The sequence below is a fragment of the Rothia sp. (in: high G+C Gram-positive bacteria) genome (genome assembly GCF_030540545.1).
GTDB lineage: Bacteria > Actinomycetota > Actinomycetes > Actinomycetales > Micrococcaceae > Rothia.
The window spans coordinates 113,814-171,328 of record NZ_JAUNVZ010000006.1 but is presented as its reverse complement, the minus strand read 5'-3'; the positions used below and the strand labels follow the sequence as shown (position 1 = coordinate 171,328).

48 protein-coding genes, 2 tRNA genes, 1 pseudogene, 1 CRISPR repeat array and 1 riboswitch are annotated in these 57,515 nt (G+C 56.7%); of the genes and pseudogenes, 12 read left to right on the top strand and 39 right to left on the bottom strand.

All coding sequences use genetic code 11. The features are described 5' to 3' along the window. The 3 genes from Q4P78_RS06755 to Q4P78_RS06745 all read left to right on the top strand — a co-directional run. Window positions 1-1,373, top strand: a 1,373-nt coding sequence (locus Q4P78_RS06755; RefSeq protein WP_303339593.1) for a DUF6287 domain-containing protein, incomplete at its 5' end; no start/stop codon positions are given. 1,028 nt (window positions 1,374-2,401) lie between these two features. Continuing rightward, entirely contained in the window at window positions 2,402-3,475 is a 1,074-nt protein-coding gene (locus tag Q4P78_RS06750; protein ID WP_303339592.1) for a DUF6287 domain-containing protein, read from the top strand. A 159-nt stretch (window positions 3,476-3,634) separates the two neighbouring features. Continuing rightward, entirely contained in the window at window positions 3,635-4,765 is a 1,131-nt protein-coding gene (locus Q4P78_RS06745; protein ID WP_303339591.1) for a DUF6287 domain-containing protein, read from the top strand. Window positions 4,766-4,876: 111 nt separating this feature from the next. Here Q4P78_RS06745 and obgE read toward each other — a convergent pair whose 3' ends face one another. From obgE to Q4P78_RS06700, 9 genes are all read right to left on the bottom strand, one after another. After that, window positions 4,877-6,478 carry a GTPase ObgE gene (obgE, locus tag Q4P78_RS06740; RefSeq protein WP_303339590.1) on the bottom strand — a complete coding sequence of 534 codons (1,602 nt, stop codon included), beginning with the start codon at window positions 6,476-6,478 and terminating at the stop codon, window positions 4,877-4,879. Between the two features lie 81 nt (window positions 6,479-6,559). Beyond that, window positions 6,560-6,817 (bottom strand): 50S ribosomal protein L27, encoded by a 258-nt coding sequence (gene rpmA, locus Q4P78_RS06735; RefSeq protein ID WP_303339589.1) that lies wholly within the window; start codon window positions 6,815-6,817, stop codon window positions 6,560-6,562. Between the two features lie 46 nt (window positions 6,818-6,863). Further along, window positions 6,864-7,175 carry a 50S ribosomal protein L21 gene (rplU, locus tag Q4P78_RS06730; RefSeq protein ID WP_303339588.1) on the bottom strand — a complete coding sequence of 104 codons (312 nt, stop codon included), beginning with the start codon at window positions 7,173-7,175 and terminating at the stop codon, window positions 6,864-6,866. Window positions 7,176-7,513: 338 nt separating this feature from the next. After that, on the bottom strand, window positions 7,514-8,650 hold the full coding sequence (locus Q4P78_RS06725) for an LCP family protein (protein WP_303339587.1): 1,137 nt from the start codon (window positions 8,648-8,650) through the stop codon (window positions 7,514-7,516). A gap of 263 nt (window positions 8,651-8,913) precedes the next feature. Then, complete coding sequence (locus Q4P78_RS06720; RefSeq protein ID WP_303339586.1) at window positions 8,914-9,171, bottom strand: type B 50S ribosomal protein L31; 258 nt, start codon at window positions 9,169-9,171, stop codon at window positions 8,914-8,916. Window positions 9,172-9,401: 230 nt separating this feature from the next. Continuing rightward, complete coding sequence (locus Q4P78_RS06715) at window positions 9,402-10,211, bottom strand: RNA methyltransferase (protein ID WP_303339601.1); 810 nt, start codon at window positions 10,209-10,211, stop codon at window positions 9,402-9,404. 63 nt (window positions 10,212-10,274) lie between these two features. Next, complete coding sequence (locus Q4P78_RS06710; RefSeq protein ID WP_303339585.1) at window positions 10,275-11,060, bottom strand: ABC transporter ATP-binding protein; 786 nt, start codon at window positions 11,058-11,060, stop codon at window positions 10,275-10,277. Window positions 11,061-11,096: 36 nt separating this feature from the next. Further along, window positions 11,097-11,840 carry an SDR family oxidoreductase gene (locus tag Q4P78_RS06705; protein WP_303339584.1) on the bottom strand — a complete coding sequence of 248 codons (744 nt, stop codon included), beginning with the start codon at window positions 11,838-11,840 and terminating at the stop codon, window positions 11,097-11,099. 68 nt (window positions 11,841-11,908) lie between these two features. Further along, window positions 11,909-12,625 carry a beta-ketoacyl-ACP reductase gene (locus Q4P78_RS06700; RefSeq protein WP_303339583.1) on the bottom strand — a complete coding sequence of 239 codons (717 nt, stop codon included), beginning with the start codon at window positions 12,623-12,625 and terminating at the stop codon, window positions 11,909-11,911. A gap of 181 nt (window positions 12,626-12,806) precedes the next feature. On the opposite strand from Q4P78_RS06700, the gene Q4P78_RS06695 reads away from it, so the two are divergent. Beyond that, a complete protein-coding gene (locus tag Q4P78_RS06695) occupies window positions 12,807-13,040 on the top strand; it encodes an acetone carboxylase (RefSeq protein WP_303339582.1) in 234 nt (77 codons plus the stop codon). Window positions 13,041-13,133: 93 nt separating this feature from the next. Here the strand turns inward: Q4P78_RS06695 and Q4P78_RS06690 are convergent, their stop codons facing one another. The 5 genes from Q4P78_RS06690 to trpB form a co-directional block, all read right to left on the bottom strand. Further along, window positions 13,134-13,808, bottom strand: a complete 675-nt coding sequence (locus Q4P78_RS06690; RefSeq protein WP_303339581.1) for an ATP-dependent Clp protease proteolytic subunit — start codon at window positions 13,806-13,808, stop codon at window positions 13,134-13,136. A gap of 13 nt (window positions 13,809-13,821) precedes the next feature. After that, the gene (locus tag Q4P78_RS06685; RefSeq protein WP_303339600.1) at window positions 13,822-14,406 is read right to left on the bottom strand and encodes an ATP-dependent Clp protease proteolytic subunit; all 585 of its coding nucleotides are present in this window, start codon (window positions 14,404-14,406) and stop codon (window positions 13,822-13,824) included. 377 nt (window positions 14,407-14,783) lie between these two features. Continuing rightward, window positions 14,784-15,782: a prolipoprotein diacylglyceryl transferase gene (lgt, locus tag Q4P78_RS06680; RefSeq protein ID WP_303339599.1), complete on the bottom strand. Its 999-nt coding sequence runs from the start codon at window positions 15,780-15,782 to the stop codon at window positions 14,784-14,786. Between the two features lie 15 nt (window positions 15,783-15,797). Further along, window positions 15,798-16,664 carry a tryptophan synthase subunit alpha gene (gene trpA, locus Q4P78_RS06675; RefSeq protein WP_303339580.1) on the bottom strand — a complete coding sequence of 289 codons (867 nt, stop codon included), beginning with the start codon at window positions 16,662-16,664 and terminating at the stop codon, window positions 15,798-15,800. Continuing rightward, the gene (gene trpB, locus Q4P78_RS06670) at window positions 16,664-17,974 is read right to left on the bottom strand and encodes a tryptophan synthase subunit beta (protein WP_303339579.1); all 1,311 of its coding nucleotides are present in this window, start codon (window positions 17,972-17,974) and stop codon (window positions 16,664-16,666) included. Before trpB ends, trpA begins: the two co-directional genes overlap by 1 nt. A gap of 365 nt (window positions 17,975-18,339) precedes the next feature. On the opposite strand from trpB, the gene Q4P78_RS06665 reads away from it, so the two are divergent. Next, complete coding sequence (locus Q4P78_RS06665) at window positions 18,340-19,233, top strand: DUF6318 family protein (protein WP_303339578.1); 894 nt, start codon at window positions 18,340-18,342, stop codon at window positions 19,231-19,233. 293 nt (window positions 19,234-19,526) lie between these two features. Here the strand turns inward: Q4P78_RS06665 and trpC are convergent, their stop codons facing one another. The 8 genes from trpC to Q4P78_RS06625 all read right to left on the bottom strand — a co-directional run bounded on the left by trpC (window position 19,527) and on the right by Q4P78_RS06625 (window position 28,192). After that, window positions 19,527-20,333, bottom strand: a complete 807-nt coding sequence (gene trpC / locus Q4P78_RS06660; protein ID WP_303339577.1) for an indole-3-glycerol phosphate synthase TrpC — start codon at window positions 20,331-20,333, stop codon at window positions 19,527-19,529. Next, entirely contained in the window at window positions 20,333-21,931 is a 1,599-nt protein-coding gene (locus tag Q4P78_RS06655) for an anthranilate synthase component I (protein WP_303339576.1), read from the bottom strand. The genes trpC and Q4P78_RS06655 overlap by 1 nt, the downstream gene beginning before the upstream one ends. A gap of 131 nt (window positions 21,932-22,062) precedes the next feature. After that, window positions 22,063-22,533 carry a 6,7-dimethyl-8-ribityllumazine synthase gene (gene ribH / locus Q4P78_RS06650; protein WP_303339575.1) on the bottom strand — a complete coding sequence of 157 codons (471 nt, stop codon included), beginning with the start codon at window positions 22,531-22,533 and terminating at the stop codon, window positions 22,063-22,065. 50 nt (window positions 22,534-22,583) lie between these two features. Next, window positions 22,584-23,279 carry a GTP cyclohydrolase II gene (locus Q4P78_RS06645; protein WP_368660899.1) on the bottom strand — a complete coding sequence of 232 codons (696 nt, stop codon included), beginning with the start codon at window positions 23,277-23,279 and terminating at the stop codon, window positions 22,584-22,586. A gap of 20 nt (window positions 23,280-23,299) precedes the next feature. Further along, window positions 23,300-24,613: a 3,4-dihydroxy-2-butanone-4-phosphate synthase gene (gene ribB / locus Q4P78_RS06640; RefSeq protein WP_303339574.1), complete on the bottom strand. Its 1,314-nt coding sequence runs from the start codon at window positions 24,611-24,613 to the stop codon at window positions 23,300-23,302. Window positions 24,614-24,701: 88 nt separating this feature from the next. Further along, window positions 24,702-25,904, bottom strand: coding sequence for a bifunctional diaminohydroxyphosphoribosylaminopyrimidine deaminase/5-amino-6-(5-phosphoribosylamino)uracil reductase RibD (gene ribD / locus Q4P78_RS06635; RefSeq protein WP_303339573.1), 1,203 nt, complete (start codon window positions 25,902-25,904; stop codon window positions 24,702-24,704). Between the two features lie 6 nt (window positions 25,905-25,910). Beyond that, entirely contained in the window at window positions 25,911-26,621 is a 711-nt protein-coding gene (gene pnuC / locus Q4P78_RS06630) for a nicotinamide riboside transporter PnuC (RefSeq protein WP_303339572.1), read from the bottom strand. 233 nt (window positions 26,622-26,854) lie between these two features. Further along, a riboswitch (FMN riboswitch) is annotated at window positions 26,855-26,997 on the bottom strand. Between the two features lie 322 nt (window positions 26,998-27,319). Beyond that, complete coding sequence (locus tag Q4P78_RS06625; protein ID WP_303339571.1) at window positions 27,320-28,192, bottom strand: hypothetical protein; 873 nt, start codon at window positions 28,190-28,192, stop codon at window positions 27,320-27,322. A gap of 475 nt (window positions 28,193-28,667) precedes the next feature. Between Q4P78_RS06625 and Q4P78_RS06620 the strand changes: the two genes are divergently transcribed. From Q4P78_RS06620 to Q4P78_RS06610, 3 genes are all read left to right on the top strand, one after another. After that, window positions 28,668-29,753, top strand: a complete 1,086-nt coding sequence (locus Q4P78_RS06620) for a C4-dicarboxylate ABC transporter substrate-binding protein (protein WP_303339570.1) — start codon at window positions 28,668-28,670, stop codon at window positions 29,751-29,753. Window positions 29,754-30,849: 1,096 nt separating this feature from the next. Continuing rightward, on the top strand, window positions 30,850-32,436 hold the full coding sequence (locus tag Q4P78_RS06615) for a GH25 family lysozyme (RefSeq protein WP_303339569.1): 1,587 nt from the start codon (window positions 30,850-30,852) through the stop codon (window positions 32,434-32,436). 616 nt (window positions 32,437-33,052) lie between these two features. Continuing rightward, a complete protein-coding gene (locus Q4P78_RS06610) occupies window positions 33,053-34,345 on the top strand; it encodes a hypothetical protein (protein ID WP_303339568.1) in 1,293 nt (430 codons plus the stop codon). A gap of 1,007 nt (window positions 34,346-35,352) precedes the next feature. Here the strand turns inward: Q4P78_RS06610 and Q4P78_RS06605 are convergent. The 17 genes and pseudogenes from Q4P78_RS06605 to mptB form a co-directional block, all read right to left on the bottom strand. Beyond that, complete coding sequence (locus Q4P78_RS06605) at window positions 35,353-36,630, bottom strand: beta-ketoacyl synthase (protein WP_303339567.1); 1,278 nt, start codon at window positions 36,628-36,630, stop codon at window positions 35,353-35,355. Between the two features lie 93 nt (window positions 36,631-36,723). Next, a complete protein-coding gene (locus Q4P78_RS06600; RefSeq protein ID WP_303339566.1) occupies window positions 36,724-36,969 on the bottom strand; it encodes an acyl carrier protein in 246 nt (81 codons plus the stop codon). A gap of 168 nt (window positions 36,970-37,137) precedes the next feature. Next, on the bottom strand, window positions 37,138-38,163 hold the full coding sequence (locus Q4P78_RS06595; RefSeq protein WP_303339565.1) for a beta-ketoacyl-ACP synthase III: 1,026 nt from the start codon (window positions 38,161-38,163) through the stop codon (window positions 37,138-37,140). A gap of 54 nt (window positions 38,164-38,217) precedes the next feature. Further along, entirely contained in the window at window positions 38,218-39,117 is a 900-nt protein-coding gene (locus Q4P78_RS06590; RefSeq protein ID WP_303339564.1) for an ACP S-malonyltransferase, read from the bottom strand. A gap of 261 nt (window positions 39,118-39,378) precedes the next feature. After that, window positions 39,379-40,548, bottom strand: a complete 1,170-nt coding sequence (locus Q4P78_RS06585; RefSeq protein WP_303339563.1) for a tyrosine recombinase XerC — start codon at window positions 40,546-40,548, stop codon at window positions 39,379-39,381. 79 nt (window positions 40,549-40,627) lie between these two features. Further along, the gene (locus tag Q4P78_RS06580) at window positions 40,628-42,109 is read right to left on the bottom strand and encodes a DNA-processing protein DprA (protein WP_303339562.1); all 1,482 of its coding nucleotides are present in this window, start codon (window positions 42,107-42,109) and stop codon (window positions 40,628-40,630) included. Between the two features lie 156 nt (window positions 42,110-42,265). Then, a complete protein-coding gene (locus Q4P78_RS06575; RefSeq protein ID WP_303339561.1) occupies window positions 42,266-43,804 on the bottom strand; it encodes a YifB family Mg chelatase-like AAA ATPase in 1,539 nt (512 codons plus the stop codon). Further along, the gene (locus Q4P78_RS06570; RefSeq protein WP_303339560.1) at window positions 43,805-44,248 is read right to left on the bottom strand and encodes a YraN family protein; all 444 of its coding nucleotides are present in this window, start codon (window positions 44,246-44,248) and stop codon (window positions 43,805-43,807) included. It lies immediately after the preceding gene. Window positions 44,249-44,658: 410 nt separating this feature from the next. Next, a pseudogene (locus tag Q4P78_RS06565) lies at window positions 44,659-44,961 on the bottom strand (DUF2469 family protein); the annotation flags it as partial. 9 nt (window positions 44,962-44,970) lie between these two features. Further along, window positions 44,971-45,789: a ribonuclease HII gene (locus tag Q4P78_RS06560; protein WP_303339559.1), complete on the bottom strand. Its 819-nt coding sequence runs from the start codon at window positions 45,787-45,789 to the stop codon at window positions 44,971-44,973. A gap of 224 nt (window positions 45,790-46,013) precedes the next feature. Beyond that, window positions 46,014-47,069, bottom strand: a complete 1,056-nt coding sequence (lepB, locus tag Q4P78_RS06555) for a signal peptidase I (RefSeq protein ID WP_303339558.1) — start codon at window positions 47,067-47,069, stop codon at window positions 46,014-46,016. A 156-nt stretch (window positions 47,070-47,225) separates the two neighbouring features. After that, entirely contained in the window at window positions 47,226-47,573 is a 348-nt protein-coding gene (rplS, locus tag Q4P78_RS06550; RefSeq protein WP_303339557.1) for a 50S ribosomal protein L19, read from the bottom strand. Between the two features lie 360 nt (window positions 47,574-47,933). After that, window positions 47,934-48,638, bottom strand: a complete 705-nt coding sequence (locus Q4P78_RS06545; RefSeq protein ID WP_303339556.1) for a single-stranded DNA-binding protein — start codon at window positions 48,636-48,638, stop codon at window positions 47,934-47,936. A gap of 450 nt (window positions 48,639-49,088) precedes the next feature. Next, window positions 49,089-50,264 (bottom strand): low temperature requirement protein A, encoded by a 1,176-nt coding sequence (locus Q4P78_RS06540; protein ID WP_303339555.1) that lies wholly within the window; start codon window positions 50,262-50,264, stop codon window positions 49,089-49,091. Window positions 50,265-50,960: 696 nt separating this feature from the next. Further along, window positions 50,961-51,033, bottom strand: a tRNA-Arg gene (locus tag Q4P78_RS06535). 51 nt (window positions 51,034-51,084) lie between these two features. Continuing rightward, window positions 51,085-51,978 (bottom strand): HNH endonuclease family protein, encoded by an 894-nt coding sequence (locus Q4P78_RS06530; protein ID WP_303339554.1) that lies wholly within the window; start codon window positions 51,976-51,978, stop codon window positions 51,085-51,087. Between the two features lie 164 nt (window positions 51,979-52,142). Then, a complete protein-coding gene (gene mptB / locus Q4P78_RS06525) occupies window positions 52,143-53,840 on the bottom strand; it encodes a polyprenol phosphomannose-dependent alpha 1,6 mannosyltransferase MptB (protein WP_303339553.1) in 1,698 nt (565 codons plus the stop codon). Between the two features lie 203 nt (window positions 53,841-54,043). Between mptB and orn the strand changes: the two genes are divergently transcribed. The 4 genes from orn to Q4P78_RS06505 all read left to right on the top strand — a co-directional run bounded on the left by orn (window position 54,044) and on the right by Q4P78_RS06505 (window position 56,500). Then, window positions 54,044-54,685 carry an oligoribonuclease gene (orn, locus tag Q4P78_RS06520; protein ID WP_303339552.1) on the top strand — a complete coding sequence of 214 codons (642 nt, stop codon included), beginning with the start codon at window positions 54,044-54,046 and terminating at the stop codon, window positions 54,683-54,685. 109 nt (window positions 54,686-54,794) lie between these two features. Then, window positions 54,795-54,867: transfer RNA gene (locus Q4P78_RS06515), tRNA-His, on the top strand. Window positions 54,868-54,958: 91 nt separating this feature from the next. Next, entirely contained in the window at window positions 54,959-55,531 is a 573-nt protein-coding gene (gene def / locus Q4P78_RS06510; RefSeq protein WP_303339551.1) for a peptide deformylase, read from the top strand. A gap of 186 nt (window positions 55,532-55,717) precedes the next feature. After that, entirely contained in the window at window positions 55,718-56,500 is a 783-nt protein-coding gene (locus Q4P78_RS06505; RefSeq protein ID WP_303339550.1) for a Fic family protein, read from the top strand. A 313-nt stretch (window positions 56,501-56,813) separates the two neighbouring features. Next, window positions 56,814-57,515: a CRISPR direct-repeat array (repeat unit 29 nt; unit sequence CGGCTCATCCCCGTGTGTACGGGGAGCAT).

The following is a 57,515-nucleotide window of genomic DNA, read 5'->3' as shown; positions in this document are numbered from 1 at the left end:
CTGATACTTCCTCTTCTACAACCGCATCTTCGGCACCCTCCAGCACTGCCGAAGGAAGCACTGCACCTAGCGAAGCCTCAAGCGCTTCGGCTACACCCTCTGCGAGCGCATCCGCCAATACCCAGGCAACTAACGGCGCACAGTCCTCAACTCCCAGCGGCGCACGCCTAATCATCTACCCCGTAGGCATCGCCATCAAAAACCCCACCGGCAGCGTAGTAGACTCTGACACCTCCACAGTACGTATCGTGGCAATCCCCGATACGACCACCACCGACTACACCAAGTACGTCATGAAACAGGTCTCTACCGCGCTACCGAGCACCACCACCGCAAGTGCAAGCGCCTCGGCAAGCGCCGTACCGAGCTCCTCCATGAGCTTCTCCCCCAGCCCCAGCGCACCCGCCTCCGAACCGGCACAGGAAGAAAAGAAACCCCTAAGCCTAGGTATGAACCTGGATCAGATTGCCAAGGGTGATTTCTCCAGTATTCAAGGCGCGTGGCAGTCTAACGCACGCTCGCTCTTTGTGGAGAACAATAAAGCTGAGTGGAGTGTCAATGGGCGTGCATACGCGGAACTCTCCGGTCTAAAGTATTACGGCGTTCAAAGCCGCGGTGCCCAAGGAGCCGCAACGGTCACCCGCGAAAATGGCGCATTAATTATGCGTTGGCCGGACGGTCAGATGCTTAGCTTCTACCCCGCCGGTGTGAAGATCCCTCGTACTGAGTTTGGTATTGGTGGCCCCAACACCCCGTACCTGGATACTGAGGACTGGAAAGACCGTATTGTCTCCGGCAAGCCCGCGGACGGCCCGGGTCTGTCAAGCACCATTATGAGTCGCATCAGTGACACTCCGGAATATGCCAAAGTATCTGGAGGTATTGCCATCTCGGATGCAGACCCTGCAGACTACGCACCCCAGGGAAGTTTCAGCGGTCAGGGTGGTCTGGTATTCCAGATTGGTACGACTAATGGTAAGCCTAATCTATGTTCTATCAATAAGGTTAACGGCGCTCGCTGCGAAATTATTAGCGAGAAGCAGGATGCTGAAACTGCTGGTGGAGCTACCGGCTCCTATAAAGCAAGCATAGTGCCTACTCGTCCGCAGGCATCCGGTGGTCCGGTCGAAGCATACTTTAGCTACTATACTCAAAGTGTCTATGTTGCTGCAGATACCAGGGCCACTCATAAGACTCTGCAGGTTGTCCAACAGCTCAGCGCAGATGGAATTACGTGCGCAGTTGTAGCTGATTCTACTGTTCGTTGTACCGAGACGAGTGGCGCTGGTTTCCTCGTTTCGCCTCACGGTGTGGTTCGCCTACCCGTTCAGGATAAGCTGTACTACTTCAATAGTGAGTTCGTGACGGACTAGTCTCATCTGCATATTGGTTCTAAAACCGCCGAATGCGTTTCTAGGAATGCATTCGGCGGTTTTTATTTATGGTTGTATTTCACTTTTAGAAACAAGACTAAAGAACTATCGGCACTGAGCCACGGTAGGGCAACAGGGTACCTCTAAGATCCGTTGGGACTGCGTAGTGTATCTAGCCCGATTAGCTTAGGCATGGGACGATACCAAGGCAGTCGCGTTCTTTCAATGCACTTACGTTCCAGCCCTACCGGTTCCTCAGAGCATCATCCCATGCGGGTATGCGAGTTACCCCTTCGCGTCGCGAATAGTATTTTTCGTCGCGAGGGGTGTCTTCCCTCGCGACGAAAAATACTATTCGCGACGCGAAAAGAAAATCTGGCACATTCACAAAAAGTAAGAAACGCACGGGTCGTAAGCATCCCGAAGGCGGGAAAGGAGCGCCGTGAGACGCGAGCAGTTGAAAACCCCATTTGCAGCCCCTCAGGGACTGAACGCACAAGCCCCAACCACCTCAGAAACGTGACATATGAGCATAAGCCGCAAGGAGAAGAAACGAGCGTCGGCGCGCAGTTTTGCGAAGCTCGCGTCCTCTCAAAAACTCAAGCACGTCTCAAAAAGGGGCGAGCTGAGCAATGTTTGAGCACCCGCGAAGTTTCAATCTCCGCAGCGGCGCCGGAACCAGCGACCATGCCTCAAAAACTCAACTCTCACCTCGAAACTCGCAAACGCAACCACTCGCACGAATCACCCTTTTCTTAAACAGCAGCCCAGTCTCAACAGCTCTTTCCGATCTCATATAGTCACGATTCTCGTACTCACAAACCCATCTCTTATTACGAGTAACTAAGAACACAGGAAATCTGTCCAATAATACGGGTCGAAAGCACCCAAACCTCCAAAAACCTGGTACGCTAATTCTGTTCAACTCACTCACTCCACGGTGAACCATCGTTACAGAGTCAGGCTTCTCACTCACTCGCCGACTCAACACGCGAGGCACCGTACTGAACACTCACTACAAGGTCAGAATGAAACACTCTCGAACCACGCTGGGTCTTCTCAGCGCGGCGGCGGTTCTCGTACTCAGCGCCTGCGGAACTCCCGCGCTCTCGAGCCCGAGTGCCTCCGTTAGCAGCACCCACGTGAGCGCCTCCAATAGTGCAGGCGCTCAGCCCAGCTCTTCTCCTAGCGCTAGCGTTCACGCGGCGTCTTCTGTTGCGCCCGCAAGCGATGGTGCTCCCTCCTCAACCATGAATCTGGATCAGATTGCGCGCGGCGATTTTAGCAGTATTCAGGGCACCTGGAATGGCGATAAAAACGCACTCGTTATTAGCGGTAATAGCGGCGAGTATAGCGTGACCGACCGTGCGACCCTAACCTTGAATGGCCTGAAGGTTCATGCTGCTCAGGGTGGCGAAGAGCACCTCAAGCCTACGGTTGAGCAGAGCGGTGGAGCTCTGCATCTGCGTTATAGCGATAGCGTGCAGTTCACGTTTTACCCGGCGGGTGTGAGCGTGCGCGATCAGTCAACCGGTGCGCTGATTGCTTCTGAGGATTGGAAGGATCGTATTTTTTACGGTGCGGTGAGCAGCGATAATGCCACCACGATCATGTCCTCCACCGCCTCTATGCCGGAGCTGAAGACTCTGACTGAGACTCGTGCTACGGCAATTGAGGAGGATCCGGCGCGTTTTAGTACGGTTTCCGGCGCGCAGAGTGCCTTTATTTCTTTGGGTAGCACCAATGGTCGGCCGAATACCTGCTATATTAATGCGGCGGTTGGGGGTTCTCAGGTGACCTGCATGTTCTATAGCGCCACCAAGCCGCGTAATTGGGAGCTGCTGGGCGATCCGGTCTACTATATGCAGGTCACTCCCAGCGGTGCCGAGCCGAAGGTACGCCGCTATTTAACCAATAGTTCCAGTTCTAAGCTGGATGCTTTCAAGACGCTCGTGCAGCCCAATGCTGTGGAGTTGGCGCCCGGGCATAAGATTACGGTGGGTGATATTACCTGCACGGCTATAAGCGCCGATACGCTTGAATGCGCCGGTCAGATGATTAGCCCGCGCGGTGCCGCGGCGACTCCTAAGGCTAAGTCTTAAAGGTGTATCACGCCCCGTGTTTCTGTCTATACGATATAGCAAAACACGGGGCGTGACTTTTTTGTGCTTCTCGATGTGGGGAATCTGATAGGCTGGATTTGTTAGTATTATTACCGAATAATCACACATAGCAGTCGATCACACCGATAGGTAGTCTCTATGCCCCACCACGCACGTATTTACCCCGCCCTCACCTTGGGTTTCACTGCTCTGCTAACGCTGAGCTCTTGTTCTATTCCCGGTACTGAAAGCTCCCAGAGTAGCAGCCCGAGCGCGAGCGCTTCTTCCAGCGCTTCGACTTCTTCCGCGCACTCTAGCACCCTGGACGCTATTGCCCGCGGCGATTTCACGGCTCTGACCGGTACTTGGGCTTCTTCTTCCCAGAAGCTCGCTGTGGTGCAGGGCGGCATGGAGTGGAGCAACAATGATGCGCTTTTCGCTAAGCTCTCTCAGCTGAGCCTACTTCCGGAGGACAAGTCTGTCACCTACGATAAGTTCTCCAAGAAAGTTCAGGATGGCGCACTAATTCTGAGCTGGGAGTCCAGCGCCCACTCCGATAAGAGTGCCTATATTATGGTCTATCCCGAGGGCGTGGCACTAAAGAACCCGTTTACGGGTGCGAAGGTTGAAAGTAATGAGTCGACTCTGCGTGTGGTGGCTTTGACCAGCCGCGCCGATGATCTCTCACCCCATATGATGACTCGAGTCTCCACTGAGGCTCCGCAGATTAACGTACCCGCTATTACCGCCCCTGCACCGAGCTCCACCGCCAGTGCTAGTACCTCGAGCTACTCCCCCAGCCCCAGCGGCGCTGCCGAGAGCACTAATAACGCCACCCGCCCGAGCCCTTCCTCGGCGGCTCCCAGTAGCGCTCAGGCTGCCTCCAGCTCGGGTATGAATACTTCGCAGATTGCCCGCGGTGATTATTCCAGTATTCAGGGTTCTTGGTTAGCTCCCACCCGCAAGCTCTATGTGACCGATAATCACATTTCTTGGACCGCTAAGAGCGCGCCCTACGCCGAGATTAACGGCCTGAGCATTACCGCTATTCAGGATGCGGGTACCTCCTATAATGCGCCCACGGTTCGTTGGGATCGCGGTGCACTGCTGATTCATTGGAAGCAGACCAGTGGTCCGAACGCCACCCAGCTGATGTTCTACCCTGCCGGTGTGGAGATTTATGATCAGAATACGGGTGCTGTGATTCCTTCGGATACCTCCCGTGATCGCATTCTTTCCGGTGCTCCAGAGGTCGATCGTGCCTCCGAGGCGATTATGGTTCGTTCCTAACAGGCAGGTTTATACAAAGCCCCGCGGCTCTCAATGTGAGAGCCGCGGGGCTTTTCATATATTCCCTAGAGCCGGTCAGCGCTAACCCGCCGGTTCAGAGCGAAAAGAGTGCTAGTCAGCTTCGGGCATATCGATCTTATCCAGATCGGCTGCGCCTTCCTTGAGCTTACGGCGGTACTCCACGGACTCGGTCCACACGCCTGCCTGGCGCTCCTGCTCCAGCTCGGCGCGTGCCTCCGCCTTGGCGTCCATACGCTCCTTGTACTCCACACGCTTCTGCGCGCGGGTGGGGCGAATAATCTCTTCCAGACGGGCATCGGTACCGCGCGGCGAGGAGAGCAGCTCGGCACCGCCAACCATAGTCGGCTCCCAGTCGAAGATCACGGAGTTATCGTTCTCACCAATCACCACGGCGTCACCGGCGCGTGCACCGGCCTTGAAGAGCTCATCTTCAACACCGAGCTTCGCCAGGCGGTCCGCCAGGTAACCCACAGCCTCATCGTTATTAAAGTCGGTCTGCTGAATCCAACGCTCGGGCTTCTCACCGATCACGCGGAAGAGCGGCTCCAGGTTGCGCTCCTCGCGGCGGATAAAGAATTCCTGCTTCTTCTTGGAACGGAAACCCTTGGGTCGAATAATTTCAACCTCAACCTCGGGTGCCTGCTTCTCGGCTGCTGCGCGAGCGGCACGGTCCTCTTCAACCAGGGCAGCCATGGCGAAGATCAGGGGCTTCAAACCCTCGTGGGAGGCGGTAGAAATCTCGAAGACCTTATAGCCCATAGCCTCAAACTCGGGGCGTACGAAGTCCGCCAGTTCGCGCGCTTCGGGTACGTCAATCTTATTCAGCACCACAATCTGCGGGCGCTCATTCAGGGGAACGGTCACACCCGCGGTCGGGTCAACCTCGTAGTTCTCCAGTTCGCCGCGAATGACCTCAAAGTCGCTGATCGGGTCGCGACCGGGTTCGAGGGTTGCGCAGTCAATCACGTGCACCAGGGCACTGGAACGCTCCACGTGGCGCAGGAATCGGTGACCCAGACCGCGACCTTCGGAGGCGCCCTCAATCAGGCCGGGAACGTCCGCCACGGTGTAGCGAACATCGCCTGCCTGCACCACGCCCAGGTTCGGGATGAGGGTGGTAAAGGGGTAGTCAGCGATCTTGGGGCGTGCGGCGCTAATGGCAGCAATCAGGGAAGACTTGCCCGCGGAGGGGTAGCCCACCAGAGCTACGTCTGCAATGGACTTGAGCTCCAGCACAACGTCTGCTTCTTCACCGGGGATGCCCAATAGTGCGAAACCGGGTGCCTTACGCTTGGTGGAGGCGAGCGCCGCATTGCCCAGACCGCCCATGCCGCCGTGTGCTGCCACGTACTCGTCGCCTACACGCAGCAGGTCGGCGAGCACATTGCCTTCGCGGTCCTTGACCACGGTGCCCTGGGGTACGCCCAGGATCAGGTTTTCACCATTGTAGCCGTGGTGCATATCGCCGCGGCCAATATCGCCGTTGGGGGCGTGCTGGTGGGGGCTGTGGTGGTACTCCAGCAGGGTGGTGGTTTGGTTGTCCACGCGCAGGATCACGTCACCGCCGTTGCCACCGTTACCACCGTTGGGGCCACCGAGGGGCTTAAATTTTTCGCGTCGTACGGATACGCATCCGTTGCCACCATTGCCGCCGGATACGTGCAGCACCACGCGGTCTACGAATTCTGCCACGTTTTCTCCTTTAATGTACAGATACGATGAGGGGGTAGAGTTGCCCCTACCCCCTTATCTTCAGTGATTCTGACGGGCTGATTACTCAGCTGCTGCCAGGATGTTCACGACCTTACGGCCCTTGCGGGTACCGAATTCGACGGTGCCTGCTGCCAGAGCGAACAGGGTGTCGTCGCCACCGCGGCCAACATTAACGCCGGGGTGGAAGTGGGTGCCGCGCTGACGAACGAGGATCTCGCCTGCGTTGACGGTCTGACCGCCGTAGCGCTTCACGCCGAGGTACTGGGGGTTCGAGTCACGGCCGTTACGGGTGGAGCTAGCGCCCTTCTTATGTGCCATTTCAGTCCTACCTTAGGTAAAAGTTAATCCGAATGTTTTCGTGTGATTATGCGGAAACTGCGGTGATCTTGACGGTGGTCAGTTCAGCGCGGAAACCCTGACGCTTCTTGTAACCGGTCTTGTTCTTGTACTTCTGAATAACGATCTTCGGACCGCGCAGGTCTTCAATCTTCTCAGCAGTTACCTTAGCGGATGCCAGGGACTTTGCGTCTGCGATGACCTTGTCACCGTCGACGAACAGCACGACGGGCAGCTCGATGGTGGTGCCGGGCTCGCCAGCAACACGATCCAGGGTTACGATGTCGCCAACGGAAACCTTCTCCTGACGACCGCCAGCGCGTACGATTGCGTATGCCACGTTATGGACTCACTTATCTCGACAACTTGGTTCTTCTATCTCACCGCCTGCACAGCCCGTGTCATCGTTTTCAGTACTGTTCGATGCCGGTGCCCGCCTAACCTAGCGAGATTGGCTCATTCGGGGTCAGCGCTTAGGCACAGGGGTGGTGGCTTGCACCGCGAGGGTGCAAGTGGTGTCTCCCGCTGGCTCTGCGTCGATAGAGCTTCACTGAGATTAACACCAGTCTTAAAGGATACGCCAAACCCCGGCGCAATGCAATAGGTGCATTAAACCGGGGTTTGGCTATTCTTCTCATGTCAGAGAGTTATACGCTACTACGGTGAACCACGAGCGGTTTAGCTATAACCACTGGTGGGCGAGTAGGACTGCATGGAGTCGGTACGCAGAGCCTCGGAGAGCTCAGAGACCGCGGTATCGTCCACCACGATAATCGACTGGCCGTTATAGGACCAGCCGGGGCCCGCATTCGGCAGGGTCATCATATGCATATCGGTCACGCCCTTCTGAATCACCGGGCGCGCAATATTGACGATCTCGCCGGCGTTCAGGCCGGAATCCACGGTCAGATAGGGCGAGAGGGACTCCACAACCTTCTGGAACTCCACAATATTGCTCAGAGCACCCTTAGCCTTCATGGTGTTGACCAGACCCTGCAGATAGGATCGCTGGTTACGCACACGCTGGTAGTCACCGTCACCAAACACATAGCGTTCACGCACGAAGGCCAGAGCCTGCGCACCATCCATGTGGTTCATACCCTGCGTGTAGGTCCACACGCCGGTGGAGGAGGTGAAGGGACGGGTCACATTCACATCCACGCCACCCACAGCATTGGTCAAATCCTTGAAACCATTAAAGTCGATTTCGGCAACGTGGTCCATCTTGACGCCGAGGACCTGCTCCACGGTCTGAATTTGCAGGGCAATACCGCCCCAGTTCAGCGCCGCATTAATCTTTGCTGCACCGAAGCCGGGAATATTTACCCAGCTATCGCGCATGATCGAGACCAGGTAAACACCGTGCCCATCCTTGGGAACGTGCATAACCATAATGGTGTCGGCACGTGCACCGGAGGAATCGGTCTCGCTACCAAAGCGCTGGTCGCTACCAAGCAGCAGAATATCGGTGCCTTCGCTATCCTTCACGTCGTGAACGCCCGGTGCGGGGATCTCTACCTCATTGCCGGAGGCGTCGGTCGCCTTAACGCGTTCGCCTGCGGGCACGGGCTTTTCAATCTTGCCCTCTTCCGCTGCCTTCTTCAAACGATCCAGATCTCCCTGAATATCGCTCATGCTCTTATCGTCAAACTTCTGAGTCTGAGTATCCCAGATGTTGCCAATACGCCAGATATAGAAGCCAATACCGAGAGTGATCACCAGCAGAAGAATCAGCAGAATCAGCAGAATGCGCTTGAGCCACTTCTTCTTGGGTTTCTCCTCGGCGGCTGCCGTTTTATCGAGCTTGTCGCTCATATGTTTAAGTCCTTTGAAAACAGTGAGTAATCCTGTGCCCACTGCGTGCTTGACTATTGAAAGAGGATGCGCAGCAGGCTCTCTAAGAACTTTCATTGTAACGCTTTTTAGTGGGAGGTCACGGTTTCTGTGCCTGCAATTAGGGCTTTTATTACCTTTCTCACCCGTTATAGAAAGGCCGGTCACTCTCCCACAGAGATAAACATCCCCGCACCTCGTGATACGAGATACGGGGATGTTTAGCTTCACTAAGCCAAGAAAACTTATGCCTTCTTGCCGAAGTTTGCGAAGCGTGCGTTGAAGCGCTCGACGCGACCTGCGGAGTCCATGATGCGCTGCTTACCGGTGTAGAACGGGTGCGATGCGGAGGAAATTTCCACCTCAACGATCGGGTACTCGTTGCCGTCTTCCCACTTCTCGGTCTTCTCGGAAGTCATGGTCGAACGGGTCAGGAAAACCTCACCGGATGCGAGGTCGCGGAACAGCACCGGGCGGTATTCCGGGTGAATTTCTGCCTTCATAATATACCTTCTTCTGTTACTGGATTTTGCCAGCAACCCTAAAATAGATGGAGTAGGTCTGATGTGCTTATGAGCGCATCGATGGTGGCACCGGGAGGCGCACACCAAGACTTAAGGGTACCACTTTTTTGCCGTCCATGCCCCGACACAGAGCTTAAAAGCACAGAAAAGCGTGAGAGGCGCACCATACATGCACCACCCACGCTTCCCTTCCATAGCTAAAGCATCCTTTACCGCGGGCGAGTCTCCCAAAAAGCCACCGCCGAAGCAGCCGCAACATTGAGTGAATCAACACCGTGAGACATAGGAATCATCACCGTATGATTCGTCGCCGCCAAGGTCTTACGGGACAGACCGTGACCCTCCGTACCAAGAATCAATGCCAGCTTCTCATCTCCACGAGCAGCCAACTCATCCAGGCTCAAAGAATCCTCCTCCAGAGCCAGGGCAGCCGAAACAAAACCCAGCTCATGCAAAGTCTGCACGTCCTGTGGCCAAGACTCTAACCGAGCCCAGGGCACCTGAAAAACAGTACCCATAGACACGCGAATCGAACGACGATACAGCGGGTCGGCACAGCGCGGAGTCACCAGCACAGCGTCCACATTCAGGGCGGCCGCAGAACGGAAAATCGCGCCCACATTCGTGTGGTCCACAATATCTTCAAGGATCGCCACACGACGCGCACCCTGCAGCAAATCAGCCAGCGGCACAGGAGCCGGGCGAGCCATCACCGCCAGAGCACCGCGATGCAGATGAAAACCCGTCACGGACTCCAACTCAGACTCGCTGCCCACATACGCGGGAACATCCGGATGAGCAGCCAGCACATCAGCCAAATCATCCGCCCACTTCTCACTCATCAAAAACGAGAGAGGTGTATGCCCAGCCGCCAGCGCGCGACGAACCACCTTCGAGGACTCAGCAATATAAATACCCCACTGCGGCTCTAAGGCACTGCGCAACTTCACATCCGTCAAATCAGTGTAGTAACGCAGCGCCTCCTCAGGCGCCTGAGCCAAAGGAAGCACAGAACCCATGGCATACACGCGCGCCGCACGAGCCGCAATATCAGCAGGTTTGAGCTGAACAGGCTTAACCATTTAGCGCTTAAACGCGTTGTAACGGCCGGCAGCAGTCACAGTCAGAGCCAAATCCATGCCGTAGGTAGCGGCAAGATTAGCCTCGGTAATGGTCGAGGCCAAAGGACCGGCAGCAACCACCTGACCATCACGCAGCAGCAGCGCGTGAGTAAAACCAGCCGGTACCTCCTCCAGGTGGTGAGTAATCAGCACGGTCGCAGGAGCATAAGGGTCAGCAGCCAGAGCATCCAGGCGCTCCACCAGATCCTCACGACCGGCAATATCCATGCCCGCGCCCGGCTCGTCCAGCAACAGCAGCTCCGGGTCAGTCATCAGCGCACGAGCAATCAGCGCACGCTTACGCTCACCATCAGAAAGAGAACCAAAGGCACGATCGGCAAGATCCTCAACACCCCACTCAGCCAGCAACTCAGTAGCGCGCTCCTCGTCAAAAGACTCGTACTCTTCCTTCCAGCGACCGGCAACACCATAAGCACTGGTCACCACAACATCGGAAACCTTTTCAGACGCCGGGATCTGCTTAGCCGAAGCCGCCGAAGAAATACCAATACGCGGACGCAACTCAAACACATCCACAGCACCCAGAGTCTCGTCCAATAGCTCAACCTCACCGGAGGTCGGATGCAGACGCGCCGCCGCAATAGACAGCAGGGTGGACTTGCCCGCACCATTGGGACCCAGCACAACCCAGCGCTCGCCCTCGTTCACGGTCCAGGAAATATTATTCAGAATCTTCTCGCCGCCGCGGACAACGTCCACCTGCTGCATATTCAGTACAGTACTCATATTCTTCTCTTCTTCGTAGAATTAGTGCGCCACAGACTAGTCAATAAAGCCGCGAGCGCCGCCCACCAGCTCAATATGACCGGTTTCAACCTCAGCGGTGACCATCTTCGCCACTTCCTGAGCGAACTCGTTCACGGTGTACAGCTTACCGGCAACCTCGCGGCGAGCCTCAATAGCACCCGGGTTCAGGCGGTTCAGCAGAGTTGCGGTCACGGTGCCTTCAATCATATCGGCAGACACCACCACCAGGGACAGTCCCTTCTCGCTCAGCGCAGGAATCTCAGCGATCAGAGCGTCCTCACCGGCGCGCTTAGACTCAGCAACCGGCTGGTACTCCTCCATGGTCGGCACCTCGCGAATGAAGTGCGCCTGGTGGCTGGTCACGAACACAATACGACCGCCGGCGCTCATCTTCTCAGCAGCCAGACGAGCCAGAGACAGCTGCGCGTCACGGTTCAGACGCATTGCGTAATCCTCACCCATGCCGGTCTCCATACCACCCGAAGCGTTGAGCACCAGGTAATCCAGAGAGCCGAAAGTCTCCACAGCGGTGTTCACCAGGTTCTGCAGATCCGCTTCAACGGTCACATCAGCCTGCACAGCAATAGCCTTGCCGCCGGCTTCCTCAATGCTCTTAACGATCTTGTTCGCGCGAGGAGCCTTGGAGCGGTAATTCACCACAATATTCGCGCCCTGCGCAGCCAAAATCTGGGCAGTATCCGCACCGACACCGCGAGAAGAACCGGTAATAATAATAGTCTTGCCGTCCAAAACAGCCATAGTCATCATCCTTTGACACTTAGGCGGGAGAAACCCGCATCGAAAAAATTGAAGAATGCGCGCCGCGTCTAGTGACCCATACCCAGGCCGCCATCCACAGGGATTACGGCACCAGAAATATAATCAGCCTCGTCGCTAGCCAACCAGCGAATCACGCGAGCAACCTCAACAGCCTCAGCGAAACGCTTCGCGGGGATAGAATCCAAGTAATTCTTCTTGGTCTCCTCCGGCAGAACCTCAGTCATCTCAGTATTAATAAAGCCCGGAGCCACAACATTCGCCGTAATATTACGGCCACCCAGCTCACGAGTAATAGAACGAGCCATGCCCACCAGAGCAGCCTTCGAGGAGGAGTAATTCACCTGGCCGGGCGAACCGTACAGACCCACCACGGAAGACACCAGAATAATACGGCCACGCTTAACCTTCAGCATGCCCTTAATTGCACGCTGGACCACGCGGAAAGAACCGGTCAGGTTCGTATCAATAACCTCGGTGAAATCCTCTTCCTTCATGCGCATCAGCAGCATATCGCGAGTAATACCGGCATTGGCAACCAGCACCTCCACCGGGCCAAACTCAGCCTCAATGGTCTTAAACGCCTCATTAATGCTCTCAGCATCACGCACATCAGCCTTAACAGCGAAGAACTCTTCAGGTGCGTCGCCGCTACGGTAGGTCACGCACACATTGTGACCAGCCGCCTTAAACTCCTTGGCGATCTCGTAACCAATACCTCGGTTACCGCCGGTGACCAGCACGGTCTTGGGAGTGAACTCGCTCATTAGCATTACCCTTCGGGTCGGTTTTCACAGTCACCAACCATTTTACGCGTTTTTAGCCCCGAACACTCACCCTGAACTTCAAGCACAGCTGAAAATATCCCCAAAATTCTTCAGACTATCGCTCCAGGCAGGTCAGTACTACACTTAAATCGGCTACACTCCCCTACCTCAAAGGATAATTATGGACCTGCTCGGCGCACTATCCTCCGGTGCGAACCCATCTGAGATTGAAGCACCGTCAATCTGCTCACGTAAAGGCTGCCGAGAAGCCGCAGAATACAAAATCCTGTGGAATAACCCCAAAATTCACACGCCGGAGCGTCGAAAGACCTGGCTGGCGTGCTCGGAGCATCGCGCCTGGTTAGAGAATTATCTGCAGGAGCGCTCCTTCTGGAAAGAGACTCTTCCTTTCTAAAACACGTGGTTCTTAAGACAAATAGCGCGTAGATACACCAAAGGCGAGCAGTGTGATAACTGCTCGCCTTTAGACACAAATTACTCAGAGATCTTAGACGTGAGACTGTGCGGTGTTGATCGCGGGCTTGACCAGCTTACGCGAAGCCAGAACCTTATCGACCAGGCCGTACTCCAGTGCTGCCTGAGCGGTCAGAATGTTATCGCGCTCAATGGAGCGGTCAACTTCCTCAAAGCTCTTGCCGGAGTGCAGAGCCAGGGTCTGCGCGGTCCATTCACGCATGCGCATAACCTCGTTAGCGTGGATCTCAATATCGGATGCCTGACCACCCTGCTGGCCGCTCAGCGCCGGCTGGTGAATCAGCACGCGCGCATTGGGCAGTGCCAGGCGCTTACCGGGAGTGCCGGCTGCCAGCAGCACTGCTGCTGCGGATGCTGCCTGACCCAGGCACACGGTCTGAATCTCCGGGCGGATGAACTGCATGGTGTCGTAAATTGCAGTCATTGCGGTGAAGGAGCCACCGGGAGAGTTAATGTACAGGGTGATATCACGGTCGGGGTCCTGCGCTTCGAGCACGAGCAGCTGAGCCATGATGTCATCTGCGGAGGCGTCGTCCACCTGGGTGCCCAGGAAGATAATGCGGTCTTCAAAGAGCTTTGCGTACGGGTCCTGGCGCTTGTAACCGTACGGGGTGCGTTCCTCGAAGGAGGGCAGTACGTAGCGGCTGGTCGGCATCTGCGGAGCCATACCCTGCGGCATGTAGTTCATTCTTTACTCCCCTTTAGTTCTCGTTGGCGGGAAGCTTGCCCGCAGTGGTTGCAATGTGGTCGAAGAAACCGTATTCCAGACCCTCTTCGGCGGTGAACCAGTTGTCGCGGTCGTTATCCTTGAGGATGGTTTCCAGGGTCTTACCGGTGCGCTCGGCGGTGATTTCTGCCAGGCGCTTCTTCATGTCCAGGATCAGTTCTGCCTGGGTGCGGATATCGGATGCGGTACCGCCAATACCACCCAGAGGCTGGTGCATGAGAATACGCGCATTAGGGGTTGCGTAGCGCTTGCCAATGGTGCCTGCGGTGAGCAGGAACTGACCCATGGAGGCTGCCATGCCGGTAACGACGGTGACAACGTCGTTGGGGATCAGCTGCATGGTGTCGTAGATTGCCATGCCTGCGGTGACGGATCCGCCGGGAGAGTTAATGTACAGGTAGATATCTGCTTCGGGGTCTTCGGCGGAGAGCAGCAGCATCTGGGAGCAGATGAGGTTTGCGTTGGAGTCGCGCACCTCGGAGCCGAGCCAGATGATGCGTTCCTTCAGCAGACGGTTGTATACGTAGTCTTCCTGCGCGCCTACCGGAGCAGTCGCCATAGACGGAGTCGACGCGCCGGAACCAATCGGCAGAGGCATGTAGCTAGACATTGTCCCTCTTTCAGTAAATAAACTTAGTGCTTGGATATAACAATACAGTTTTTTGGTGCGTGCGGGGCGCTATTGGGCGGGGTTCACCACAGGGCGAACAATCCTCGGTATATGCTCCCTGATAGAGGCGCGTTCAGGAGGTGCAGGCGCGCTTTTTCTTCAGCGCGCGGTGCGGGCGCTGATGGTTTTTGTGCGCCGCTTCCATTCACCGACTCGGTTGGCTGTCTAAAGTGAGTGTTTTAAAGAAAGTGTCCCCGATACATTCATAGTATCGGGGACAACCCTCTACGGGTTCTGCCTATCGGCGAGTCTATAATCCGCGAACGCTACGTGATAGAGCTGTCTGAGAGATCCTTGGCGGTTCCCTCCGACTTCTTATCGCCCTTCGAGGATTCAGTCTGCTCAGCAGAGTCTTCCTCAGCTTCAGCAGCCGCAGAAGCCTCAACAGAATTCAAGCGAGCCGGTAGCGGCTCCAAACCTGCCGCCTCACGCGCACGAGCTCGCATACCCGCGGTGATAAAGCCGAGCAGACCGGCAACCACCAGCAGACCCGAGGTCCAAATGTGCACGCGCAACCCCAGGAAAGTTTCCGAAGTGTCAATACGCAGGAACACCTCAATAAAGAAGCGCCCAATACCGTAGTAGAGCACATAAAGCCAGATAGTCTGACCGAGCTTAAGCGCACTCTTGCGGGAGAGCCAGAGCAGCAGCGCCACACCCGCAAGATTCCACAGCGATTCGTAGAGGAAAGTCGGGTGGAAAAGTGTGCCCGCCGGGTACTGCTTGGGGAAATTTGGACTGGTGTAGTCGATCTCCAAACCCCAGGGCAGGGTGGTCGGCTTGCCGAAAAGCTCCTGATTGAACCAGTTACCCCAGCGGCCAAATGCCTGCGCCAGCAAAATACCGGGCATGATCGCATCGCCAAAGGCGGGGAAGTTCAGCCCGTAGCGGCGGCAGGCGTACCATGCACCCAAGGCACCCACGCTCACCGCACCCATAATGCCGATACCGCCCTCCCAGATTTTCAGGAAGGCCCAGGGATCGGCAACATTCGGGCCGAAGTAGGAGCCGGGGTCGGTAATGAGCACATGGTAGGCGCGAGCGCCGAGAATACCGGCAGGAATTGCCCACATTGCCACATTGTAGACATCGTCTTTTTCACCGCCAATCGCTTCCCAGCGGCGCGCGCCCAGCCACAGGCAGAAGGCGATACCGGTGAGAATGCACAGGGCGTACATGTGGATATTCAGCGGTCCAATGTGGATCACCGACATGCTTTCCGGCGGCGAGGGGATGGATGCCAGGGGCACGCTGGGTGCCTGCATACTAAGATTCACGCCTTACTCCCCTGCCGTGGGTTCTGCGCGACCGGCAAGTTCTCGGGTCAGTTCAGCTACTGCCTGCACGCCGCCGGTCTGCAGCGCCTTCACCAGTGCGGTACCGACGATCACACCGTCCGCGTAGGCGCCAATTTCTTCCACATGGGAGCGGTTAGACACACCCAGACCCACGCAGGCGTAGGGTGCGCCGGATTCCTTCAAATCTGCTACCAGGCGCTGAGCCGCATCGGAAACGGAGCTGCGCGCACCGGTCACACCCATCACGGAGACCGCGTACACGAAACCACTGGATGCCTCGGAAACCATGCGCAGACGCTCAGGCGAGGAGGACAGAGCCGCCAGGAAGATACGATCCAGACCGTGCTTTTCGGAGGCTTCGAACCAATCAGAGGCCTCATCGGGCACCAGATCGGGGGTAATAATACCCGAGCCGCCCGCTGCCGCCAGGTCTGCCGCGAATCGCTCCACACCATAGGCGAGTACGGGGTTCCAATAGGTCATGACGACCACGACTGCGTCGGTAGCTTCGGTAATGCGGCGAACCGCCTCAAAAATCTGGCTCAGGCGGAAGCCGTTCTCCAGTGCCACGCCGGTTGCCTGCTGAATAACCGGGCCGTCCATCACAGGGTCGGAGTAGGGCACGCCCAGCTCAATAATATCGGCGCCGTTCTTACCCAGTTCAATAGCTGCCTGAATGCTGGTTTCCAGGTCGGGGAAACCTGCGGGCAGGTAGCCGATCAGGGCTGCTCGACCGGCTTCGCGGCATTGGGTCAAACGCTGGCTCAGTCGAGAGTTGGCGTTGCGCGCGGGGAAGGTGTGCGAGGCGACGGTGTAGGGCGCCTGGCCATTGGCATCACGGTAGCTCATTAGTTCGTCTCGCTTTCTGCTGCTGCTTCCTTATTGCCGGTCATCAGGGTCGAGGAGGGAATCGCCTTACCCAGACCGAACCACTTCAGTGCGGTTTCCATATCCTTATCACCGCGGCCGGAGAGGCACACAACCATAATCTTCTCGCGTGCTGCTTCGGGGTCTTCAGCTACCCATTCGCGGCAGATACGCAGGGCACCGGCGAGCGCATGGGAGGACTCAATGGCGGGAATAATGCCCTCGGTGCGGCAGAGCAGGCGCAACGCATCCATGGCTTCGGTGTCGGTCACGGGCTGGTAGCTCACGCGGCCGATATCGCTCAGATAGGAGTGCTCGGGACCCACACCCGGGTAGTCCAGGCCTGCGGAAATGGAGTGGGATTCGATGGTCTGACCGTCTTCGTCCTGCATCAGGTAGGTCATGGCGCCGTGCAGCACGCCGGGGCGTCCCAAGGTGATGGTTGCTGCGTGACGGCCGGTATCCACACCGTCGCCACCGGCCTCAAAGCCGTAGATTTTAACGTCTTGATCGTCCAGGAAGGCGTGGAAAATACCGATGGCGTTGGAGCCACCACCCACACAGGCTGCCACACCGTCGGGCAGGCGGCCGGTCATGTCCTGAATCTGGGCGCGTGCCTCGGTACCAATGGCGTCGTGGAAGAAACGCACCATGGCGGGGAAGGGGTGCGCGCCGGCTGCGGTGCCGAGCAGGTAGTGGGTGTTGTCCACATTGGAAACCCAGTCGCGCAGGGCCTCGTTAATGGCGTCTTTGAGGGTGCGGGAGCCGTTCTGTACGGCGATAACCTTGGCACCGAGCAGCTGCATGCGCGCCACATTGAGTGCCTGACGTTCGGTGTCTTCTTCACCCATGTAGATGACGCATTCCATACCGAAGAGCGCCGCTGCGGTTGCGGTTGCCACGCCGTGCTGGCCCGCACCGGTTTCAGCAATCAGGCGGGTTTTACCCATGCGCTTTGCTAGCAGTGCCTGGCCGATCACGTTATTGATTTTGTGGCTGCCGGTGTGGTTGAGGTCTTCACGCTTGAGGAAGATGCGCACGCCGGTTTCTTCGGAGAGGCGGGTGCATTCAGTCAGCAGGGAGGGACGGTTGGAGTATTCCAGGCTCAGGCGACGGAATTCTGCGAGGAATTCGGGGTCGTTTTTTGCCTCGTTGAAGGTGCGCTCGAGTTCGTCCATGGCGGCGATGAGGGATTCGGGCATCCATCGGCCGCCGTATTGGCCAAAGTAGGGGCCGGGCGCGTTTTTGAGGCTGCTGCCTTCAAGGAATGCGGTTGCCAGGTTGTCGCTCATGGGGTCCTTCCCGCTGTGCTGGTGAATCTCGGATACCTCTGGCCGGGGTGCCTGAACGGCAGCAACCGGCTCGAGGGTTACTCCCCCTATTCTACGCTGTTCAGAGCGGGGTGCGCGTATCTTTGCGGCTGGATGTTCATATTCTAGGCGGGTTCAGGGAGAGGGCTGCGCTTGTCATAATCTGTCATAAAAGGCGATTTATCTAACGTTTTGATAACGATTCGTGCTTACCGACTATTTCTGCGCCATTGAGCATTTTCCCACTGCTTAGGATAGATACGGCGCTTCTTATTTGACACTTATCACCGATGACTGCCGAATGAGAGCGCGGCACAATCACCATTTATAGCCCAAGGAAGTCACCCATGATTTTCACCCCCGAATCCTTGAGTGCGCACTGTGTTGTGCGTTCCCAGCCCGCTTCCCCGGAGGTCCTGTCTCCTTCCCAGAAGGCAGCTGCTCCCCTCTCCCGCCGCATGATACTCACCGCGGGACCGCTGGCGCTGGCAGGAGCTCTTGCTGGATGCTCCGCTGTAGCCCAGGAGGCAAGTTCTGGTGCCTCCGGCTCGGCATCTGCGGAAGGATCTGCATCCCCCACTCCCAAACCCACCCAGCATATTCCGACGACCGGATACGTGGGGCCGATTATTTTCACCTCGGAGCCTTCGCCTGCTGGAACCTATGAGCCGGCAACTGTTGAACACGGCCCGAAGAATTATCCTCTACCGGTCATCGACCAGTCACTGTGGACGAATCAGATGCTTGCGGGTTCTTACGCGCTCATGTCCGCTTATTGTCAGGTGAACGCCTATAAATACGCCAGCGCTCAGGACTACAACGATGTAGAATTCGAGCATCCCGATGAAAAGGAGTTTTGGAAAACCAATGAGGAATCCGCTGATATTCAGCAGGCTCATACCGAATCTCAGAAACGTACAGGTACCTACGATAAGGATAAGAATGAATGGACCATGAACTATCAGCCCAGTTACTACGTGAAGGAATCACCGGTCGCTGAGAAGGATGTCTCTTTCCACGCCTATATCTGGCGAGTACGTTATTCTGTGCCCAATTACACCATTGTTCGTCATGATGATCAGGGTAAGCCTACCCAGGAACTGATTCAAGCCTACCACCGGGATGGCTCGTACGTTACTATCTACCGTGATGGTCGCTGGTGGATTACGAGTTATGACTATCTTAACAAGCGTATGAGCGCAGATTATTCATACTGGGTTACCCCCGTCGAAAACGACTAGACGCCTAGCGTAGACCGTTAACCGTCAAATAATCCTGTCATAATCTGTCATAAAAGGCATTTTAGGCATTAAGTGACTCGTTCAACGGTAGACTAAAGACATACACGCGGGTTATCCGGAAGAATGTATACGTACCAGCACCCCGGAACGTATACGTCATACCCGCGCACCACACACCTGTGCATATGTGTGGTAGGTATATCGAAATCCAGAGTCACTCTGGTTATCGTTGTGATAGGGAAAACCGGTCGGCCTCTTCAGAGACCGACCGGTTTATTTAACCCCTATATGTTTTAGCGAGCTACACGCTCCACCGCCGAAAATTCAGCCACAGTTTCAGCGGGCTGACCGGACTTGACCAGCGCCTCACCAATCAAAATAGCGTCGGCACCGGCGGCAGCGTAGGCGCGCACATCCTCAAGACCGGCAACACCGGACTCGGCAACCTTAATCACGCTATCGGGTAGGTTCGCCGCCAGGGTTGCGTAATGTTCATTATTGACCTCGAGAGTCTTGAGGTTACGCACATTAATACCCATAATCTTGGCACCCACGCGCTGAGCAATCTCAATCTCTTCCGGAGTGTGAGTCTCCACCAGGGCATTCATACCCAGGGACTCGGTTAGTTCCAGGAACTCGCGCAGAGTCTGCTCGGGCAGGGCGGCAACAATCAGCAGCACCATATCGGCACCGTGGGCGCGAGCCTCCCAAATCTGGTACTCATCCACGGTGAAATCCTTACGCAGCACGGGGATATCCACGCGAGCGCGCACCGCGTCCAGATCGGCTAGGGTACCGCCGAAACGGCGCTGCTCGGTCAGCACAGAAATAGCCGCCGCGCCGCCGCGCTCGTACTCCCCCGCCAGGGCGGCAGGGTCGGCAATCTCGCCCAGAGCACCCTTAGACGGGGAGGAGCGCTTCACCTCGGAGATAATACGCACGGTTGCGCCGTCGCCGCGCAGTGCCGCCAGGGCATCCTTTGCTGCCGGTGCAGCCAGAGCGGCGCGCTTTACCTCCTCCAGAGGCAGGGCAGCCATGCGAGCGGCGAGGTCTTCACGCACGCCTTCAATAATGGAATCCAGGACAGTTTCAGTAGCCATTAGGCACCCTTCACAATGCTTGAGGAGACATCAGCCAGGCCGTCCGCGGTCAGTACAGCGCGCAACGGAGCAGCAGACTTATTCACAGTTTCTTCGGTTTCGCTGGTCGGCACGGAATCCATCACAATACCCGCACCCGCCTGCACATAGGCCTTGCCGCTCTTGAGCACGGCGGTACGAATAGCAATCGCCATATCCATATTTCCGGCGAAGTCGAAGTAACCACACACGCCACCGTACACACCGCGGCGAGTCGGCTCGTACTCATCGATCAGCTGCATGGCGCGCGGCTTAGGCGCACCGGAAAGAGTGCCGGCGGGGAACGCCACGCGCAGCACATCGTAGGCGCTATAGGCCGGGTCAAGGTCAGCCGAGACCGAAGAAGAAATATGCATAATGTGGCTAAAACGCTCAATGATCATGAACTTATCCACCGACACGGTGCCGGGCTTAGCAATGCGGGAGAGATCATTGCGCGCCAGATCCACGAGCATCAGGTGCTCGGAGCGTTCCTTCTGGTCAGCCAGCAGTTCCTCAGCGAGCGCCACATCGGCAGATTCGGTGGCGCCACGCGGGCGGGAACCGGCGATGGGATGGGTGGTGGCGCGGCCGTCTTTGAGGGTGACCAGTGCCTCCGGGGAGGAGCCGACAATCTGGAAGGGTGCGCCGTTGGCGTCTTCAAAGTTGAAGAGGTACATATACGGCGAGGGGTTGGTCTGGCGCAGCACGCGGTAAACATCCAGAGCGTTGGCGTTGGTTTCCACCTCGAAGCGGCGCGAGAGCACGATCTGGAAAACATCGCCGTCAATAATGTTCTTCTTGGAGCGCTCGATGGCGTCCATAAAGCCCTGTTCGCTCCAGGTCTGTACCACCTCACGACGCACGCGCTCACTCACCGCTTCTACCCCGCTGAGGGTGGAGGCGGCACCTGCGGCGGGTGCCTCGAAGCGGGTGAGCATTGCTTCCAGGCGTGCCAGGGCGTCTTCGTAGGCGGCGTCTACGTTTTCGTCGGTACCGTTGAAGTTAATGGCGTTGGCAACCAGCAGCAGGGTGCCGTCTAGGTTGTCGTGGATTGCCATATCCGAGACCATGTTCAGCGCGAATTCGGGCAGGTTCACATCGTCGGCAGGCGGGAAGGGCAGGTGCTCCCAGCGGCGCACAACATCCCAACCCATGTAGCCGACCAGGCCGCTGGTCAGCGGAGGCAGGTCCGCGGCGTGTTCACGGTAGTCGGTGTGCAGCATGCTCAGGGTGTCGGCAATCGCCTGGGCAGGGTCGCCGTCTACGGGTGCGCCTGCGGGGGTGATGCCCTGCCAGTGGACTTTACCGTCCACGGTGGTCAGGGTGGATCGGGTGTTCACGCCAATGAAGGAATAGCGGTCCCATGCTGCTTTGCCGCCTTCTGCAACTTTGGCGGATTCGAGCAGGAAGGTGCCGGGGGCTGCTTTGCCCTGAGCGTCGAGGACCAGGTTGCGGTAGATGCCGATGGGTGTCATACCGTCGGCGAGGATTTTCACGCGTACGGGGATGACGCGGGTGGTTGCCGCGAGGGTGCGGAACTCGTCCAGGGTCGGCGAAACGATGCCCAGATCCTGCATGGGGTGCCTAACTCTTAGGGTACAAAACCGTGTGATTCTAGTGTATCGCACGCACGCAATACTGACTGAAATATGTTTAGACCGTTTAAGCAGGTTTAGCCCAGGTATAACTGGGCTAAACCTGACTCAGATTAGAAACGAGACAGGACAGCAGCGGTCTGCAGAGCCGCGGCGGTCGCCTCATAACCCTTATCCTCAGCCGAACCGGGCAGACCCGCGCGATCCAGCGCCTGCTGCTCATTATCACAGGTCAGCACACCAAAGCCCACGGGCACGCCGGTACGCACCGACACCTCGGTCAGACCCTGAGTTGCCGAAGAGCACACATAGTCAAAGTGCGGGGTGCCGCCGCGAATCACCACGCCCAGGGCGATGACAGCGTCGAACTTCTCAGCCAGGCGGGCTGCCGCAACGCTCAGCTCAAAAGTACCGGGCACGCGCACCAGGGTGGCATCCACCTGTGCGTCAGCTGCGGCGCGCTGAGCACCGTCAATCAGGCCGTCCATGACCTGGGTGTGCCAGCTGGCAGCAATGATCGCAATCTTCATACCTTCGAACTCTGCCGGGTTCAGGGTGGTATCTGCAGCTCCTACACCGCTCATTATTACTCCTTAATATATGGTGCCCGTACGGGCGGGGTTTATGCCTAACTCTACAGAGAGAGCAGGTGATGCATTCGGGTTCGTTTGGTGTCCAAATAGCGCGCATTTTCGGCGCGTGCCGGTATCTCGTCGGGAATGCGCGCAAGAACGTCAATTCCCAGCTCGCTCAGCGCCTGCTGTTTGGCGGGGTTATTGGACACCAGGGCAATTTTTTCAGCGCCCAGCTCAATGAGGATGCGCGCCGCCGCCGAGTACTGACGAGCTTCGGCGGGCAGTCCCAGCTGCAGATTGGCGTCCACGGTATCCAGCCCCTGATCCTGTAGCGCATAGGCGCGTAGCTTATTGACCAAGCCGATTCCGCGCCCCTCATGGTGGCGCATATAGAGCAGGTATCCGCCGTGACGGGAGATAATGCTCAAGCCCTGTTCCAGCTGCGGACCGCAATCGCATCGGTAGGATCCGAAGAGGTCGCCGGTGGCGCATTCGGAGTGAACGCGCACCGCGGGCACATACTCGGGCGCACAGACCGGGGCGTAGAGCGTCTCCTCAGGGTTAGTCGAATCGGCGCGAGCGCTCAAGGGCACGGGGTTGCCGTGTTCGTCTAGGGCTCGCAGGGAGATATGCTCGGCACCATCAGCAAAAGCCCAGGCGCGCATGCCGAAGAGTCCGTGCGGGGTGGGTACGGGCACCTCGGGGCTGGAAGCGATCAGATCAGCCGATTGCTCCGGCATAAGCTGCTCGGACACGGGGGGATTATTCTCTACGCTCATGCAGCCAGGTACTCAATCAGATCATCAATAGAGACCATGACCAGCTGGTGCTCATTGGCGAAATCGCGCAGGGCGTCAAAGCGCATCATGGTGCCGTCATCGTGGTTCAGCTCGGCGATCACACCCACTCCGGACAGTCCCGCTGCACGGCAGAGATCTACTGCTGCTTCGGTGTGGCCGGGGCGCTGTGCCACGCCACCGGGTACGGCGCGCAGGGGGAAGACGTGACCGGGTCGGGTCAGATCCCCCGGTACGGAGGCAGGGTTTGCGAGCACCTGCACGGTGCGGGCGCGATCGGCGGCGCTAATGCCGGTGTGTACGCCTTCGCGCGCATCGCAGGAGAGAGTGTATGCGGTGCCCTTGGGGTCTTCATTGGCTGCGATCATGGGAGGCAGGTTGAGCGCGTCGGCTCGTTCGCCGATCATGGGTGCGCAGATCACGCCGGAGGTGTAGCGGATGGTAAAGCCCATCAGCTCTTCGGTAGCGTGTTCGGCAGCGAAGATAATATCGCCTTCATTTTCACGGTTTTCGTCATCAACGACCACGACGGGCTTGCCGGCGGCAATAGCTGCAATGGCTTCTTCGATGCTGTCCAGGCCGGTTTTTGCGGTACTCTGAGCGGTAGGGTGCGCGGAGGTAGCGGGTGCGTCAAAGGCAACCAGGCGCTGCACGTACTTTGCCAGGGCGTCGGTTTCCAGGTTCACGCTATCGCCCAGGTTCAATGCGCCCAGGTTGGTTGCGCTGAGGGTTTCGGGGATCAGGCCGACCTCGAACCAGTGCTTGGGCTCGGCGGGTGCGGAAACAGCGGTGACGGTCAGGGAGACACCGTTGACGGTAATGGATCCCTTTTCGACCAGCAAGAGTGCCAGTTCTGCGGGTACTTCAAAGCGCAGGGTGCGCCATGCATCGTGCTGCACTGCGGCAATCAGGGTGCCGGTGGCGTCTACATGTCCCTGCACCACGTGACCGTCAAAGCGGCCGTTGGCTGCCATGCAGCGTTCCAGGTTCACGCGGGAGCCAATCTGCAGCTGCCCAACGTTGGTGCGGGCGAGGGTCTCACCCATGGCGTAGGCACGGAATACTCCGGGTGCTGCTGCGGGTAGCACGTCGCCGTTGCCGTTGGTGACATCGCCGTGCAGGGCGGTTAGGCATACGCCGTTGACGGCGAGGGATCCACCGTGTTCCAGGTCGGCGATAATGTCTCCGGCAGCAATGTCCAGGTAGAGGGCTCCGGTGTCTTCTCCTGTGGCGTTCAGTGCCGGGGTGCTGGCGATCACCTCACCTTGAGCTGCAATAATTCCGGTAAACATGTGTTTCTCGTATCTCTTCTCTGTTTAAACCTATATATCTAAGCGTAATACTCTATATCGTTATTCCGCGCATTGGGGCGGAATATGTCTAGATTTCGGTAATGGGTATTTCGGCAACCTTATCGGGCACCGGAACCATATGGGTGGCAATATCCGTGGTGCCCAGCTGAGTATCGTGCAGGGTGCGCACCGCAGGGAACATACCCAGATCATCCAGCTGGAATTCACGCGCCTGACTCAGAGTTTGAGTGACCATGCGAACCACGGCGCTCATGCCGGTACCGAGTACCTTGGTGGCGCGGTACCAGACCAGTTCATCAATGAGGTCTTCGCGGGCGAAAATACCGATCATACCCGGGCCACCCTCAATCATTAGGTGACGTACTCCCCTGTCATAGAGGGTATCGAGTAGCACCTGCGAATCGTGGCTGTACACCTGTAGATAGTTTTCGGGGTCTCCATTCGCGTGTCCGGTGATGGCGTAGTCTTCGTCAATATGGGTTTCTCCAAAGACCACGCGTAGGGGCTGCTTCTCGAAGCGACGGCCGAAAGAGTCGCGTGCATCCAGGCTGGGGTTGTCAATGCGCACGGTGCGGGTACCAATGAGCACGGCATCGGCGCGGTGGCGAATCAGATGCCCGTCCGCGCGGGATACGGCGTTGGTAATCCATTTGCTGGTGCCATCTTCCGCTGCAATAAAACCGTCCAGGGTGGAGGCGACTTTAGCGGTAATAAAGGGGCGGCGTGCGGCGGCAGCTTTAAACCAGCGTTCGTTGAGCTGATACGAAGCGTCAGCATATTTTTCTGCCTGAGTGACTCGTACCCCACGGGATATTAGATACTCGGCTCCTCCGGCTGCCTGATCGGTGCTATCAGAGTAGGCGTAAACCACCGCGGGCACGCCCGCCTTGTCAATAGCGTGGGAGCAGGGCCCGGTTCGCCCGGTGTGATTGCAAGGCTCCAGGCTCACATACATGGTCGACTCCGAAAGGTCATCGCCAGCCTGGCGCGCCTTGGCAAGGGCGTCCGCCTCCGCATGAGGGGTTCCGGCACCGCGATGCCAGCCCACCTGCTGCAGGCGGTGCTCACCATCAACCAGCACGGCGCCCACCAGGGGGTTCGCGCCGCGAATACCCATACGGGCGGCATCCAGGGCGAGCTCCATTGCCTGATCTGCACTCAATACAGTACCCGGCTCAACGCGTAGCACGCGCGGTCGCGGGTATCCCGCCTGCAGGTGCTCGGAATGCCCTTCGGGAACATTCGGCACGGTTGCGCAATCTTGAGTCATAATCGTCTACTTCACCTCAACGGTAACATCGGGGAATTGAGTCTGAACTTCAAGCTGCTGGTGCGCGCGGTTGCGGGTACGCCACCAGACAAAGAAACCAATCAGGGTAAAAGCACCGTAGAAAACATACATGAGGCTGGTCGCGTAGTAGCCCGCCGACCAGAGTAGCGGCACACCCACCAGGTCAACGGCGACCCACACCAGCCAGAATTCAACCCAGCCGCGCGCCATGCCGTAGGTGGCAAGCAGGGAACCGGTGAAAATCCAGGCGTCTGACCAGACCGGCTCATAGGAGCCCAGGGCACGGAATACGGGGGTGAGAATCGCGGTGCCGACAATCATAAAGAGCACCATGAAAATACGTTCCTTGGTGCTTGCCCATTCGGGAATCACAGCGGCGCCCTCGGCGCGCTCGCCCTGCTGCTTGCAGCTCTGGCGCCAGCGGTACCAGCCCCAGATGGAGACCACGATGAACATGATTTGGCGACCCGCCTGGCCGAGCATATTCACGGCATTAGCGCCACCAAAGAGGCTTGCCATAAAGACGGTGAAGAGAAGAGCATTGCCGATAATACCTACCGGCCACGCCCAGACTTTACGGCGCATGCCGCCCAGGGCGCTGGCGAGGCCAAAGAGGTTGCCGAGTACTTCGCGCACCAGCAGGGATTGGTCGCCAATGTGAATTTGCGCGTCAAAGAGCCATCGCAAAAAGTCCATGTCCGTTACCTTCTCTTCATTGGGGTGGCTCCGGGTTCATGGTCTGATGCGACCTACTTAATAGCTGGCTTTACCTAAGGCACTCCTCGACTCGATTCCGCCGGTTGCCAAAGCCCCGGCCGGTATCAATCTCCCGCGGTCCGGCCTGAACCGACCCCGAGAGAAGGCGCCTGCTTCTCCCCTTTCTCTGCCGCCCGGCTATAGGGCAACAGGCTAAACGAGGGAGCCCAGCTATACGTGCATTCCTACCATCCAGACTGTACTGTCGGTTCCGGATTTTCACCGGATCGGCCCGTTACACTCACTAGAGCGAAGTGTGCAGGGTTCGCGGACTATCACCGCCGGTTCGGACTTTCACCGACCCCGGAGCACGTTTTTGTTTTCTCTCCCATTATGCCACAGCCCTAAGCGTCACTATGACCATAAATTTTCCAGATATCGGCACGCTCGGCTGCACACCCGACAATACACGCTCCGGCACTACGACAAGCACTACCGGCACAGCACAAAAGCGCGGGCGTTCCGTCTAGTACGGAACGCCCGCGCTTACTCTCCATAAGTGGAGCGGCGCGCGTCCTGACCAAGCGCACCACCCCTTAATGTTATACCGCATGCGCGGTAGAACCATTGCCAACCTACCCCTATATCTCATAACGTCTATGGTTACTCGGGGCGGGTCGGGAAAGAAAATCAGCTGATTAGCGGATCTTCAGGTAGGTGTGAACCTTGTTGCCGCGCAGATCAATGGTCTGCTGCTCGGCACCGTTCTTCGGGTCGAGAATCAGGCTACCCTGAATGATCTCAACATAAATCTGCGAAGACACAATATCACCCACGGGCTGGTAGAGCAGACCCGCGTGGCTAAAGAGAATCTGAGCCAGCGGGGTGTCGCCAGCGGTTGCAACCAGGTCTTCGGTGGTAACGATCTCGACCACGCCAACCCAGGTTGCACCCACGGGAGCCTCGCCCACCTGGTGAGCGGTGTAGCCCGCGCCGGAGTATGCGTTCAGCGAGGGGTTCAGGCCCAGGGAGGTGGTGGGGTTGGTTGCCTGCTTAACGAAGGTGTGGTCAACGTTCTGGTCCCAACCCTCGGGGTCGTAGCGCTCGTCCACGCTGGGGAATTCGAAGCGGTAGCTCAGGTAGAAACGAGCACCGGCGGGGATGGTTGCGGTACCGGTGTAGGAGCCATCTTCGGCAACCGGGGGTGCAATCCAAATACCGGCGCCGCCGTACTGGCCGTTGCCGATGGTGCCGCCGGGGGTGAAGGTACCGGCACCAACACTATCTGCGGAGCCGTTGACGGCAGCGTACTGCCATGCTGCCTCGTTGGCGATGGGCACGGTGTAGGAGTCGGTACCCATCATGGAAGACTCACGGTCGCCTACCTGGGTGTTGAACAGCTGGCCGAAAATGCCGAACTTGGGAGTTACGATGCGGGATGCTGCGTAGGCGGGAACAGCACTCGCTGCCAGCACTGCGGGGGCTGCCCATGCGGCAGCGCCGACCAGGCGGCGGCGGGTCAGACCGGGGCGTGCCGGCTGGTTCAATTCCAAAGAGTCGGAAGTAGTCATATTTATCTCTATATCTCCAAGTGAAATATGGTTGTGGACCCTTGTCACGGTCTTAGTGGCGGGGTCTGGAAAGTATTATACGTGAGCTTTTGCTTGAAGGTCTGCATTTGATGACAGGGTGTGGTTGAACGGGTGAAGAATGAATATTTATTGCTCAGTGACACCCTGTCAGAGAATGGCGGTATTTCGCGCTTTTATCCGCTATATATTCTTCGAGTTTATACACCATCCATTGTTCAAAAGTAAAAATATTCATTGCGTCTTGTTCGTGTCATCTTGACCTCTTCGGCGTGTCGCTGGGTATTTAAGAGCCTCAAGAGAGTCTCAACCTGTGGCTTAGCTGAACTCGACAGGGTATAGTGGTGAGCATCGTGCACTGTTAGCTACCCCACGCACACACGGGGTGCACACGCATACGCACGAGCCATATGGGAGTCCATATCGACTCCTTGACTCAACCACAAAGGAAGAAGCTATGTCATTCTTTAAGAAGCTGCGCTCCGCAACCCTCGCGGCGGTACTCTTCACCGGCGTTGCTGCCACCGCACCCGCCATGGCAGCGACCGTCAATGGTGATGTTGACGGTGACGGCATCCCCAACTCCTGGGAAATCAACGGCTACGACGCCAATGGTGACGGCGTAATTGACGTTGACTACCCCGGCATGGGCGCCAACCCTTTCCACAAGGACATCTTTGTTGAGATGGACTATATGCCCGGCCTGCTGGCTCCCGAAGAGGATCTGGACCGTATTGTTCAGGTTATGAAGGAAATCCCCCTGCCCAACCCCGACGGTGTGCGCGGCATTAATATTCACCTGGATGCCGGCAATGCACGCAGCGCCAAGTACAATCTGGGCGGCGGCAACGAGGTGCCCTATAAGGAGTTCGACGGCTGGCTGGTTGACCTGGCGGATTACAAGTCTAAGTACTTTGATATGAACCGCGCGCCCGGCTTCCACTACATGGTCTGGGGTGACTACTACGCAGGTTCCTGGTCCTCGGGTCTGGCGAACTTTGACGATAAGGACTTTATTGTCACCGTGGGCCCGACCTTCTGGGGCGCGGCAAGTAGCGATATTCGCGTTGGTGTGTTCGTACACGAGCTTGGCCACAACCTGAACCTGATGCACGGCGGCGATGACGAGGTCAACTACAAGCCGCAGTACATGAGCGTCATGAACTATAAGTACGCTCTTTCCGGTGCACCCAAGACTAACGGCACCCGCCACTTCGGTTACGGCATTTACGATAACATCACCCTGGATGAGAACGCTCTGGATGAGCGTCGCGGCCTGGGTCCGGCTAACCGCGGCTACAACTACAACCGTGTTGCTGCCTCCAAGCCGGTTGATTTCAACGGCAATGGTGTGATTGATAGCGAGCCGGTCAAAGCTGATATTAATGGCGACGGCCAGTACTCCAAGCTGACCTCTCCGAGCGATCTGAAGCGTCTGCATTTCCAGGCTCATGACGGCACCAAGAAGCCCTCTGGTGGTCCGCATGTGGAGCAGAGTGGTCTGACTGCGGGCATGGCTCGCGAGATGGGTCTGATTCCCTAAATCTACAGGTCTCGTAGCTGATTGCAGCGGATCTTATACGGCGCGCCGTGCGTACGCCCCCCTTTGTGGGAGGCGGATGCACGGCGCGTTTTCTATGGCGATTTTGGGGGCGGTGGTGGGCTCTGCAGGGTGTGCACTGAGGGTGCGAGGCGGGTTTCGGCGGAGGCAGCTTGCAGGGTCAAGATAGCATGTGGCAGGGCTTAGTCTACACAGATTGAGAAATAGATATATAGTGTATATATTTACACCACTTCATATAAATACAATACTCTTAGCTTCGATTGCTATCGACCTTAAGGCAGGGGTTTTAGGCTCATAGTAATTCCTGATGAATATACTCTATATAATATATTATAATATTTATATATTACATATAAAAACATGAATATATTTATGCATGCAATATATCTATAATTCTCATTGGAAATGGCTACATCAAATACAGTGCGAGCAATTTATATACATACATAAAGAAATAGATTATTACCCTTTCTTGAAATATTAATATATAGATGACTTTACATTTTACACAGCTATCATGTGACAGTAAATAGTTAGTCGATCCACCCATCAACCCCTCGGGGTTGAATGAAAACATGTTCACGTGGGCAAATGTATGGGTTCTAGGTCATAGAACTGAGTTCTCCAAGTGACCACCGGACAGACCATCATCGACACCCCTGTCTTCAGTGAGCCACTCGTGACCTAAACCAACCCCACACTGGCACCTCGGTACAGTATCTAAATATAGTCACAGAGAAATATATCGAAAATCTGAGACAGGAAATTATAATGACAGTCCGTCAATGACACTCTGTCACTATTCATAATTCCCCGGAAATTCAAGGAATAACACCCAAGAGATACGCATCACCAACCTCCCTAAAGCCTCACCCCGCACATAGCGCAACCCACATGTCAGCACCTGAAAAACGCTTCATAATCGCGTAACACACCCGCGCTTCCTTGATACTCATACAAAAACCCTCTAAGGTTAGTACTGGCTAATGCAGACCTCACTCACCTGCTCGTGCCACACACATCACAGCGGGCCACACACCCGCACACACTCAAACACATCGCCTATAAGGACATCATGAAATTCACCCTCAAAGGTGGAACGTTTAACGCTGCCGCCGCATCCTCACTTGCCCTCGCAACCCTACTCGCACCCGCGCTGCCCGCCAACGCAACCCCGGCAGACTCCCCCGCCGCAAGTCAGGAAGTGAGTGCCGAGCAGGCATTCCCCCAAGCCTTCGCAGCCAACCCCGACGCCGCAACCACCGGCGCACCCGACGCGGGCCTGATCAACGCCCCCGAAGGTGACGCAACCCAGCCCGAACCCGCAGGCCTGGCAACCTCCGATATGAACAGCAGCCTGGGCGCCGGCGCGCGCATCCAGGCAGGCCTGCCAGCCAACGAAAGCCTCGCCGGCGGAGTCACTACCCAGGCGACCTGGACCCCCGCTGGCGGCGTGCTCGGCATGGACGTCTCCTCCTTCCAGCCCAACGTCAACTGGGCGGGTCATTATCAGCGCGGCGTGCGATTCGCCTACGCCAAAGCCACCGAAGGAACCTACTACAAGAACCCCTCCTTCAACGACCAGTACACCGACTCCTACAATGCAGGCATGGTTCGCGGCGCATACCACTTCGCCAACCCGCGTGAAGGCTCCGGCGCAGACCAGGCACGCTACTTCGTAGCCAACGGCGGTGGCTGGAGCGCAGACGGCAAAACCCTGCCCGGCCTGCTCGACCTGGAATTCAACCCCTACGAGCAGTACGGCAACACCTGCTACAATATGAGCCCCGCTCAGCTGGTCGCATGGACCAAGGACTTTGTCGACACCTACCGCCAGCTCACCGGCCGCAACCCCATGCTCTACACCGCCACCAGCTGGTGGACCACCTGCCTGGGCACCGCGCAGTTCAGCAACCTGCTGTTGCACCTGGCAAGCTACAGCACCGTGGTTGGTCCCATGCCCGCCGGCTGGTCCAACTACGATATTTGGCAGTTCTCTTCCACCGGTCCTTTTGATGGCGACTCGAATCACTTCCGTGGTAGCTACAATGATCTGCTCACCCTCGCAAAGAACCCCGCAGCTATAGCCGGCAACTGGCACCGCAACTACCCCGCCGCTCAGCCCCAGCCCGCGTCGCGTTTTAAGGACGTCCCCAACGGTACTGCTTTTAAGAGCGAAATTGAATGGCTCGCAGCCACCGGAATTACCACCGGCTACACTGACGGCACCTTCCGCCCCCAGCAGAACGTAGAACGCCGCGCCATGGCAGCCTACTTCTACCGCATGGCAGGCTCCCCCGCAGTTGCCCTGCCCGCACACTCGCCTTTCAAGGACGTTGCGACCAACGACCCCTTCTATAAGGAAATCGTGTGGATGAAGCAGCGCGGAATCACCACCGGCTACACCGACGGCACTTTCCGCCCCGACGACAGCGTGAGCCGGGAGGCAATGGCGGCGTTCTTCTACCGATTCGCAGGATCCCCCGCGCACAATGCGACGAATCGTTTCCGTGATGTTCCGGCGGGTTCGGCGTTTTATAAGGAGGTGTCGTGGCTGGCTGCTCGCGGAATCACCACCGGCTGGTCGGATGGTACCTTCCGCCCCGGTGAAGCTATTCGCCGTGATGCCATGGCTGCATTCATTCAGCGCTACAAGAAGTAATCGAATCATAGGTTACTAAGACAAGAACCGAGTCAGTAGGTCACCACTGGCTCGGTTCTTTCTATATATTCTGTATAGAACATTCCGCATGGGATGAGCCTCATTAGACCCGGTAGGGCTGGGACGCAAGTGAACGCAGGTTTGCAACTCCCCGGGGCTCATCCCATGCGCTTTTATATGGGTGAGAACTACCCCAACCGCACGGGATGGCTCTTTCAAGCAATCCGGCTAGGCTGCGGTCATTATGCCCAAGCCGTGCTTGTCTCGAAAACGAACCGCAGCCTATGCCTGATTGCGACACTTAACGACACACTGTGAGTGCTCAAAGTGCGTATTGAATGCTGTATTGCATGACTCAATAAGCACTATCTACGCTCACAGTCTGTCAGGTCCCGCATGGGATGATGCTCTTCAGCCCCGGCAGTAAACTCACGCGAGTACTCTCAGACACGCAACCCCGCTGGCATCGTCCCATGCGCCATGCTACCGATTAGCCTGGACATCGTTCCTCTCTCCAGCCCTCAAATTTCCCACCGACACGGACTATATATGCTTGACTCCCAATAAAGGGAAAGATACAGTAGAGTCAATCACCGATATATCTTCAAGGAGACATATGTCCACCTCAAGTGAAGAACTAGATTCCAATCTTCGATATAATCCCAAAAATATTAAATGGAATTTTATAATACCTTTATTATTTACAGCCATTTCAATCCCAATAATTTACTTCTCTCTCTTCTTTCCTAGTATTGATACAATTACGGGAATTCAAGAATTTATAACCAAAATTCTTATCTCAATAAAATTTGAAGGTTACGCTTCGATCATTATTGGAGCCCTGTGGGCTGTTCGTAAAGACTATGACTCAATCCAAAAATATAGTATAAGAGAATACACAAAATACATATCACTGAACATATTGATGCAGATTATACTAATGATATCATCAATCTCATTATCTTTTTTATCAGCGAGAAATATTTATTTATCATTAGAAAATTTTTCCAGCGATTCAATTATCGAAAAAGTTGTAGAAAATCCATCTGAATGGGTAATCAATGCCATCGGAGCATACCTATTCGCCTTTGCTGCACTTACAATTCCAGAAGTTCCCGAAAGAATTAAATACATCCAGAAGAAACAAGTTGTGCGAATCAACAGCCTTGAGAACTATCTTAAGGGAGATCTAAAGAGGCGAGGTAGAAATAAGTTTAATCCCTACAAGGAGGATGGGGGCATTAAATGGTATGCCGCAATTCCACTGCTGTCGTTCCGGATAAATCTAATCCTTTCACTCACAATCATAGGCACCTCAATATATTTTACTCAAGCATTAGAAGACGGAAATTTTTTCGATCAAGATAGCATAATGCGTGGATTTGCTTTCCTTGCAGTAATTTACATATTATTTATATTTTATATAACGTACGGAATTATGCAGGACAGTCGATCGAAGCAGACTGGAGATAGGATTGCAGATCGACCGTATTTAATTTTTACCCCCATCCTTTATCTCTATATATTCCTCATGAATTTAAGAGTATTCTCAGTATTGCTAATTGCAGGTGCATATAAATACATTATTCCTGAGGATTGGAAGCACTCCCCCTTCTTTAATAAAGATTCACTAGAAAACTTTTATCCAATAATTATATCGCTGATATTAATCATATTGCATATATTTACTAACCGAATATTCAAGAGGCGAGAATATCAGATAAAAGAAGCTGCTTTGCAGATTCTCAAGAAAGAAAAGGATTATAGTGCTAAATTATTGGAAGATATGGAAATTCCTGACAATAAAGATAATACATTAGAACAGAAAGAAGACAATAATCTAGCAGCGGAGCAGAAATCTTCAATCTTTGCACGATTTCTCCACCCTAAGAAGGATTCTAAACCTTAAGGCACCTATTACACCGTTAATAAGATCTATAGAAACGCATAGGACGATGCCCTGGTGGCTAGCTTCCAGAGTTCACTTACGTTGAGTTTCCAGCCGGGTCTGAAGAGCATCATCCCATGCGGGATCTGACAGACTGTGAGCGTAGATAGTGCTTATTGAGTCATGCAATACAGCATTCAATACGCACTTTGAGCACTCACAGTGTGTCGTTAAGTGTCGCAATCAGGCATAGGCTGCGGTTCGTTTTCGAGACAGGCTCGGCTTGGGCATAATGACCGCAGCCTAGCCGGATTGCTTGAAAGATCCATCCTATGGAAAGGTAATTGCCTATCTCAGTCAGGAAAACAGGAGAAGTAAGGGGAACGGTACCGTCTCGAAACCGGGGAGAGCGTGCCGTGAGACGCGTGTGGGAGGTGACCAGTCGAAAGCCCCATTCGCTGCCCCCTTCAAGACTGCTAGATGTCCCAAAGCCAGCCATCTAGGAAACGCAAGGATGAGGCGAGAGCCAGAGGCACGCGACTCGCGAGTTATGCCAAACCCCGCACCACCGATACACAAAAAGCGTGTATCTCATAGTGCGGGGTTTGGCATTGTCTGAGCTGGAGCGGGCTCTCTGCTCTCTCCTCCATAAAGTGAAACGCAACCATAAGCGCGAATACCTTTTCCTCGAACAGCGATCCAGCCTTAAGAACGCATCCGTAGGCCGCGTAGAACTCAGATAAAGCGCATGGGAGGAGCCCCAGGGAGTAGCGTTCCAGAGTTCACCTACGCGAGCTTCTTACCTGGTCTAAAGAAGCTCATCCCATGCGTAATCTATCTTCCCCACGATCTGACATTGCGCGAGAAGACTCATCCCATGTGGAAAATCAGACATACTGCCGCAGCCTAGCCGCATTGGAATCCGCAAACTTGCCGGATTGCCGACCACAGCCTAGCCGGATTGGATAAAGATCCAAAAGACCCGTATGAGTATTACACTCATACGGGTCTTTTCGATGAGAATCGGATTACTGACCGTCTACAGAGCGGAAAGCAACCACGGCGTTATGGCCACCGAAACCGAAGGAGTTCGAGATAGCAACGATCTCACCCTCAGCCGGCAGGTCACGTGCCTCAGTGACAACATCCAGGTCAATCTGCGGGTCCTTAGACTCCAGGTTAATGGTCGCCGGAGCCTTACGGTGGTGCACAGCCAGCACGGTCAGCACAGCCTCCAGAGCGCCAGCACCGCCGAGCAGGTGGCCGGTCATGGACTTGGTCGCGGAGACGGCGATGTTCTTGTAGTGCTCGCCGAATGCTTCCTTAATAGCGGTCGCCTCGGGCAGGTCACCGGCTGGGGTGCTGGTTGCGTGAGCGTTCACGTGAACCACGCTTGCCGGATCAATATTGCCGTCTTCCATGGCTTCCTTCAGGGCGCGGGTTGCACCGAGCGCTGCGGGGTCGGGAGCGGTAATGTGGTAGGAGTCTGCAGAGACGCCGGTACCTGCCAGCTCTGCGTAAACGCGTGCGCCGCGAGCCTTGGCGTGTGCCTCAGATTCGAGGACCATTGCCGCTGCGCCTTCACCCATGACGAAGCCGTCACGGTCAATATCGTAGGGGCGGGATGCCTTTTCCGGCTCGTCGTTGCGGGAGGAGAGCGCCTGCATCTTAGCAAAAGCAGCCAAAGTAATCGGGTGAATAGCAGCCTCAGAACCGCCAACGATCACCACATCAGCCTTGCCGGAGCGGATCATCTCAGCGCCCAGCTGCATAGCCTCCGTGGACGAAGCACACGCAGAAACAACAGTCTGAGCAGCCGCACGAGCCTTGAGGTTCATGGAGATAGCTGCTGCGTTGCTATTGGGCATGAGCATGGGCACGGTCATAGGCATCACGCGACGCGGGCCCTTTTCGCGCAGGGTGTCCCAGGCGTCCAGCAGGGTCCACACGCCACCAATGCCGGTGCCAAATGCCACGCCGGTGCGTTCGGGGTCTACGCCTTCGCTGGTTTCTGCGTCTGCGCCGCTGAAGCCTGCGTCTTCCCATGCTTCGCGTGCGGCGATGAGTGCCAGCTGGCCGGAGGGGTCTAGGCGCTTCGCTTCGACCTTGGTGATGCGCTCAGATTCGCTTGCGGGTACGGCAAGCTGTCCGGCGATGTAGACCGGCAGGTTGTATTCTTCAACCCAGGGTTCGTCGATGGTGCGTACGCCCGACACGCCTGCCAGTGCGTTTGCCCAGGTGGTGGGCACGTCGCCGCCGATGGGGGTGGTTGCACCCAGACCGGTCACTAGCACTTTTTGAGACATTCTCACTCTTTCTGCGTTTACTATCGGTGGAATAGATAGACGCAAGGCGCGAGCGTTGGGTTTGCTCGCGCCGCGTCGTCTATGTGGTTTTGCTTAGGAAGCGTTTGCTGCGATGAACTCGACAGCGTCACCCACGGTCTTGAGGTTCTTGACCTCTTCGTCCGGGATGGTCACCTCGAACTTCTCTTCTGCGTTGACCACGATGGTCATCATGGAGATGGAGTCGATGTCCAGGTCCTCGGTGAAGGACTTGTCCAGCTGAACCTCAGCTGCTTCTACGCCGGTCTCTTCTTCAACGATCTCTGCCAGACCTGCGAGGATCTCTTCCTTGTTAGCCATGTGGGGGCTCCTTTTGTTCGGGGTGCGTGGTGCACCTTGTGTGTGTGCACCCGTCGGTTTCGGTTGCACAAGTCTATATGAGTTTATCGTGTCACGAGGCGTAACGCATATCGCTTAGCAGGCATATACGACCCGTGCCACGGCGGTTTCGCGCCGGGCGATACGCACCTAGGGCAGAACGACAACCTGAGCCGCGAATGCCAGACCGGCACCGAAACCAATCTGCAGGGCGAACTTGCCGGAGAGTTCCGGGTTTTCCTGCAGCAGGCGGTGAGCAGCCAGGGGCACGGAGGCGCCGGAGGTGTTGCCGGATTCCTTAATATCGCGGGCAACGATCACGGTCTCGGGCAGCTTGAGGGTCTTGACCATCTGGTCAATAATGCGCTCATTTGCCTGGTGAGGGATGAATGCGCCCAGCTGGTCGGCGGTAATGCCCGCTTCTTCCAGCGCCTGCTTGGCGACCTTCGCCATTTCCCACACAGCCCAGCGGAAGACGGAGGGGCCTTCCTGGCGCAGGGTGGGCCAGATCTTTTCGCCCTCTTCAACGGGGTTTTCAACGAAGTTGCGGTTGCGGATCTGCAGCAGGGAGCCGGACATGCCGACCTTATCCCAGTTGGAGCCGTCGGAGCCCCACACGGTGGGTGCAATGCCGGGCTCATCGGACGCTGCCACGATTGCTGCGCCACCGCCGTCACCGAGCAGGAAGGAGATGGTGCGGTCGGTCGGGTCGATAAAGTCGGAGAGCTTTTCCACGCCGATAACCATGACCTTGGAGGCGATACCGGAGCGTACCAGGCCGTCTGCCTGCGCAATGGCGTAGCAGAAGCCAGCGCATGCTGCGGAGATATCGTAGGCGGGTGCCTTGGTGCCGATGGCGTCTGCCACGCGGGTTGCCAGGGAGGGGGTTGCGTAGGGGTGGGTCACGGTTGCGACGATCACGGCGTCAATTTCGGAGCCTTCTACACCGGCATTTGCCAGGGCGTCCTTAGCGGCACCGACCGCCAGGTCGGTCACGGACTGGTTTTCGCTAGCACGGTGGCGGGTGGAGATGCCGGTGCGCTGTACGATCCACTCATCGGAGGAGTTAATCGGTTCGATAATGTCGTTATTGTGAACGATCACTTCGCCGCGGCTGGCGCCGTATGCCAGGATGCGGGAGTAGCGGTTGGGTGCGTACTGCTTGAGGGTGGTCACGTGAGTTAGTCCTCTAATAATTCTGCGATGGTGAAATGTTTTTCGGTTAAAACTTTAGGCGGCAAGTGCCTGCAGGTCTTCGGGCAGGTTGATCGCGGTGCCGGGCATGCCGCGCATGCCGCGCTTTGCCAGACCGATCAGGGTGCCTGCGGGGGCAACCTCAATAATGCCGGTGACTTCCTTAGCGAGCAGGGTTTCCATGCACAGATCCCAGCGCACGGGGTTGGTTACCTGGGAGACCAGAGTGTCAACGAAAACCTGGCCGCTCTCTACCGCGGAGCCGTCCTTATTGGTCAGCAGGGTGTGCTGCGGGTTTGCCGGGCTCAGGGTTGCGGCGAATTCTGCCAGGGGTGCCTGTGCCGGTGCCATGGCGGCGGTGTGGAATGCGCCTGCAACCTTCAGGGGGATCACGCGAGCGCGTGCGGGCGGGTTCACGGCGAACTTTTCAATGTCTTCCAGGGCGCCTGCAGCTACAATCTGGCCGCCGCCGTTGGAGTTTGCTGCCACGAGGTTTGCTTCAGCGATGGCTGCGCGTACTTCGTCTTCTTTGCCGCCGAGCACTGCTGCCATGCCGGTGGGGCTAGCTGCTGCGGCTTCTGCCATGCCGTTGGCACGTACGCGGATAAAGCGCATGGCGTCTTCTTCGCTGAGTACTCCGGCAAGGGCTGCTGCGGTAATTTCACCTACGGAATGGCCTGCGAGAATGAGCTCTTCGCCTGCGAGCTGTTCCAATGCCAGGCGACCGGTCACAATACCTGCTGCTACGATGAGCGGCTGGGCGATGGCGGTGTCTTTAATGGTTTCTTCGTCGGCTTCGGTGCCGTAGTGAATCAGGTCGATACCGGCTGCGTCGGAGAGGCGCTGCAGGTGTTCACGTACACCGTCAATGTCGAGCCAGGGGGTGAGGAAGCCGGGCTTCTGGGAACCCTGGCCGGGGCAAACTAGTGCGCGCAATTGGTGCCTCTTTCGTAACGCTTCGGTTGGGTCATCCGGCGCAGGAGGTTTTGACGTTTCTTGCGGTGCCGGATGCTGCTGGCGGCGGCTACGAGGTCGCCGTCACGCAAGTGTGTACTTAGTTATTCTAGCGCATCTACAGCGGCACTTGAGAGTTTGAGCCAAAATTCTACCAATGTTCAAGAAACTCCCAGGTTCAGGTGTGACTCCCCCGCGCCGCTGTTGTGCGGGTGCTTATGCAACCCGATTCAGGGCAGAGCACTAAGCCCTCGGATGCGCCCTGGCGTAGGTTTGTGCCAGACGCTCCATAGACACATGCGTGTAAATCTGCGTGGTGGCAAGGGAGGCGTGACCCAGTAGCTCCTGCACCGAGCGGATATCCGCGCCCCCATCGACCAGGTGTGTGGCGGTGGAATGGCGCAGTACGTGAGCGCCGCGAGCGCTCGTGTTTTCCAGGGTTCGTAGCACGCGGTTAATATCTTCTCGCAGCTGGCGAACATTAGCGCGCTTGCCCCGCGGGCCAATAAAGAGCGCGGTAATACCGGAGGATCCCTCGGGAATCCAGGAAGCGCGCCCCTTACGCACCCACAGGTTCAGCACTTTCAGCGCTGGGGTACCCAGGGGAACCACGCGTTCTTTATTGCCCTTACCGATAACTCGCACGGTTTTCGCTTCGCGGTGTACGCTGCCCAGATCCAGCCCGGCGAGTTCGGAGATACGTATACCGGTGGCGTAGAGCAGCTCAATCACCGCCCAGGTGCGCAGCAGTCGAATATTATCCGGTTCGGCACGGTAGGATTCGCGTAAGGAATCCAGCAGCTGCTCCATGGTGTCTTGGCTGAGCACTTCGGGCAGGTAGGCGTCTTTGGCGGGTACGCTCATGCCGCGCGTGGGGTTTTCGGTGAGCAGTTCTTCTTCCATTGCCCAGTTGAAGAAGGTGCGCAGGGTTGAACCGCGGCGCGCCACGGTGGTTTTAGCTTTGCGCACGCGGTGCATATATCCCAGCCAGGAGCGGATGAGGGTAATGTCGATACCCTCCAGGGTGCGGGTTCCGCGGCGTGCGGCGTAGCCGAAGAATTCCTGCAAGTCAGAGATATAGGAGCGGATGGTCGCCTCGGAGCGGTGCTTTTCGTATCGCAGGTACCGCTCAAAGCTCTCTAGATAGGGGTCGAAGGCTCGGGAGAGGTATTCGGGGTTCTCCAGGACGCTATCCGGGGTTTCTGCTGAGGCTGCTGAGGCGCTATCTAGGGGTGCGCCAGAGCCGCCGGGTATGCGCCGGGTGGTATCGTGCGCAGATGCTAGCTTCTTGGTTTTCTGCGGGGTTTCGGGCAGAAGATCCGTGGTGGAGTCATCATAGGAGCTACCCTGATAAGCACTACTCTCAAGTTTATTAGCCGTGTTATTACTAGCTGTGCCAATAGTGTTCGACATATCTATGAGCTCCTTTCTCCACGGTCCTCTTGACCCACCGTATCTACTATGTGGCGGGTTCTTCTCTACCCCTAGCATACTATGCAGCCCGTAGCGCTTTGAGCTCGCGGGCATTGGCTCGGCGCCACTGCCCATCGCGCTCAATCACCAGCCCGCGCGAACGCATGACCTGTAGCTGCAGGGCGGCGGTACGCATATCCACGCCACTCTCCCCCAGCAGAACATCCAGAGGGCGGAATTTCGCCGAACTCAAACTATCCCAAAGCCTGCCCTGAACCTGGGTTAGATCATCGAGCGGGCGGCGACTCTGTTCTTCCTCGAGTTCCTCCTGTGCCTGATCGCGGGCGGCCGCGCTGCCTAAATCCTCGGGGAAGATCTCGGCGGCATTGAGCAGAATCTGAGCCAGCTGATTAGAAATCAGGGTATTGGTTCCCACCGAGTTAGGCGAGTCAATCTGCCCGGGAACAGCCCAAATATCACGCCCGAGCTCCAGGGCATGATGAACAGTATTCAGAGCCCCGGAGCGCCAGCGCGCCTCCACCACCACGGTAGCCACCGACAGGGCTGCAATCAGACGATTACGTTGCAAAAAGCGCCAGCGCGTGGGCGAATAGCCGGGAGAGACCTCGGTGAGCACCAGCCCACGCTCGACCACCTGCTGCAGCACGGGAATATTCTGCGCCGGGTAGAAATGATCCAGACCGCCCGCCATAAACGCCACCGTAGGCAGCTGATCCTCTCCCAGCAGGGCGGTGCGGTGGGCAATAATATCAATGCCGTAGGCGCCTCCGGAGATAATGCACGCCCCGCGTTGCATAGCCTGCTGAACCACAGTGGCGGTGGCGCTCTGGCCGTATACGGTGGCGTCCCGAGAACCCACCACCGCCAGGGTGCGCGGGTTGGAGTTGAGCTGAGATAGGCGGGCGCGCGCTCCCCTGCCCCACAGGCCGTAGGGAATGCTATCGCCCAAGTCCGCCAGTTGCAGCGGGAAGTCGGGGTCTTCGGGAATGGCGTACCAGAGGGAGCAGTGTTCAGCCATTTGAGTTTCGCGCAGCATATCAATACTCAGGCGCTCAGCCCAGCGCTTACGACGATCTTTCAGAGCCCTGATGAGATCTTCTCGCTCAATGCTGTGTTCGCCGGGGCGGTATCCCGCTTCCCTGCGTTCCGGATGGGTGCCATCCCCCACCCAGGCGCGAGAGGCAATCTGCGCCAGTGCAGGGTCGGGTTCGCCGCTCTCCCAAATCTCGGGAGTGATAATATCGCGCAGGCGCATATCCCTTTCAGTCAAAAGATGGCAGGTAATCACCGGGCCGAAGACCGCAATGCACTCGGCAATAATGGGGTCGGCGGGCTCTGCAATGCGGGCAATGCGAGCGCGCGCCATGCGGGTGTACATTTCGTGGTGGTTTCGCCCGTCCCATTCAATAACTCCGGTGCAGGCGTAGGCGCCTTCTAAGCTGCGCATCTGCTGCTGTCGGATTGCATTCAGTTCAGCCCAGGCGCTATTGATTCCCGGCTGTTCGTGGATATTGAATGGTTGGGTGTCATAGGACGTCATAATTAGTTCCTTTCTATTCACGGTATCTATAGGTGGTGATGTACCCTGTTTTGCTGTGTCGCTTCGCGGCGCTGAAGCGCATAGAAATTACTCACATCACCGTGTGTATTGTTCTATAAACGGCTCGGTCTGTAGCTCATTCAAAACCGAACACTTCTAACTCAGCGTGCCACCCTGCTGACGTAAAAAGAGCGCCAACTGCACATGCTCAGCGCTGGGAGAGGACGCACCATCCAAATCAGCTAAAGTCCAGGCAGTACGCAGCACCCGATCATAGCCGCGCGCCGTGAGCGAATTATTATCCACCGCCGCATTCAAATCCTTAGTCAGGGAACTATCCAGCTTGAGCGGGCCACGCAAAATCCTGCCGTTCGTCTGGGCATTGAGAGAGACCCCAAACTCGCGCAAACGCTGAGCCTGAGCCGCTCTCGCCTGCTGCACCCTGCGGCGAATCACCTCACTACTCTCCCCCGTACCGCTCAACCCCAACTCAGCCGAAGATACCTTCGGCACACTCAAATTCAAGTCAATACGATCCAGCAGAGGCCCGGAAAGGCGCCCAAAATAGCCCTTACGTTCCCTAGGAGAGCAGGTACACTCCAAACCCGTACCCGTATTCTTACCGCAGGGGCAGGGGTTCGCGGCAATAACCAACTGAAAAGCCGCCGGGTAGGTCGCCGAAGCCGCCGCCCGATCCAGAGTAATCACACCCGATTCCAGAGGCTGACGCAAAGAATCAAGTACCGTGCGCTTGAACTCGGGAGCCTCATCCAAAAAGAGCACACCGCGATGAGCCTTCGATACGCAGCCCGGGCGAGGAATACCCGAACCGCCGCCCAGAATCGCCGGGGCACTCGCGCTATGGTGCGGTGCCTCAAAAGGCGGGGTGCGCACCAGAGCCTCCAGACGCTCATTCTCCAGGCACAGGGAACGAATGGCGGTAACCTCCATGGCCGCCTCGGTATCCAGCTCGGGCAAAATGGTCGGCAGACGCTCGGCAAGCATGGTTTTACCCGAACCGGGCGGGCCCTTAAAAAGGATGTGGTGCCCACCGGCAGCCGCCAGCTCCAGGGCAAAACGCCCCTGCGCCTGACCGGCAATATCGGACATATCCTTAGCCAGCAGGTGAGTATCGGTATTGACCGTACGCGCAGGGGTTGCCGCACGCGCCGGCTCATGCAGCTTCTCGCTAGAATCCAGAGCCGCGAAAAGATGAGCCAAACAGCTAAACCCGCTCACGGCAATACCCTCAATCAGCTGAGCCTCCGCCATATTTTCCTCCGGCACAACCACGCGGGAATGCCCCGCATCCGCCGCGGCCTTAACCGCCGGCAGAATACCCGGAACAGGGCGCAAGGAGCCATCCAGACCCACCTCGCCCAAAAAGACACAATCGCCGCTCACCCGCAGGCGCCCCTCAGCCTGCAAAGCCGCCACCACAATCGCCACATCAAAAGCAGTACCGCGCTTGGGCAGGGTCGCCGGAGTCAGATTAATAGTCAGACGGCGCGGGCACAGAGCCATACCGGAATTCTCCGCCGCGGCACGAACCCGCTCCTTAGAATCAGCCAGAGCGGTATCGGGCAGGCCCAGCAGCACAAAGCCGGGCATATTGGATGAAATATCCGCCTGAACCTCCACAATGCTGCCGGCAAGACCTACCAGCGCCACCGAATAGGTGCGTGCAAAACCCATTTACGCCACCGCCTTTGCGTGCTCAAAGGTGAAATGTTCCGGAGTTCCAGTGACCGCCACGGCATCTACCCTCATGAGCCTAAAATCAAGGTGTTCCTGCTGACCCGCCCACATAAACGCCAGCTGACGGGTGCGCTTGCCCTTATCGCGGTTAAAGGCGGTCAGCGGGTGACCAAAGTCCAGGGAGGAGCGGGTTTTCACCTCAATAATGACCAGTTCATCCTCGGGAGAAATAGCAATAGCGTCGATTTCGCCACGGATACGTTCCGGGTTGCTCTCAGGGCTCGGGCGCCAATTGCGCTCAATAATTCTGTAACCCAGGCTGGCGAGAATGGCGCAGGCGGTCCGCTCGCCCCAGGCACCCACGCGCATATGTTTCGGGTGGTACTGGCTTGGGGCTGCCGCTGTTCGCCGGATGCGCTTGGGGTTTTGATGCTCTGCCATGGTGCTTCTCTCTTTCTGCTCAGCGTTATCGGAGTGCGCTGCGCCCGCTATGTATGCTGACGGGCGTGGCACGTGTATATGCAGAGCATGGCAGAATTTTTGTGGATTTTTCGGGGTGAATTTTAAAACTGTGGATAAATGCGGTGAAAACTATCAAAGTCAAAGTTATCCACAGAAAAACGGGCTGTTTTAGATGTATTACCACCTAAAACAGCCCGTTAGTCACGAGTTTATGACGGGAATTATGACGCATTATGACAGGGTGCTTTAGCGCCCTATGCGGGGAAATCGCCGGTATTCTCGCCCGAATTATCCGAGCTATCGCTACCGCCCAGCTGATCCAACCCGTTCAAATCATCGGGAATCTGCAGAGTATCCGCACCACCCAGCGCATCCACAGCGGGCAAATCGGGCACAGAGAACTCCTGATTCGGCAGGCGCTCCTCAATATTCACATCGTGAATAGCGTATACGCGCACAGTCTTCACAAAACGATTGGTGCGGTACAAATCCCACACCCACACATCGGTCATGAGCACCTCAAAATAGACGGTGTCCCCCACCGGGCGGGGCGTAACCTCCACCTTATTGGTCAGATAAAAACGGCGCTCGGTCTCCACCGCATAGGAGAAAAGAGCCATCACGTCTTTATACTCGCGGTAGAGTGCCAGCTGAGAGGCTACCTCATAGTTTTCCAGATCCTCAACGCTCATGATGTACTCCTATTTTCCAGCTGCTCGTGCCGCATAGGCGGCTTCTCTCTGTTCATCGGTGACCGGTAGCGACCAGGATAGACGGTGCTGCACGCTCGCGCCCTGCGACTCAATCGCCGCGCGATGCGCCGCCGAACCGTACCCCTTATTCTTCGCCCAACCATAGCCCGGGTGCTGCTCGTCCAGGGCATCCATGAGCTCATCACGCTCCACCTTAGCCACCACCGAGGCGGCAGCAATAGACGCGCAACGATAATCACCCTTAATAACCATAGTCACCGGCAGGTCCTCAGGGGCGGAGGTGGCTCCCGCCGCGCCCCAGGCGCGCGCCGCCAACAGAGCGTAATGGGCCTGCGCCGGGTCAAGATCGCCGAATAAATCGGGTTCGGGAGGGGTGAACCAATCGTGCTTACCGTCCAGAAGCACCGCATCGGGGACAAAACCATGGGAAGCCAGCTGCGCCAGGGCACGCTGAGCCGCCAGACGCAAAGCCAGAGTCATACCCAGCGAATCAATCTCCTCGGGTTGAGTATGACCCACCGCCACCGCGCCACCACTATGCTCCAACCAGGCGCCAATCTGCGGAACCATCGACTCGCGGCGGGCAGGGCTTAGAGCCTTAGAATCAATCAGGCCACCCACCTCAAGCTGGGTTCCGGCGGGCAGAATCGCCGCCCCTACGCTCACCGGGCCCGCCAGGGAGCCGCGACCCACCTCATCCATACCGGCGACACGGGTGTATCCGCGCGACCACAGCCCGCTCTCATACTCCAAATCGGCGCTCGGGGCGGGTGCTTTTGCTGTCTTTGATGTGCTCTGATTCGCCATGCTACTCCCCTCTCTCCTGTGCCCTCTAGGATATCTGCTTAGTCTCTACTCTAGCCTATGAGCCGCAGCCTGCGCGCACCGGCATACGCGCTCTACCCTCCCGACAGGATCGAAAAGCGCATCTGAACCCTGCCAACTCAAACATTCCGAGCACACAAAAAGCGGCGAGCGCAGCGCATCAGCACCGCACTCGCCGCCTTCAATCAGGCTAAAAGCAAGAACGTTTAACGAGCGTTCGGAACGTTCTCAAACACCTTGCTCTGATCCTCCAGCAAACCAAAATGGTTCAGCGGGTAAGCAATCACAAACACAACACCCTGAATATCGCTCTTATCGATATAAGCGTGGTTATCAGCCAGGTGGAAACGCGAATCGCCCGAACGGTCACGATGGTCACCCATCATGAAATACTTACCCTCGGGAACAGTCACCTCAAAAGCAATATCCGAAGGGTTCGAACCCGGGTGCAGGTACGGCTCGGTAATCTCAACACCATTGACCGTAATCTTGCCCTTGCCGTCAGCAACAATATGGTCGCCGCCCACACCAATCACACGCTTGACCAGGTAGTTCGAGGAAGTATCCGGCAAAATACCCACAAAGGACAGGCCGGACTGGATCGGGTTGCTGCCCTTCTGCTGGGTGGGAATCCACCCCTGCGAATCCTTAAAGACCACCACGTCGCCGCGCTTAGGCTCGGAGAAATAGCTACCGGCAACATTAATGAACACGCGGTCATTAACCTGCAGGGTGTTCTCCATAGAACCCGAGGGGATATAGAAGCCGCGGACCAGGAAAGTCTTAATAACAAAGGCAATAATCAGCGCGTACAGCAGGATCGAGCCGTAGTCCTTGACCTGAGCCCATGCCCACTCATTGACGCGGTTCTCTTCGCGTGCCTGAGCGAGAGTCAGACGGTCCTTCTCTTCTTTCTTGACGCGCCCAAAGAGAGAGCGCTTAGAAGAGTTCTTATCCTCGGATCCTTTATCAGAATCCTTAGAATCCTGGTCAGAGTCCTCGGAAGAACCCTGAGATTCGGCTTTTAAAGAGCGTTCGTGCTCCTTAGCCTGCGTACGATCAGCTGCCGCCTGCTTAGCCTCAACCTCAGCGTGCAGAGCTACGCCGGTATCCTCACTGGAGGCATCCTTCTCAGCCTGAGCATCAGCGTGCTGTGCAGCCTTCTCAGCGGCAGCGCGACGCTCTTCCAATTCGCGGCGCTCGCGGCGGCTCTGAGGCTGGTAGTTCGGATCATCCGGGTTCGTAGTGCTGGTATCAGCCATGGACGACAACCTTTCATTTAGGGTGTACTCTCTTATAGCATTGTACCCGTTAATGCTCGTTACCGACTGAAGAGAGCCGAAAAGACGCGCTTAAAGCGCAAAACCCGCCTCTGAAATAGAGACGGGTTTTGTGTTACGTTACGGCGTAGTTCCGAATTAGAACTCGCGCTTCTCGCGGATACGAGCAGCCTTACCGTGACGATCACGCATGTAGTACAGCTTCGCACGACGAACGTCACCGCGGGTTACGACCTCGATCTTCTCGATAACCGGGGAGTGAACCGGGAAGGTACGCTCAACGCCGATACCGGAGGAAATCTTGCGAACGGTGAAGGTCTCGCGAACGCCTGCGCCCTGGCGACCAACAACGAAGCCCTTGAAGACCTGCACACGGCTGTTCTTACCTTCAACAATGTTCACGTGAACATTCAGGGTATCGCCGGGGCCGAACTCGGGGATGTCGTTGCGGAGGGACTTCTTATCCAGGAAGTCAAGAGTCTGCATATTACTCTCCAGAAACCATCTGCCGCAGGTCAAAAGGTTCAGATAGGGCTCAACGCATGCACGTTGAGAAAAATTGAAGACCCGGGCAGGATTGGTGCCCGGTGGCATGTACCGTTGGTCGCTCTTCCCCCTGCGGCAGGGGCGTGCCCGATACATACAAACACTCATTATGCCAGATACACGCCCGGGTCTTCAAGCATAGAGCTATGAAATAGATGCCGTTGTGCAGACTCTAGGTTTTGAGTGGTGCTCCTTTTGGGGCGGTACTTTGAGCTGCACTCGTTTAAGTTGCGCGTTTTGAACGGCGCATCGTGAACGGCACCCGTTAAGCAGAGCACCTTAGAAGTTGAGCAGTGCATCTTAGAAGGGCGGCGTATCATCATCTGCACCTTCAGCAAAGAATGCGGAGGCACCGCTCGCCTGCCCCTGCTGCTTAGTGTCGGTGTGCTTCGCCTGCGTCAGATTCTCCCCCTCCGACTTCTGCGCTGGGGTCTCACCTACCTGGGATTCGGCCACCGGGGCTGGCCCAGTATTATCCTCTCCGGCATGTTCCGACTGCCCCGCTCCAGACTGTCCCCAGGGGTAGCTCATCTGCCTGCCATGCTGGGTAGCTGTCTGCTGATGACCCGCAGGCTGAAACTGACCATTCTGAGCAGGCTGCGCAGTGTAGTCAGCGCTATAGGATTCATCGGGCACCGGAGCGGCACCCACAGAACGAGCAAAAGAACTCGTACCAAAATTCAAATCCATACCCACCGAGGACGCCTCAATATTCACTGCGGTGGCGGGCACGCCCTCCTTAGTCGTCCAGTTCTTAATCGCGATCTTGCCCGTGACAATCAGAGGCTGACCCACCTGCACGCTCGCCTGCACATTCTTCGCCAGGCGACGGAAAGAGGCCACCGTATACCAATTCGTCTCGCCCTCCTGCCAGGAACCGGTGGAAGAATTAAACCAGCGGGGCGTGCTACCCAGACGGAAATTCGTGACCGGCGCGCCGCTGGGCATCAGGCGCGTGGTCGGGGCGGTGGCAACAAAGCCGTGAATCGTGACCATATCATTCATGATTAACTCCTTAATCTTTCGGGATACCCCAAGATTGACAGGAATTTTTAGTCTCTATACGTAGGGCTGTGGATAAACGCGGTGTTTCCTAACAAAGACCCGCACCTGTGGATAGCATTTGAAAAATACGCCCTCATATTTCAAAAACACTGCCCCGAGTATCCCAACCCCACCACCCACGGCAGTAATAATCAGTCATACTCCCCAAACTATGACAAAGGCACTCAGCGCGCCAGCCCCATTACACCCCAGATTATTCCCTCCCCTTACCGCGTCGCGAATAGTATTTTTCATCGCGAGGGAAGTCACCCCTCGCGACGGCGATAACTATTCGCGAGGTGAAACGCCGACCCCGCAACCCACACCAAGGCACGAAAAAGCGGCCCGCACCCACACGGGTAACGGACCGCCTCCAGAAAAATATCCGATAAAAGACTAAGCCTCTACAGGCTAAGCAGCCTCAACCTGTGCATGCTGCTCGGAATCATCAGCTACCGGCTCATTAACCACCAGCACCCACACCATCGCGATCATCGCAATAATGGTCAGCACAGCCGGCACCGGAATCAGCGGGTCAATCAAAATCAACACCACCGAAGCGTGAATCACGCCGGTCACCACAGGTTTAGCTTGACGGCGAATCACCAGCGCCCACACCACAATCACAAACACAGCCACCGGAATAGCGAGCGCATACGCAGCCGTCACACGGTCAATACCGTGCGCCTGATGACTCACCACGTCAATCATCAGCTCCACACCCGCCGAATACGCACCGGCAGCAGCAAAAATCAGGTAATGCAGGTAACCATAGGGCAGGGTCTCACCCACGCCACCAATAGCAATATGATGCTCACCCCAGAAGTAAATCCACCACATGCCGCCGGCAACCACCAGCGCCATCACAGCAATAGCAATCAAACGCCAATCCAGGTGGCCCTCATTCACGCCCGCAATAATCGCATTCGCACTACCGAGCAGCGACTCACCCAACACAATCAAAGTGAACAGGCCGTAACGCTCCGTAATATGATGCGCATGCCAGGGAGTCTGCTGCTTACGCTCAGCAAGCACGGGCACGCTCAGCTCGCCCACCATGCCGATAATCAACGCAACACTATTCCAGGGGGCGGGCAGGTGCATCATGCCGCTAATCACCCAGTACACCTGCATGATCGCAATACCAGCAGCGTAGGTGTACGCAACACGCGAATACTCGGGGTTGTTCATACCCGCACGCACCCACTGGGCACACATGGCCACGCGCATAATCACATAACCGGTAGCGGCCACCACAATATCGTTCGATTCAAAGAACGGTGCGATACCCGCAGCCATGGTGAGCACGCCACCCATCTGCAAGAAGGTCATGGCGCGGTACACCCAGTCATCATTATCGAAGGCGGTAGCGAACCAGGTGAAGTTCATCCACGCCCACCAGATGCAGAAGAAAATAAACAAAAACGCCATTACGCCCGGGAAAACATGGCCGTGGCTCAACGCATGGTGCAGCTGAGTGCCGGCAATACCGACCGCAATCACAAAAACAAGGTCAAAGAAAAGTTCCAAAGTCGAGGCAACGCGGTGCGGCTCATGGGGCGCGCGGTACCATCGGCAGGGTTGCAAAACGCCTGCGAGTAGTCTGTGTTTCAGTCATAACCTATACAGTCTAACAGGCTACGATTATCCATACATTCTGAGTTTCTGAGGCAGGATTACGACGTATCTAGATGATTTCTGAACCGCTGTCTGGTATTTTGCTTCTGCTCCGGTTGAATGCGTATAAGACTCGCATGGGATGATGCTCTTCAGATCCGGGAGGGCTGGGACACAAGTGAGCCCTGAAGCGCAACGCCCTTGCATCGTCCCATGCGCAACGTATAACACTTATCGACAGGCTGTGAGTGCACAAAATGTCTATTGAGTAATGTATTACATGACTCAATGAGCACTATCTACACTCACAGATTGTCAGTACACGCATGGGACGAGCCCCAGGCAGTAACGTTTCCGAGGTCACTTGCGTAAGCTTCTTACCTGGGCTAAAGAGGCTCATCCCATGCGGGATATCAGACATACCCCTTCACGTCGCGAATAGTATTTTTCATCGCGAGGGAAGACACCCCTCGCGACGAAAAATACTATTCGCAACGCGGGAAGGTACGCAAAACAAAAGACCCGCCGTGTAAAAACACAGCGGGTCAACCGCGCCCCAGAACCCTAGCGGAACCCCAGACTGCAGAGAAACGACAACGGCACCTGCTCCAGCTATCCCTAGACACAAAGAAGACCCGCCGTGACTAAGTCACAGCGGGTCAACCGCGCCCCAGGAGGGAATCGAACCCCCGACCAAGAGATTAGAAGGCTCCTGCTCTATCCTCTGAGCTACTGAGGCGGATACACACTAGAGTATCAAATAAATCAGCCGTTTCAGACTCGGTACAGGCTATTTACCCGGATTGGTAGACTTGCAGCCATTGAGCACGCCCTCCATTGCCTTCTTCTCGTCAGAAGTCACCCACAGCTTGTACTTTGCCTTCACGTGCACCTGACGTGCAACGTAGGTGCACTGGTAGGACTTATTCGACGGCAGCCACTTCGCGGCGTCCGAGTCGGACTTCTGCATATTCGCCGGGCCGTCAGCAGCCACCAGGTTCTCCGGGTCGTTCGCCAGGGCTCGGCGCTGCTCCTCGCTAATCTCCTGCGCACCGGACTGCCACGCATCCGACAGAGCCACCATATGGTCAATCTGAACCGCGGTGGAGGTGTTCTTACCGCGCTTGAATTCAATATTCTTGCCGGTGTACGGGTCGGCGAGCTTGCCGGTGATCACGGTGCAGGCGCGAGTGCCCACCTTGAAACGAACATCGGTCAAATCGCGGCGCAGAATATCGTTACGGGTATCGCAACCGTTCTGATCCACATCATCCCACGCCAGGCCGAACTGCTCACGGGAGTAGCCCTCCTTAGATGCCTTCGCCTTGACCGGCAGACCCGAGAGTTCCTTCTTCACGGTCGCCAGATCCGGTGCGAGCGCGGTTGCGGGGTCAACCTCCTTATAGGGGTTTTTGACCTGGTCAATGCTCTCAGTTTTGACGTTCGGTTCGTCCGCGTCGGCACTGGAGCTGGACTGGGAGGAGCCAAACCCGCCGGTGCCACGCTGACCCATGTAAATCACGCCGACAACCAGCAGCAGAACCACAACAATTGCGATCAGGATGTACAGGTTACGTTTGCGCTGCAAAAAGGGAACCTGCGCGGCAACACCCTGTGCGGCGCTGGCGAGTTTCTGCAGGTCTTTGAGGTCAATATTCTGGTTCTTAGATGAGCGTGATGCCACTATGTTCTCCCGGGCGTAGAGTGCGTGTCTGAGTTGAGCATGAACAGTATAGCCTACGAAAAGCCCCCGGCGTGGCTGCCGGGGGCTTTTGTTAGATGGGACGGTATTATCTAGCCGTTGACTAGGGATTTCACTGCGCTAAACCGTATCGAGCTAGACCAACCCTACGACTCAGACCCAGCCTTAAGAGCGGCACGTGACGCCTTCTTAGCGCGGGCTCGCTGACGCCAGCGAATCACCGGCTCGCTAATACCCAGTGCAATGGTCAGTCGCCAGAAGGTGCGTCGAATCTCAGCGATACGAATACCTCCGCGTAGCAGCCTATTGGTGCCCGGGTCGAGCAGAATCAGGTAGCCAACGTATACACAGCAGACGATACTTGCAATAAAGCGACCCATTTGACCATCGAAATTCTCCAGGTAGGGAGAGACATTCAACTGGTCAATCACCGCATAAGCGACAAAGAACAGGGTGCTGAAGAAGTACCACACCAGGCATGCTCGCGAACGCAGGCCGGTTGCCATGAAGATCGGAATGGCCCACATCAGGTACCAGGATTGGATCATAGGGCTCCAGATGAGCATCCAGATGATTGCCATGCCGGCGCGGCGAATAATATCGCGGTCACGTCCAATAAACGCCAGGGCTACCACGCCGCCGAAGCCGACGAGTTTGCCGAAGAGTTCAACCAGGGGCTGCACCACGGTTTTGAAGGTTTCGGGGGTGGTGAACATCCAGCTGATACCCAGGAGTGCACCGAGCGGGGTGTAAAGAATGAACTGGCCGGTGGTGGTGGATAGTGCCTTAACCCAGCCAAATCCCAGGCCGCTAACGGCACCCATGGCAGCCATTTCAGCCATGAGAATCACCAGGGATAGAGCCCAAATGCTAAAGAGTTTGATCCAGCCGGGCTTCTTACCCGCCCAGAGCAGACCCACGAAAGGCAGCACAATCAGCGCCAGGGGTTTGACCGCGACGCCGAGTGCCACCAGGCTCACGCCGGCGATGCCTCCGGCGAGGTTTCGCCAGCGGCGCGCCACGTACAGGGCGGCGATCATAAAGGCGGTCATGAGCGCGTCATTGTGTGCGCTGGAGATGTACACGAACATGAACAGCGGGTTCGCGCCAACCAGCCATAGGGAGCGTACGGGGTCGTTACCCTGCAGCTGCGCGATTTTGACCACGAAGTACAGGATCGCGATGACGCTCAGGACTGCTAGCAATTTGAAGTAGAAAATACCCAGGTCAATATTGCCGTCAGCCATGCGGACAATGAACTCTTCGAGTTTAATAAAGACCGGGCCGTAGGGCGGTGGGGACTCTGCCCACATGGTGTCGGCGCCCTTTTGCAGGTAGTTATTAATGGAGGAAACACCGTGCACATAGGGGTCCAGGCCGTTAGCGCTGACCACGCCCTGGGCATAGTACGAGAACACGTCGCGGCTAAAGAGAATGAACCCGAAGACTTGCGGCAGTGACCAGCAGGTGACTACGGCTGCCATCCATCGCATGGCGCCGGGGGTGTTCCAGCGGTCGAATTTCTGGTAGATGCGCAGCCATTCGCGGCAGAGGATCATGGCACCCAGGGAGATGCTCACAATGCTGGTGATGACCCAGGGCACTTCCAGGCGCATGGTACGCACGAATTCGTAGCGCATCCAGACGGTTACTTCCGGCAGCCAGCCCACACCAATGGAACCGAAGGTGACCATCAGGGATGCTAGGGTACCGACGATGAGGGTGCGCAGGCGGTGACCGCTGCGGTAGTCTTCGCGGCGGGCTGCTCTGCGTGCGGATTTGAGGTCTTTGGCTTCTGGTTCGGGGACGGCGCTGGGGGCGTGGTGCGCGGGTGCTTGGGGCATTGCGTGACCTTTCCGTGGGCGTCGCCTACCGGCGTTGGGGCGTGTGTGCCCGCGCGATACGGGGTGTATGGGCGGGCTTGTGCCTTACTATCATATCCCACCGGGCGTGAGTGGTACTTGAATCTTTAAGCATTGGGCGAGTTTGTGTGCCGCCGGATGCTATGTCGCGGGCGCACGGGGGCTTTTGGCGGTAGAGTGGGAGCATGAGTATTTCTAGTGAACGTATTGTGTGGATCGATTGCGAGATGACCGGTCTGGATGTAAACCGTGACGCCCTGGTTGAGGTGGGCGTACTGGTCACCGACGCCGACCTGAATATTTTGGGTGAGGGTGTACAGCTGGTTATTAAGCCCGGTGACGAGGCCTCGGAAGGCGCCCTGGAAAATATGGATGACTTTGTGGTCAATATGCATAAGTCCTCCGGTCTGCTGGAGGATATCCCCCACGGCGTCTCCATGGCTGAGGCTGAGGAGGCTGTGCTGGCGTATGTGAAGAAGTACGTGCCTGTTTCGGGCAAGGCACAGCTGGGCGGTAATTCGGTGGGCATGGATAAGCGTTTCTTGGAGAAGTACATGCCGGCTGTTATGGGGCACCTGCACTATCGTGTGATTGATGTGTCCACGATTAAGGAGCTGGCGGCTCGCTGGTTCCCGGCGGCTCGTTTTGCTGCCCCGGCGAAGACCGGTAATCATCGTGCGCTGGGCGATATTCGCGATTCTATTGATGAGCTGAAGTATTATCGTCGCGCTATTTTTGTGCCCGAGGGTCCGGATTCGACCGCTGCGGCTGCTATTGCGCGTCAGGTCAGTGCTGAGCGTCAGGCACTACCCGGAGATGAAGCATAGAGACCCACATAAGCTAAGTGAGCAGAGTCACCTGCTATCGAGTTGCACCACCTCCCAAACTGCCGTATAGTATTACCTGTTGCCAAGCAAGGGAACTTGAAGGCACATGGTGGTCGTAGCTCAGTTGGCAGAGCGCCTGGTTGTGGTCCAGGAGGTCGCGGGTTCAACCCCCGTCGATCACCCCGAGTGAAAAGGTCGTTATGGCACAGGCTATAACGACCTTTTCTTTTACCCATTTGACCCGCATACTCCCCTAGTCGCAAAGGATAAACCATGGCTATTCGTCCTGTTGTTATTCACGGCAACCCGGTACTACACCGCCCCGCGGCGCCCGTGACCGAATTCAACGATGAGCTCAAGCAGCTCATTGAGGACATGTACGAAACCATGGACGCAGCCCACGGCGTGGGTCTTGCAGCACCCCAGATCGGTGTCGGTCTGCGTATTTTCACCTACCAGATGGACAACGAAGACGGCGTGCCCGCGCGTGGCGTGGTGATCAACCCTGTGCTGACCCTGGGTAAGATCAGCACCGCCGACCCCGACCCGCACGAGGAGGAAGAGGGCTGCCTCTCCTTCCCCGGCTATGGCTTCCCCCTCAAGCGCGCCGAATGGGTAACCGTGAACGGTTTCGACGCTGACGGTAACCCCCTGCGCTTTGAGGCAACCGGCTGGTTTGCACGCTGCATGCAGCACGAGACCGACCACCTGGACGGCAAACTGTACGTGAACCGCCTGAATGAGCACTGGTCAAAGAAGGCTAAGAAGGTTATCCGCCGTGAGGGCTGGAATCTTGACGGCCGATCCTGGATGCCCGGCATTGACCCGGATCCCTTTGGTCACTAAGTCGTAATAGTGCGAACCCCCGCTAGGTACTTGCCCTGCGGGGGTTTTGTAGTATTCAAAAGGTATGCGGTGATTCTCTAGGCACTTACACTATTTTATACTCCCACACTGACACCACCAGCAGGTGGCCGCCTTTCTCCACAGGGTTATTGGCTCCCACACCCATACCGCCGATAGTATAGAAGCATGGCGAGTATTGATATGGTATGGCGTGTAGCTTTTGGTCTGCAGGCGACGGATGGTTTGAAGGTGACTCGGTTTATGCGCTCGCTGGCGAAGCGCCATAGTGCCGGGGAGTTGAATTTTGAAAGTATTTTTCAGGCTCTACACAATTACCATTTGAACTACGGTGATCGCCTATCGTATCGTGCGCGTGAGGCGGATACTGTGGCGACTCGTATAGCGAGATTATTATTCGAGTCTCCTCTGGAGTTTGAGCTATCTCCTGAGTTTTTGCTGCGCTTACATAAATATCTTTTTGAGGGTTTTATTCCGGAGGATTCTCGTGCGGGCGCCTTTCGCTCTATTGATTTGGCGAAGCGGGAGCGTGTGCTCGGTGGCGCTTCGGTGGCGTATGCTCCTGCGGTGGAGTTGCCGCGGCTAATTGCGGGCGAGTTTGAGTCTGCTGTGTCGGTCGACTGGTTCGCTTTGGAGACGGCTGATCGCGTGGCTGTGGCGCGCGGTTTTGTGTCCCGAGTATGGCATGCGCACCCATTCCGTGAGGGTAATACGCGCACTTCGGCTCTTTTTACGGTACTGCTGCTGCGCTGGTTGGGTATTGAAGTGAATATTGAGCCTTTTGTGCGCCGCGCCCATTATTTCAGGGATGCGCTGGTTCTAGACAATGCACCGGGGGGCACTACCGCCGCCAGCTCTGATTCTTCGCGTTATCTACGAGTCTTCTTTGCACGCCTGACGAACGCAAAACCGCTTCCCCGCTACCCTCGCCTCCCGGGTCATCTCTTCTAATTTCCACACCCCGACCGCACTCCGCATGGGATGATGACCCCTATACAATCCGGCTAGACTGCGGCTTTCTATCCGGCCGAAGCTTGCGAGGCCTGATAGAAAAAACCCCAGCCTATGCCTGATTGCAGGATTCATACCAGACCTTTAGATCCCGCATGGGACGATGCTCTTCAGTCCAGGCAAAAGGATCGCGCAAGCGATCCCAGAAACGCTACTCTCTGGGTATCGGCTCATGTATCAATGTACTATGTATGCAACATCCCCATATATACGGGGAACAAGTGGAGAACCTTCAGGTTCCAACCCTAATATAGGGTTCACCCCCGCAGGTGCGGGGAGCATTGGTGAGCGAGTTGTACCGCTTGCTGAGGTCGACGGCTCATCCCCGTGTGTACGGGGAGCATACCGAAGATAATACGCACCAGGTTATAGATGACTGGCTCATCCCCGTGTGTACGGGGAGCATAAACCCAGCTTATACCACACGCCCCGGTAATCCGGCTCATCCCCGTGTGTACGGGGAGCATACCATTTCCGACGAGATGGCTGAAGACTACCCCGGCTCATCCCCGTGTGTACGGGGAGCATAGCTGGCTAAAGCGATTAGCCGCACCGGTGGCCGGCTCATCCCCGTGTGTACGGGGAGCATGCAGTTGCCGCCGGTATTCAGCCTGGCGAACGCGGCTCATCCCCGTGTGTACGGGGAGCATGAAGAGGGCAGGCGCGCGGCCATGATCTCATTCGGCTCATCCCCGTGTGTACGGGGAGCATATCAACGCTGCTGCCTCCGTTGAATTCGGCCACGGCTCATCCCCGTGTGTACGGGGAGCATCTGAGCATTATGCTCAACGCTAGCCTGCTGTGCGGCTCATCCCCGTGTGTACGGGGAGCATAGTTCAAAGAAGCATTCCGCAAAGCCCTCAATCGGCTCATCCCCGTGTGTACGGGGAGCATACCCACAGCCTCTGTAAGGCCCGCCTGAGCCTCGGCTCATCCCCGTGTGTACGGGGAGCAT

Bases quoted from the DNA above. Each gene is read 5' to 3' on its own strand.
- Q4P78_RS06655 (WP_303339576.1), bottom strand. From the start codon at position 21,931: ATGCAGGATCTGGGCATCGTTTCGCCGACCCTGGACGAGTTCCGCACC.
- lepB (WP_303339558.1), bottom strand. From the start codon at position 47,069: ATGGCTGATACCAGCACTACGAACCCGGATGATCCGAACTACCAGCCT.
- Q4P78_RS06620 (WP_303339570.1), top strand. From the start codon at position 28,668: ATGTCATTCTTTAAGAAGCTGCGCTCCGCAACCCTCGCGGCGGTACTC.
- Q4P78_RS06605 (WP_303339567.1), bottom strand. From the start codon at position 36,630: ATGTCTCAAAAAGTGCTAGTGACCGGTCTGGGTGCAACCACCCCCATC.
- trpC (WP_303339577.1), bottom strand. From the start codon at position 20,333: ATGGCTACTGAAACTGTCCTGGATTCCATTATTGAAGGCGTGCGTGAA.
- Q4P78_RS06615 (WP_303339569.1), top strand. From the start codon at position 30,850: ATGAAATTCACCCTCAAAGGTGGAACGTTTAACGCTGCCGCCGCATCC.
- trpB (WP_303339579.1), bottom strand. From the start codon at position 17,974: ATGAGCGACAACCTGGCAACCGCATTCCTTGAAGGCAGCAGCCTCAAA.
- Q4P78_RS06585 (WP_303339563.1), bottom strand. From the start codon at position 40,548: ATGTCGAACACTATTGGCACAGCTAGTAATAACACGGCTAATAAACTT.
- Q4P78_RS06625 (WP_303339571.1), bottom strand. From the start codon at position 28,192: ATGACTACTTCCGACTCTTTGGAATTGAACCAGCCGGCACGCCCCGGT.
- Q4P78_RS06720 (WP_303339586.1), bottom strand. From the start codon at position 9,171: ATGAAGGCAGAAATTCACCCGGAATACCGCCCGGTGCTGTTCCGCGAC.
- Q4P78_RS06710 (WP_303339585.1), bottom strand. From the start codon at position 11,060: ATGAGTACTGTACTGAATATGCAGCAGGTGGACGTTGTCCGCGGCGGC.
- Q4P78_RS06570 (WP_303339560.1), bottom strand. From the start codon at position 44,248: ATGGCAGAGCATCAAAACCCCAAGCGCATCCGGCGAACAGCGGCAGCC.
- lgt (WP_303339599.1), bottom strand. From the start codon at position 15,782: ATGCAGGCACCCAGCGTGCCCCTGGCATCCATCCCCTCGCCGCCGGAA.
- trpA (WP_303339580.1), bottom strand. From the start codon at position 16,664: ATGAGCTACCGTGATGCCAATGGCCAGGCGCCCTACACCGTCGCCTCG.
- Q4P78_RS06665 (WP_303339578.1), top strand. From the start codon at position 18,340: ATGATTTTCACCCCCGAATCCTTGAGTGCGCACTGTGTTGTGCGTTCC.
- Q4P78_RS06685 (WP_303339600.1), bottom strand. From the start codon at position 14,406: ATGGCGACTGCTCCGGTAGGCGCGCAGGAAGACTACGTATACAACCGT.
- Q4P78_RS06745 (WP_303339591.1), top strand. From the start codon at position 3,635: ATGCCCCACCACGCACGTATTTACCCCGCCCTCACCTTGGGTTTCACT.
- Q4P78_RS06695 (WP_303339582.1), top strand. From the start codon at position 12,807: ATGGACCTGCTCGGCGCACTATCCTCCGGTGCGAACCCATCTGAGATT.
- def (WP_303339551.1), top strand. From the start codon at position 54,959: ATGGCTATTCGTCCTGTTGTTATTCACGGCAACCCGGTACTACACCGC.
- Q4P78_RS06715 (WP_303339601.1), bottom strand. From the start codon at position 10,211: ATGGGTTCTGTGCTTCCTTTGGCTCAGGCGCCTGAGGAGGCGCTGCGT.
- Q4P78_RS06690 (WP_303339581.1), bottom strand. From the start codon at position 13,808: ATGAACTACATGCCGCAGGGTATGGCTCCGCAGATGCCGACCAGCCGC.
- ribD (WP_303339573.1), bottom strand. From the start codon at position 25,904: ATGACTCAAGATTGCGCAACCGTGCCGAATGTTCCCGAAGGGCATTCC.
- Q4P78_RS06580 (WP_303339562.1), bottom strand. From the start codon at position 42,109: ATGACGTCCTATGACACCCAACCATTCAATATCCACGAACAGCCGGGA.
- Q4P78_RS06700 (WP_303339583.1), bottom strand. From the start codon at position 12,625: ATGAGCGAGTTCACTCCCAAGACCGTGCTGGTCACCGGCGGTAACCGA.
- ribH (WP_303339575.1), bottom strand. From the start codon at position 22,533: ATGAGCGGTGTAGGAGCTGCAGATACCACCCTGAACCCGGCAGAGTTC.
- Q4P78_RS06560 (WP_303339559.1), bottom strand. From the start codon at position 45,789: ATGGCGAATCAGAGCACATCAAAGACAGCAAAAGCACCCGCCCCGAGC.
- pnuC (WP_303339572.1), bottom strand. From the start codon at position 26,621: ATGGACTTTTTGCGATGGCTCTTTGACGCGCAAATTCACATTGGCGAC.
- Q4P78_RS06575 (WP_303339561.1), bottom strand. From the start codon at position 43,804: ATGGGTTTTGCACGCACCTATTCGGTGGCGCTGGTAGGTCTTGCCGGC.
- Q4P78_RS06505 (WP_303339550.1), top strand. From the start codon at position 55,718: ATGGCGAGTATTGATATGGTATGGCGTGTAGCTTTTGGTCTGCAGGCG.
- ribB (WP_303339574.1), bottom strand. From the start codon at position 24,613: ATGTTTACCGGAATTATTGCAGCTCAAGGTGAGGTGATCGCCAGCACC.
- Q4P78_RS06705 (WP_303339584.1), bottom strand. From the start codon at position 11,840: ATGGCTGTTTTGGACGGCAAGACTATTATTATTACCGGTTCTTCTCGC.
- orn (WP_303339552.1), top strand. From the start codon at position 54,044: ATGAGTATTTCTAGTGAACGTATTGTGTGGATCGATTGCGAGATGACC.
- Q4P78_RS06600 (WP_303339566.1), bottom strand. From the start codon at position 36,969: ATGGCTAACAAGGAAGAGATCCTCGCAGGTCTGGCAGAGATCGTTGAA.
- Q4P78_RS06545 (WP_303339556.1), bottom strand. From the start codon at position 48,638: ATGAATGATATGGTCACGATTCACGGCTTTGTTGCCACCGCCCCGACC.
- Q4P78_RS06725 (WP_303339587.1), bottom strand. From the start codon at position 8,650: ATGAGCGACAAGCTCGATAAAACGGCAGCCGCCGAGGAGAAACCCAAG.
- rplS (WP_303339557.1), bottom strand. From the start codon at position 47,573: ATGCAGACTCTTGACTTCCTGGATAAGAAGTCCCTCCGCAACGACATC.
- Q4P78_RS06610 (WP_303339568.1), top strand. From the start codon at position 33,053: ATGTCCACCTCAAGTGAAGAACTAGATTCCAATCTTCGATATAATCCC.
- mptB (WP_303339553.1), bottom strand. From the start codon at position 53,840: ATGCCCCAAGCACCCGCGCACCACGCCCCCAGCGCCGTCCCCGAACCA.
- rpmA (WP_303339589.1), bottom strand. From the start codon at position 6,817: ATGGCACATAAGAAGGGCGCTAGCTCCACCCGTAACGGCCGTGACTCG.
- Q4P78_RS06750 (WP_303339592.1), top strand. From the start codon at position 2,402: ATGAAACACTCTCGAACCACGCTGGGTCTTCTCAGCGCGGCGGCGGTT.